Source organism: Stenotrophomonas sp. NPDC077659 (assembly GCF_050268705.1).
Lineage (GTDB): Bacteria > Pseudomonadota > Gammaproteobacteria > Xanthomonadales > Xanthomonadaceae > Stenotrophomonas.
In genome coordinates, this window is sequence record NZ_JBNNHG010000001.1 from 57,672 (window position 1) to 98,669 (window position 40,998).

Genomic DNA, 40,998 nt, shown 5'->3' on the forward strand with positions numbered 1-40,998 from the left:
CCCGGGGGCGGGCGAGGTACTGGTCAGAATCGAGGCCTGCGGCGTCTGCCACACCGACCTGCACGCCGCCGAGGGCGACTGGCCGGTGAAACCGAACCCGCCGTTCATCCCCGGCCACGAGGGCGTGGGGCACGTCGTGGCCGTGGGAGGCGGGGTAGGTCATGTCAAGGAAGGCGACAGGGTTGGCATCCCCTGGCTGTACTCGGCGTGTGGCCATTGCGAACACTGTCTGGGTGGCTGGGAAACGCTGTGCGAAACGCAGCGCAACACCGGCTACTCGGTCAACGGCGGCTTCGCCGAGTACGCACTGGCCGATGCCAACTATGTCGGCCTGCTTCCCAAGGAAGTGGGTTTCGTGGAGATCGCGCCGGTGCTGTGCGCCGGCGTGACCGTCTACAAGGGCCTGAAGGTTACCGATACCAAACCCGGTGACTGGGTCGCCATCTCCGGCATCGGCGGGCTGGGCCACATGGCGGTGCAGTACGCACGTGCGATGGGCCTGAACGTCGCCGCCATCGATGTGGACGACGGCAAGCTGGCACTGGCCCGGCGGCTGGGCGCGCAGGTCACCGTCAATGCGCGCACCACCGACCCGGCCGCCTTCCTGAAGAAGGAGATCGGCGGTGCCCACGGTGCGCTGGTCACCGCGGTATCGCCCAAGGCCTTCGAACAGGCGCTGGGCATGGTCCGCCGGGGTGGCACGGTCTCGTTGAACGGCCTGCCGCCAGGCAACTTCCCGCTGGACATCTTCGGCATGGTGCTCAACGGCGTGACCGTGCGCGGCTCGATCGTCGGCACCCGCCTGGACCTGCAGGAATCCCTGCAGTTCGCCGCCGAAGGCAAGGTCGCCGCAACGGTCAGCACCGACCGGCTTGAGAACATCAACGACGTGTTCGCACGCATGCACGCCGGCAGCATCGAGGGCCGCGTGGTGCTGGACTTCGCCGCCTGACCATCCCGCGCACGGCTGCCGCGTCCGTCCCCCTCTCCCACGGGCGCGGCGGCTGTGCAAGGGGCCAACCATGAACGACCTTCCGCACCAGGTCATCGCTACCCTCGCCGCGCTGCAGCTGATTGAAAAGCTGCGTGCGCGCCATGGCCCGCTCCTGTTCCACCAGTCCGGTGGCTGCTGCGATGGCTCCTCGCCGATGTGCTTCGCACAGGGCGACTTCATCATCGGCGACCGCGACGTCTGCCTGGGCGAGATCGGCGGCGCGCCGTTCCACATCAGCCCCTCGCAGTTCGAGTACTGGAAACACACCCAACTGATCATCGACGTGGTTCCCGGGCGCGGCGGCATGTTCTCGCTGGAAAATGGCGAGGGCGTGCGCTTCCTGGTGCGCTCGCGGCTGTTCAGCGATGAAGAGTTCGCCGCACTGCAGGCCGCAGGCAAAGCCTGAGCGCATGTAGAGCCGAGCCCATGCTCGGCTGCGTTTGCCCGTAGAGTCGAGCCTGCTCGACTGCTGTTGGCGAATCAGTCGAGCAAGCTCGGCTCTACGCAGCCCGCAGCGCCGTACAATGCGCGCATGCCCGAGGTGCTCAAGACCGTTTTGCTGTCGATCGTCGCCCTGGCCGGCGCACTGCTCGCGCTGGCCCTGGTCAGCAGTGCCGGCGGCTGGCTGCCGTCGCTGTTCGGCCTGCATCCCGGCAGCGAGGCCCAACTGGGCTGGGACCTGTCCTTCACCGTGCTCGGCGGCATTGCCGGCATCGCCTTCGCCACCTACTACGCACCGTGCTGGCCACGTGCACACGGCACCTCGATCTGGACGCTGCTGGTGGTTGGCAGCGGCTATGGCCTGTGGGTGATGGGCGGCGATTTCCCGCGCTGGTTCGCCATCGCGCTGCTGGTGTCACTACCGGTGCAGCTGCTTGGCGGCTGGTGGTTCGGGCGTCGTCCTTCCCGCAGCGCAACACAGGCTTAACAATTCCCCTCTAGGCTCGGTGCCCGCCGAAGGTCGGCAACGCGGCGCAGGGGCCTGCACCCACGGATAAAGGGGCGGGCGCGGCGTAAGACACCACAGGGAACCGGGAAATCATCCGATGCGTTACCAGATCCGGGAGGCCGCCGCTGCGGCCCCCCATGCGAAGCTTTTGTCCCGCGCCGTGCATGCGGTGCTGATCGGCGGCCTCGCCGTACTGCCCATCGATGCAATGGCTGAAGACGCCGCCGATGGCGATACCCGTGAACAGCTGCAGCAGCTGGATACCGTCACCGTCTCCGGCAGCTATGCCAAGAGCCTGGAACGCGCGGTCGACCTCAAGCGCGCCAACATCGGTTTCTCCGATTCCATCGTCGCCACCGATGTCGCCGATTTCCCGGAACAGAACCTCGCCGAGGCGCTGCAGCGCATGCCGGGCGTGACCATCGAGCGCAACAAAGGCCTGGGCAGCAAGGTCAGCGTGCGCGGCCTGCCCAGCGAGTTCACCCTGGTCTCGATCAACAACCTGGCCACCGCCTCGGGCAGTGGCGGGCGCGATGTGCAGTTCGACATCTTCGCCGCCGACGTCGTGCAGACGGTCACCGTGCAGAAGTCGCCGACCGCTGCCGACGAGGAAGGCGGCATCGCCGGTTCGGTCTACATCGAAACGGCCAAGCCGTTCGACTTCCCCGAGCCGAAGTTCAGTGCGTCGGCCGAAGCTTCGCACAATTCGATCAACGGCAGGATCGATCCGAAGATCTCCTTCCTCGCCAGTGACACCTGGGGCGACTGGGGCGGCCTGGTGTCATTCTCCAAGGCCAAGCGCAGCAACCGCACCGATTCCAACTCGGGCATCAACTTCCGCCCGATGGGCCGCTTCCTGGAAGCGTCAGGCACGCGTGGCTCGCAGGCAGCGGCGGTGCTGGCGCGTGATGCCGGCATCGTCGTGCAGGACCGCATGGACAAGGACGAGACCAGCCGCATCATCTTCCAGGACAAGGTCGGCGACCGCGTCTACCTCAACGAGCAGGACCAGTGGGGCGCCACCGCGTCGCTGCAGTTCAAGCCCAGCGATACCTTCTCGCTCAGCTTCGATGCGATGTTCGGCGGCTATGACACGCATGAAGACGAGTACGATGCCGCCGCCTACTCGGCGTCCAGCCGCAGCACGCTGGACCGCATCTACGACTACGACACCACCACCCTGGGGGCCTACGGCATCACCGTGCTGAAGGACGTGGCCTACACCGCCACCCAGCACGAGATCCTCAGCAAGGAACGCAACGCCAACACCGACTACCGCCAGTTCAGCAGCAAGATGGACTGGAAGGCGGGCGGTTGGGACATCGATGCGCTGGTCGGCTACTCCGGTGCGCGCAGGGATTCGGACTACGCCAACCTCAAGCACGTGGCCTACGCGCCGTCGCGCACGCGCTGGACCCGCAACGGCGGCGAGACCGTGCCGAGCACCAGCGGCGGTTTCGACATGTACAACGCGGCGGACACGTACCTGTTCGAAGCCTACGAAACCGAAGTGGAACAGGTGAAGGATGACAAGTACGCCGCGCAGCTCGACCTGCGCCGGCAGATGAACCTGGCGTTCTTCCCGGCGCTGAGCGCGCTGCAGTTCGGTGCGCGTTACACCGACAAGACCAAGGAACGCGCGTTCGGCAGCGGCAAGATCCAGGGCCCGAGCGCCGGCAGCACCGCGTGGGTGAACACCCGCACGCTGGCCGACAGCAACCCGATGTGGATCAGCCAGCTGGCACCGGGTGGCGCCTACCGTCCCAGCGACCTGGACTGGCAGCAGATCTCCAATGCCTACGCGCGTGCCACCTTCCGCTACCCGGGCTATGAGACGCCGATCGATCCGGGCCAGTACTACGAAGTGAAGGAAAAGACCCTGGCGCTGTACGCCATGGCGGACTTCTACTTCGACATCGGCAGCGTGCCGGTGTACGCCAACCTGGGCGTGCGTTCGATAGACACCGACGTCGATTCGGCCGGCTTCCACCCGGTACAGAACGCCGATGGCAGCAGCGGCTACACGCCGACCCCGATCTCCAGCAGCGGCGATTACAGCAGGATCCTGCCCAGCTTCAACATGACCGCCGAGATTGCCGACGGCCTGGTGCTGCGGGGTGCCGCGTCGGAAACGCTGATGCGTCCGTCGCTGACCGACATCGCCTACCGCCGCACCGTCAGCTGGAGCAGCTTCCGCTTCATGGACGGCAACCCGGCGCTGAAGCCGACCACCGCCAAACAATGGGAAGTGGGCCTGGAGAAGTACCTGCAGAACGGTGGCCTGCTGGCCGCGTCCTACTTCTCCAAGAGGATCGACGGCGTGGTGCGGCAGTCGCTGACCGGTATCGTGCCGAACGTCGAGAAGCTCAACGCCAACGGATCGCTGGACGGCTACTACGACTTCGAGGTGTACCAGCCGGTCAACGCCGACGGTTCCTACAAGGTCACCGGCGTCGAGCTGGTCGCGCAGCTGCCGCTGTCGATGCTGCACCCGGCACTGGAAGGCTGGGGCATCAATGCCAACTACACCCAGCTGGACAACTCGCTGACCGGTGCGTCCGACCTGGACATCCCGACGCCGCCGGAAGGCCTGGCCGAGAAGGCGTACAACTTCACCCTGTACTACGAGAACGACCGCTTCAGCGCGCGCGCCTCGTACAACTACAAGGACAAGTACGTCGAGTACATCCACCTGAACATGTATCCGGTCTACCGCGATGCCTATGGCCAGCTGGATGCCTCGATCGGCTTCCGCCTCAATGACACCTGGAAGCTGAACCTGGAAGCGATCAACCTGCTGGACGAGAAGACCAGCGGTTACACGATCGACAAGGCGTTCCCGACCCAGTACGAGTTCTCCGGCCGCCGCGTCACCTTCGGCATCCGCGCGGACTTCTAAGCCACGCTGCACTGATCTGGTAGCGCCGGGCGTGGCCCGGCGCTACCGATTACCGGTCTGCAACACCTGTTGCAACCGTTCCATCCCGCGCCACGGGTCATCCTTCAGGCGCTTCGCGCGTGCCAGCGCCTTGTCCATCGGGAAGGCATCGGCGGCGCTCACTCTCGCCAGCTCCTCCCAGCGCAGCGGCACCGCCACGCCCGCGCTCTCCCGCGCACGCAGCGACCACGAACACACGCTGGTGGCACCTCGCGTATTGCGCAGCCAGTCGATGAAGATCACGCCCTCGCGCCTGGCCTTGCTCATCGTCGCCACGTAACGGTCGGGCTGTTCCAGCGCCATCGCCTGGGCGAAGGCTTCGCAGAATGCCTTGGCCTGCTCCCAGTCCGCCTTCGGCTGCAGCGGCACCACCACATGCACGCCCTTGCCACCGGACAACCGCACGAAGCTCTGCAGGCCCACCTGCAGCAGGCGGTCGCGCACGTCGCGCGCACCCGCTTTCACCTTGGCCCAGCTCACACCTTCCCCGGGGTCCAGGTCGAACACCAGCCGGTCCGGATGCTCGGGGTCGGCCACCGTCGCGCCCCACGGATGCAGCTCCAGGGTGTTCATCTGCACCAACTGCAGCAGGCCGCGCGCATCATCGATGTAAACGTGATCCTCGCGGCCGCTTTTCTGCTGCAGCGCCACGTCATGAACTGCATCACCCAACCCAGCGCCGTGGTGCTTCTGGAAGAAGCAGGCCTTGCCGACGCCATCCGGACAGCGCAGCAGTGACAGCGGGCGGCCGGCGATCTGCGGCAGGATCCAGCGTGCCATCTGCCGGTAGTAGTCGGCCACATCGCCCTTGCTGAGTCTGCGCTGCGGGTACACCACCCGCTCCGGATGGCTGATGGCCACCGCTGCATCATCGCTGCCCGTGGCCTGCATCACGCCCAGGTCCTGCGTCTGCTTATCGCTGCGCAGACGCCTGAAGCTGGCCTGGCGCAGCAGCCCTTCCTTGCCCCAGCCACGGGAGGCCACTTCGGCCACCACCACCGGTTTCACCCAGCGCACGCTGGCCGCGCGGAAGGGAACATGCGCCGGCAGCTCCAGTACTGCTTTCTTCACCGCCAGCGGTGCCAGCGCGCTGCTCAGCGCCTTCAACGCCGCATCGTCGAAGCCGGTGCCGACCCGACCGACATAGCGCAGGCCACCGCCATCGGGTGTGGCCAGCAGCAGCGAACCGAAGCCGACCCGGCTGCCCTTGGGTGCGGTGTGGCCGACGATGACGAACTCGTCGGTGTCTTCGTGCTTCACCTTCACCCAGCTGCGCGCACGGGCGTCCACGTAGGGCGCATCGACCTGCTTGCTGACGATGCCCTCGAAGCCGGCCTCGCCGCTGGCGGTGAATACCGCAGGGCCATGGTCGATCACGTGGTCGCTGAAGGCCAACGTGCCCGGCCCAGGTCCGATCAGGTCCTTCAGCAGGGCCTTGCGTTCCAGCAGCGGCGCGCGGCTGATGTCCACGCCAGCCACACCGGGCAGATCGAACACGAGGTAGCGCAGGGGCTGTTTCGAGCTGCCATCGATGACACGCTGCAGGGCCGCGAAGTCGCTGCGCCCCTGCTTGTCGAGCACGACCAGTTCGCCGTCCAGGCGCGCATCACGCACGGGCAGTGCGCGCACGGCCTGGGCGACTTCAGGGAAGTCGTCGGTCCAGTCCAGGCCATTGCGCGAGCGCAGTTTCACCTCGCCCTCGTGCAGATCGGCCAGCAGGCGGTAGCCGTCCCACTTGATCTCATGCAGCCAGCGTTCGCCATCGGGTGCGGTGTCGCGATGATCAGTCAGCTGCGGCTTGAATCCGCGCGGATACGGATGGTCACGTGCACCGACCAGCTTCAGCGCGCGCGCATGCCAGCGTGCCTCTGCCTTGCGGGGAACAGCGCGCGCGGCCTTCTTCCCCCGCTTTGCGGCGGCCCTGGGTGCGGGCATGACGTTCTCCAGAAGATCATCGGCCTCGGCATCACGCGCGTCGGCATCGTCACGCTTGATCAACAGCCACTGCACCTGCCGCCCTTTCATGGCCGTGCGCACCAGCTTCCAGCCGCCACTCAAGCGCTGCCCATGCAGCACGAAGTCGAGCTTGCCGTCGGCCAGCGCCTGCAGCGGGTCGCCCTCGCAGGCCCAGCTGCCATGGTCGAACACCTGCACGTGGCCCGCGCCGTAGTGGCCTTCGGGAATATCCCCCTCGAAGCCGGCATAGGACAGCGGATGGTCCTCCACTTCCACCGCCAGGCGCTTTTCTCCCACCCGCAACGACGGGCCCTTCGGCACTGCCCAGCTCTTCAGCACGCCGTCCATTTCCAGGCGGAAATCGTAGTGCCGCGAGCTGGCGTGGTGCAGCTGGATGACGAACTGCGGGCGCCGCTTCGGATTGCCTGCGGCCGGGCCATCATCCGGCTCCGGCGTCTGCCCGCTGCCACCGCCAAGACGGCGCTTGCGACGGTACTGGTGCAGCGACATGGCTCAGCCTGCCTTGCGCCGCAGTGCGGCCTTCTTCGTCGCCTTGGCCTTGCCGGCGGGTTTCTTCGTGGCTTTCTTCGCAGCCTTCTTCGCCGGTGCCCTGCGCGTCGCGGTCTTCTTCGCCGGCGTGCGCTTGTTGGCATCCAGGCTCTTCTGCAGCAGCGCCATGAAGTCCACCACGTTGGTGGTGGCATCCTCGTGCGCCACCGGTTCTTCTTCCACCTGGGTGGTGCCGCCCTTGGTCTTGATGCGCTTGTTCAACACCTGCTGCAGGCGCTCGCGGAATTCATCGTGGTACTGCGACGGGTCCCAGTCGGCGGCCATCGATTCGATCAGCTGCCCGGCCATCGCTGTTTCCTTGGCGGTGATGCGGTAGTCGGACAGGCTGCCGGTGGGCAGTTTGTAGTCCTCCGGATCAACCAACTCCTGCGGGTAGCGCAGGATCATCAGCACCAGCGCGTGGCCCTGCGGCATCACCGCGCACAGGTATTCGCGGGTGCGCACCACCACCCGCGCGATGCCTGCCTTGCCCGTATCGCGCAGTGTTTCGCGCAGCAGCACGTAGCCCTTCTCGGCCTTCTTTCCGGGCAGCAGCAGGTAGGGCTTCTCGTAGTAGCGCGGATCGATCTGGCTGGCGTCGACGAAGGCCTCCACCTCTACCGTTTCATGGCTCTCCGGCGCGGCCGAGCGGATATCGCCTTCTTCCAGCACGACATAGCTGCCCTTGTCGTACTCGTAGGCTTTGACGATGTCCTTCCAGGGCACTTCCTCGCCGGTATCGGCGTTGACCCGTTCGAAGCGGATGGGCTTGCGGTCACGCGAATCGAGCATGCGGAACTGCAGGTCGACCTTGCGTTCGCCGGACATCAGCGACACCGGCACGTTCAGCAGGCCGAAGGAAAGGGTACCGGTCCAGATCGGGCGGGCCATGACGCGCACCTGCATTGCGGCGGGGCGGCCAGCTTGGGTCGCCCACCGTGAAACGGCCGTGTCGGCCCCGTGCAGGACGGGTGGCGCGCGGCGATGGGTTTACTGCAGCAATGGCCGCACCGCGGCGGTGGGAATGTGGTCCAGCGCGCGCCAGGCGTCTTCCACCACCGGCCGCGCCTGCGCCCAGCCCAGTCGCGACTGTCCGCGCATCTGTTCCCAGTGTGCAGCCAGTTCCTCGCAGGTATCGGCATCACCCCCGCGTGGCCAATCGGCCGCGTGCGTGGTCAGGGCGAAGGCATACACCGGGCATAGGTCGCGCCAGTTGCGGTGGCCGCTGACACGTCGCCGCTCGTAATCATTGAGCATGTACTGCAGGTAATCCTGCGCCACGGCCTGCGGATCTTCATGGCGGCGGGTACGGCGCGGGGGCGTGCGCGGGCCCAGCGGGTCGAGCAGGGCGTTGAACACGGACGGGGCGGGGCGTTCAAGACGGGCCATGGCCGACTCCTGCAGCAGGGCGGGTGGGCAGGAATACCGGCGGTGCCGTTATCCAGCCGTGACAGATGTGTTCATGACGCCGGGTTCGCAGCGGCTTTACCTGCGCCGCGCTGTAGTGGAGTCCCCCGCCAGACGCCAGGTATTCGCCATGTCCCACCGTGACCCGCTGCGCCAGACCCATGCCCCCGTGCCGGGCGAATCCCGCGCCAAGCACGACCTGGCCGATGCCGAGGACCGTGGCGCCGGCATGGACGTACCGCACGAGGACGCGCTGCCGGTGGTCCGTCACCCTGAACAGGCAGCCCAGGACCGCAAGGACTGCGGGGACCGTCATCGCGGTGGCCAGGAAAGCCCGCTCAAGCGTCGCGAGCGCAAGCAGCACGCCAGCGACAACCAGGACCAGGCGCTGGAAGAGACCTTCCCGGCCAGCGACCCGACCTCACCGTTCGTGCCGGCCAAGGCGCCGGATTGACCGGGTAGCGTCGAGCTTGCTCGACTGCCGTTGGTAGCGTCGAGCTTGCTCGACTGCTTCAAGACAGTCGAGCAAGCTCGACTCTACGACTGCGGCAGGGTGATCCGCACGCACAGCCCGTGGCCGCCGTCGCCATCTTCCAGCGTCAGCTGGCCGCCATGCGCCTGTACCACCGCCACCGCGATGCTCAGGCCCAGTCCGGTGCCTCCATGGCGGGCACTGCGTGATGCCTCCAGGCGCTGGAACGGCTGCAGCATCCGCTGCCGTTGTGCCGCAGGTATGCCCGGGCCCTGGTCGGCGATGCGGATGTGGATGGCCTCGGCATCGCTCCACGCGTCCACCTGCGCACCGCCACCGTAGCGCCCGGCATTGTCCAGCAGGTTGGCCAGCGCGCGCTTCAGGCTGCGCGGGAATCCGGGACAGGCCACGCCCACCCGGCCCGTCAGCTGCACGGCATGGCCGGCCTCGCGTGCATCCTCGACCACCGTGCGCAGCAGCGCGTCGATATCAATTGGCTCGCGGTCGCCGCGCAGCTGGGTGGCGCTGCTGTAGTCGAGTATCGAATCGACCAGCTCCTGCATGTCGTCCAGATCGGCGCGCCAGCGGGTGCGCGCGGCCTCGTCGGCCAGCAGTTCGGTGCGCAGGCGCAGGCGGGTCAGCGGCGAACGCAGGTCGTGCGAGACCGCCGCCAGCAGTTCCTCGCGGCCCTGCGCGGCCTGCTGCAGCTGCTGCTGCATCTGGTTGAAGGCCTGCGCGGCCTGGCGCACCTCGCGCGGGCCCTCCACCGGCAGCGGTGGCGCATGCAGGTTGCGGCCCAGGGCCTGCGCGGCTGCACCCAGCCGGGTCAATGGCCGGGTCAGCCATCGCACCACCAGCAGGGCCAGCAGCACGATCAGCAGAGTGCGCAGGCCATAGATGCGCAGCAGGTAGTCACCCAGCGCATGTGCCGGTTCCAGCTGCAGGCCGGCCTGGCCTTCGCGCACGTCGAACTGCAGCCAGTGCCCCTGCACCGTGCGCACGCGCAGCTGGAACTGGCCGGCGACGTGGCGCGCCGACAGCACCTTGTCATCCTCGCGTCCCTGCGCGTCGTACAGGCGCAGGCGCTGCAGGTGCAGCTCGCGCGGCGTGCCCAGTTCGCCCTGCAGCGATGCGCGCAGCAGCTGCTCCACCGCGCGGTCACGTGCGCGAAGGGAAACGTGGCCAGCATCCTCGACCGCCCGCACCTGCAGGTCGGCCGTGGACAGCACGGCGGGGTCGGCACCGGCCAGCGGCGAGTCAGGGGCTTCCAGCAGGCGCAGGGTCTGCGCCACGTGCGCGGCGGTCAGCCGCGCGGGTATCTCGGCCACCCGCTCATAGCGGGCGTCGTGCCAGACGGTGCCGGTCAGCAGCTGCGCCAGCAGCATGCCCGCCACCAGCACCAGCACCAGCCGCCCGTACAGGGTGCGCGGCCAGGCCAGGCGCGCCTCAGCCATCAGCCTGCACCGGGCCGGCCAGGCAGTAGCCACGATTGCGCACCGTGCGGATCAGCAGCGGCGCGCGGCTGTCATGTTCCAGCATCTGCCGCAGGCGGCTGATGCACATGTCGATGCTGCGGTCGCTGGGCAGGCGGTCGCGGCCGTAGACCTGTTCCACCAGGAAATCGCGCTCGAGCACTTCGTCAGGATGGCGCAGGAACAGCTGCAGCGCGCTGAAGTCGGTCTCGCCCAGCAGGTGGCGGCGGCCATCATCGGCCTGCAGCAGGTGGGTGCGCGCGTCCAGCGTCCAGCCGGAAAAACGCAGCCGCCCCACGTCCACCGTAGCGGCCGGGGCCGCCTGCGCGGGCGCCTGCCGCCGCAGTACCGCACGCAGCCGCAGCAGCAGCTCGCGGGGGTCGAACGGCTTGGCCATGTAGTCATCGGCGCCCACTTCCAGGCCGAGGATGCGGTCGGCCGGGCGGCCACGCGCCGTCAGCATGATCACCGGCAGCGTGGTCTGCGTGCGCAGCTGCTGGCACAGGGCCAGGCCATCCTCGCCGGGCAGCATCAGGTCCAGCACCACCGCGTTGAACGTGTCCGCAGCCAACGCCGCGCGCATGCCCTCGCCATCGCCGGCGACCACGGTGTGCAGGCCGTGCTGCCCCAGGTACTGGCCCAGCAGGGCACCGAGATCCGGATCGTCGTCGACGATCAGGATGCGGGCGGGCGGTGTGGAGGACTCGGCCATGCGGGCATCTTCCCAGATGCGGCACCGGCCTGCAGGGCGCAGGCCGGTGCCACGGCGACGCTCAGAAACGCGCGCGGATGCTGAAGGTGGTGGTGCGCGGTTCGCCGAAGATCAGCCCGTCGTAGAAGCCGTACTGGGTGTAGTACAGCTTGTCGGTCAGGTTGTTCACGTTGACGGCCAGCTGCACGGTGTCGGTCAGGGCGTAGCGCGCCATCAGGTTGACCAGGGTGTAGCCGCCCATCGGCAGGTTGCTGGCATCGTACTGCCCGCCGCCCAGCGGGCGCCCCGGGTTGGTCGACATCACCGTGCCGCTCTGCATCGACAGGCCACCGCCCACGGTCAGCTTCGACAGCGCACCGGGCAGGGTCCAGGAGGTGTTCAGGCGCAGCAGGTGACGCGGATCCTGCTGGTAGGACAGGCCGTCCACCTGCAGCCAGGTGTAGCCGGCATACACGTTCCAGCCCTGCGCCAGGCGGCCGGACACTTCCAGGTCGGCACCCTTGGACACCACGCCGTCCACCGCGCGGTAGATGGTGAAGCCGGTGTCCGGATGCACTTCACCGGTGCTCTCGGCCACGTTGTTCTGCTCGTTGCGGAACACGGCCAGCGCGGCATTCAACGCACCGTCGGCCCACTCGCCCTTGATGCCGGCTTCGTAACTCTTGCCGGTCACCGGGTCGAGCAGGCTGTCATTGGCATCACGCACGTTGCCCTGCGGGCTGAACACATCGGTGTAGCTCACATAGGCCGAGTAGTTCGCAGCGAAGTCCCATACCAGGCCCGCGTACGGGGTCACCACCTGCTGGTCGCCGCTGGCGGCACTGCGGGTACGCACGTCGGCCTGGGTGTAGGTCTGGGTGTAGGTCTTGTAGTTGCTTACGCGGGTGCCCAGCACCAGCGACAGCGGCTCGGCCAGGCTGAAGCGGCCGGCCAGGTAGCCACCCAGGTTCTGGGTGATGGTCTTGGTGCGGGCCGGGGTACGGAAGGTCTCGAACGGCGCGTAGCTGCCGTCCCAGGTGCGCCAGTCGTCGATCGGCAGGCCGACCGCGCGGTATTGGCAGCCGCTCCACGGGGCGACGCCGGCGATGCTGCAGTTACCCAGCGCGGCGCTGAAGCTGTAATCGGTGATCTCGCTGCGGTAGCCGTTGAAGCCGGCCATCAGCTGGTGCTCGCGACCGAACAGCTGCAGCGGGCCGCTGACACTGATGTCCAGGTTGTCGCGGCGCGTTTCCGATTCGCTGTGGATGGCATTGAGGAAGGCACCACTGCCATCGGGGTTCCAGAAGCCCGCGTAGCCTTGGCCGCGGGCAGCGTTGTTGACCTTGGCCACGCCGTAGTTCGTGTAGCTCTCGCCGCTGTCATGGGCGAACGCCACGCGCAGCTTCCAGTCCGCGCCCAGGCCCTGTTCCACGCTGCCGAACACCGAGGTGTTGTCACGCTTGGCCACGCTCCAGTCGGCCGCCGGGTTGGTGCTGCGCGACAGGTGGGTGCGGGTGCCATCGGCCCACCAGATCGGCACGTTGCTGCCCCACGAGCTGCCACCGTTGCGGGTGCGCTCGTACTGCACGCCCAGGTTCACCACGGTGGCATCACCCAGGTCAGCCTCGAAGCTGGCCAGGCCGCCGAGGCGCTGCACGTCCTCACGCTGGCGGAAGGTATCCGAATCCTCGGCACTGACCACGAAGCGGCTGCGCACGCGGCCATCGGCGGTCAGCGGCACGTTGACGTCGCCCATCAGGCGGCGCTTGTCATGGCTGCCCAGGGTCAGCGAGGCGGCACCACCGAACTCACGGGTCGGGCGCTTGCGCTCCAGGTACACCGTGGCCGACGGGTCACCGGTGCCACCGAGCAGGCCGTTGGCGCCGCGCACCACCTGCACGTGGTCGTACAGGTCCATGTTCAGGCCGGCACCGCCGCCGCTGAAGCTGCTGGCGCCGTTGATCAGCATGCCATCGACCTTGAAGTTGCCGACGTCGAAACCGCGCGCACGGAAGGTGGTGCGGCCGGCGTTGTCCAGCGAATAGGTGGTGATGCCGGTGGTGCTGGTCAGTACGTCATCGATGGATTCGATCTGCAGGTCATCCATCTGCTGGCGGGTGACCGTGGTCACCGACTGCGGGGTCTGCCGCAGGCTCAGATCCAGGCCGATGGCGGCCTTGCTGATCGGCAGGGTGTAGCTGTCGGCCTGCGACTGGCGGCGCGCGGTGACTTCCAGACCATCCAGGGTGGTCGGGTTGGCATCGGCGGGGGCTTCGGCATGGGCGGCCAACGGCAGCGCCAGAGCGATGGCGAGCGCGATGGCGCGCGGGCACGGCAAGGCAGCGCGCGGCAGGCCCGCGCGGGTGAGGGCATCGGCAATCACAGGGGAGTCCTTATCGGAGATTCAAATGGGATCGATTCCCATTTGCGTCATGATAGCGACGCTGTCGTGTATTCCCGCGTGTGCAAATGTAAGCGTGTGTAACCAGGCAGACAGCGCGGCCGGGTCAGCGCCACGACCATTGCAGGCCGACGCTGGCGCGCCGGTCGGGGCCCGGTTCGTAGAAGCGCCCATTGCCGTCGTTGACGATCACCGAGCCGATGTAGGCCTGGTCCAGCAGGTTGTCCAGGCGCGCGAAGGCGCGCAGATCACCGCCGGGCAGGGTCCAGCGGCGGCCGGCTTCCAGGTTCAGCACGGTGTAGCCGGGCGCGCGCTCGGTGGCCAGGTCGTTCACCACCGTGTCGCTGCTGGCGTTGGCCTCCAGCGCCCACTGCCAGTCGCCGGGCGACCACTGCAGGCGGGCGAAGGCCTGCTGCCGGGGCACACCGGGCAGGCGGCTGCCGGCAGCCACCACGGTGTCGGGCACGCGGCAGCCGGTGCCACCGCAGGTCAGGTACGGCGAACGCACCTGCGCCTGCAGCCAGGTCCAGGCAAGCTGCAGCTCCCACTGTTCGGCCAGCGGCTGGTGGTATTGCAGCTCCACGCCCTGGCGGCGGGTGCGGCCGATGTTGCGGTAGGTGCTGCGGCCGTTGGTGTTGCTGGCAACGGCCAGCTCATCATCGGTAACGGCGCGGAACAGGCTGACATCGAGCTGGGTTCCGCTCTGCGCATGCCACTTGCTGCCGACTTCGATGTTGCGGCTGCGCGCGGCCGACAGGTCCAGCGCCAGGCCGGCCTGGCCGTCACTGCGGTAGCCCAGCTCGTTGAAGGTGGGGGTTTCGAAGCCTTGCCCGACCGCCGCGTGCAGGCGCCAGTGCGGGGTGGCCTCGAAGCTGACCCCGGCTACCGGCGTGGTCGCCTGGTAGCGGCGGCGGCCACTGTCGTCGGGGTTGCTGCCGGTGATGTAACGGTCATCCGATTCGAAGCGCACCGTACTGTGCCGCACACCGGCCAGCAGCGACCAGCGCGGGCTCCACTGCCACCAGGCCTGGGCGAACTGATCGACGTTCTGCACGGTGTCGATCTGGTCGCGGCGCAGGCGGCCGCGCACGCCCAAGGTGCTGCCGACGAAGTTCTCATAGCCGGTGCGATGCTGGCGCTGGCGGTCGGCGCTGATGCCGGCCACCACATCCAGCGGCCGCCCGGCCAGATCCCCCTTCCAGCCCCAGCGCGCATCCAGGCCGCCGTAGCCGCCGTCCAGGTCGATCACCCCGCCGGCATGCAGCGGGTTGGCCTGCGCCGTCGGCGGAATCGGCAGGAACTGGGTCACTGCGCGCTGCCCGGCATAGCCCATCAGCTGCCAGCGCTGGGCACCGCTTTCGCGGGTCCAGCGCAGGCCGGCCTGCTGCTGCCGCACCGATTTGCGCGTGTTGTACTGCTGGGCCACAGCCGTGGCCTGACGCGGGTTGGCCGCCACCTGGGCGCGGGTCAGGCCCAACGGGTCCTGCGCATCGGGCGCGTCCAGCGCGTTGAGCAGCAGTTCCAGGCGGCCGCCCCCCAGTTCGGCACCGAGCCGCGCGTTGAGCGATTCCCGCCGCGCCGCGCTGTGGTCGCGCCAGCCATCGGTACGGAAGTGGTTGACGGCGATGTTGTAGTCCGCCACCGGCCCGGCACCCCGCAGTTGAGCACCGAGGCTGAGGGTGTTGTCGGCACCGGCGTTCACCCGCAGCCGCCACGGGTCACCGGCCTGGCCCTGCGCGCTCCACACCTGCAGCACGCCGCCGGATGAGTTGCCATACAGCGCCGAGAACGGGCCGCGCAGCACATCGATGCGCTCGGCGCCCAGCAGGCTGGCATGCGACAGCTGGCCCTGGCCATCGGGCATGGTGGCCGGCACGCCATCGATCAGCACACGCACGCCACGCACGCCGAAGGTGGAGCGCGCACCGAAGCCGCGGATGGACAGCTGGGTGTCCTGCGCATAGTTCTGGCGGTCGCGGGCCAGCACCCCGGGCACGCCGGCCAACGCTTCGGAGACCTGCACGCCGGGCCCGCTGCGGTCATCGCCCACCCACACCGTGTCCTGGCTGGCCGGCAGCGCGAACGGGTCGATGCCCTGCACGCGTGCGGCCTGGACTTCCACGGTGGGAAGCTGCGGCGGGGCAGGCTCGGCGGTCTGGGCCAGCACCGGCAGCGGCAGCAGGGCGATCAGCAGGGGCAGGCGGCGTGGCGCCAGAGGCTCGTTCATCGTTCAGTTACACGCACGGCGGGGAAACAACCCGGCATGGTACGGGCTGCGGCGTGACGATGGCCGCCGCGCCGGTGGCACGCTTTGTTACGATGGGCCGGTTGCGGCCGCCGGCCGCAGCTTCGCGACCCGCGCTTCTTCTCCCCCTCTAATAGAACGAGTACCGCCGTGTCCTTCTTTGCAAACGTGGAACTGGTCCCGGGCGACCCGATCCTGGGCCTGACCGAGGCGTACAACGCCGACAGCCGCCCGACCAAGGTCAACCTGGGTGTGGGCATCTACTACGACGAGAGCGGCCGCATTCCGCTGCTTCGCGCCGTCAAGCAGATCGAGCAGCAGCTCGCCACCGAAGCCAAACCGCGTGGCTACCTGCCGATCGACGGCCTGCCTGCCTACACGCAGGCGACCGGTGAGCTGGTGTTCGGCAAGGACTCGCCGCTGCTGGCCGCCGGCCGCGTCACCACCGCACAGACCGTCGGCGGCAGCGGTGCGCTGCGCGTCGGCGCCGATGTGCTGAAGAAGCTGCTGCCGCACGCCACCATCGCGATCAGCAACCCGAGCTGGGAAAACCATCGCGCGGTGTTCGGCGCCGCCGGCTTTGACGTGGTCGAATACACCTACTTCGACGCCGCCACCCATGGCGTGGATTTCGACGGCATGCTGGCCGATCTGCAGAAGCTGCAGGCCGGCACCGTGGTGCTGCTGCACGCCTGCTGCCACAATCCCACCGGCGCCGACCTCACCGTCAGCCAGTGGAAGCAGGTGGCACAGGTCCTGAAGGACAAGCAGCTGTTCCCGTTCATCGACATGGCCTACCAGGGCTTCGACAAGGGCATCGAGCAGGATGGCGCCGCCGTGCGCATCATCGCCGAAGCCGGCATCGACAGCTTCATCGTCGCCAACTCGTACTCCAAGTCGTTCTCGCTGTACGGCGAACGCGTAGGTGCACTGTCGATGGTCGCCCCGACCGCAGCGGACGCGAAGGCCGTGCAGTCGCAGGTCAAGCGTGTGATCCGCACGATCTACTCCAGCCCGTCCACCCACGGTGCCGCGCTGGTGGCCGGCGTGCTGACCAACCCGGACCTGCGTGCGATGTGGGAGCAGGAACTGACCGAGATGCGCGAGCGCATCCACGCCCTGCGCCAGGGCCTGGTTGAAAAGCTCGCCGCCGCCGGTGCGCCGCAGTTCGGTTTCATCAACGAACAGGCCGGCATGTTCTCCTACTCCGGCCTGAGCCGTGAGCAGGTCGAACGCCTGCGCGACGAGTTCGGCATCTACGCCGTCGGCACCGGCCGCATCTGCGTGGCCGCGCTGAACCAGAACAACCTGGAATACGTCGCCAAGGCCGTGGCCACCGTCGCCAAGGGCTGAAGCAACGCTGCACAAGCTTGAAAACAAAGGCGCCGAAAGGCGCCTTTGTTTTTGCTCCTGCTCCTGCTCCTGCCTTTGCCTCTCCCTCCGCGCTCGCGGCGAACCCTGAAGCGCGCGGGAGGGGGAGGCGATGCAGGACCGTTGGTGCCATGGATGGCGCCATCGAGCTTACAGGGATGTACTTGCAGCGTGTCCTGCATCGTCTCCCCCTCCCGCACGCCTCGACCGAAGGAAGGCGCCACGAGCGCAATGCATCTGGAAACGATTACGCCCTCCCACGCTCACGCACGCGTGTGCAGGACGAGCGACAATAGGCGTTTTCCCGCTGCCGAGACCTGCCCGCTCATGTCCCGTACTTCGTTGACCCGCTTCCTGATCCAGGAACAGCACGTCGGCCGCATCAACGCCGACCTGCGCCAGCTGATCGCCGTGGTCGCCCGCGCCTGCACCAGCATCTCCATCGCCGTCAGCAAGGGCGCCCTCGGCGGCGTACTGGGCGAAGCCGGCACCGGCAACATACAAGGCGAAGCGCAGAAGAAGCTGGACGTCATCAGCAACGAGATCCTGCTGGAAGCCAACGCCTGGGGCGGCCATCTCGCCGCCTGCGCATCGGAAGAGATGGACCACAGCCAGCCGGTGCCGGACATCTACCCGCGCGGCGATTTCCTCCTGCTGTTCGATCCCCTCGATGGCAGCTCCAACATCGACGTCAACGTCTCCGTCGGCACCATCTTCTCGGTGCTGCGCTGCCCGACCAACATCGAACTGCCGGGCGATGAAGCCTTCCTGCAGCCGGGCAGCAGGCAGGTTGCCGCCGGTTACTGCATCTACGGGCCCAGCACCCAGCTGGTGCTCAGCGTTGGCCACGGTACGCATGCGTTCACCCTGGACCGCGAAACCGGCGAGTTCGTGCTGACCACCGAGAACATGCAGATTCCGGCGGCCACCCAGGAGTTCGCCATCAACATGTCCAACCAGCGCCATTGGGAAACGCCGATGCAGGGCTACGTGCAGGACCTGCTGGCCGGCAAGGAGGGCGCGCGCGGCAAGAACTTCAACATGCGCTGGATCGCCAGCATGGTGGCCGACGTGCACCGCATCCTCACCCGCGGCGGCATCTTCATCTACCCTTGGGACAAGAAGGAACCGGACAAGGCCGGCAAGCTACGCCTGATGTACGAAGCCAACCCGATGGGGCTGCTGGTTGAACAGGCCGGCGGTGCCGCGTGGACCGGTCGCGAGCGCATCCTCGACATCCAGCCGAACCACCTGCACCAGCGCGTACCGGTGTTCCTCGGCTCGCGCGAGGAAGTGGCCGAGGCAGTGCGTTACCACCAGGAGCATGACGCGCAGAACGCGTGATTCAGGCCATCCCTACAGCGGTCATGGCAGTGCGATGACATGACCGCGGGGTGACAGCGGCGGCGGCAAACGGCACCATCAGGCCCTTGCCGCCGAAGGATTGCATGCATGCACGAGCCGGGCCCGGTCGATTTCATCGAAGTCATCCACAACGCCGTCCCCAGTGACGTGTGCGCCGCCATCGTGGCCCGGATGCGCGACAGCCAGGGCCTGAAGCCCGGTGCGGTGGGCAGTGGCGTTTTCCCCGAACTCAAGCACAGCAAGGATCTGCGCATCAGCGGGCTGGACGCGTGGCGCGACGTGGACAACGCCCTGCAACAGGCAGTTTTTGCCGGGCTGCAGACTTATCTACGCCGTTATCCACAGGCGTTGATCGCACCGCTGATGTTGCAGATCGAAGGCAGCAACGGCCCACGCCGACTGTCAGCCGAGGATTTTCCCGACATGGCGCCGGAACAGCTGGCCGACCTCGCGCGCACCTGCCTGCGCCCGGGTGCGATCAACCTGCAGTGGTACGCGGCGGGCGAGGGCGGTTACCCCTACTGGCACTGCGAGCTGTACCCGAAGGATGCACAGGCCGAAACGCTGCACCGCCACCTGCTGTGGACGTTGTACCTCAACGACGGGTTCGAGGAAGGCGAAACCGAGTTCCTGTTCCAGGGCCGCAAGATCGCACCGCGTACCGGCAGCCTGCTGATCGCGCCCACCGCGTTCACCCACACCCATCGCGGCAACCGGCCGCAGGGCGGCGACAAGTTCATCGCCACCAGCTGGATCCTGTTCCAGAACGCGCAGAAGTTGTTTGGTGGGTAGCGCCCTTCGTAGAGTCGAGCCATGCTCGACTGCTTTGGCTCTGTGTAGAGTCGAGCCATGCTCGACTGCTTCTCCGCTCTCAGTCGAGCAAGCTCGACGCTACACTTCAGAACAACGAACCCTGCGGTGATTCCTTCCGCGGCGGCAACGGCTTCAGGAACCGGCTGCAATCCAGCTTCGGCCAGTGGCTGTTCTGTGCGTTGAAGCCCAGCCGCTTGCGCGCCAGCTTGAAGCGGTTGTTCAACAGCTCCGCATACACGCCCTGGCCGCGCATGCGCGTGCCGAACTGGCTGTCGTAATCCTTGCCACCACGCAGTTGCTGGATGGTGCTCATCACGTGCGCGGCGCGGTCAGGGTGATGCGTGTCCAGCCAATCGCGGAACAGCGGCGCGACTTCCAGCGGCAGGCGCAGCAGCACGTAGCCTGCGGTTGCTGCACCGGCGTCGTGCGCGGCTTCCAATACGGCTTCCAGTTCGCTGTCGTTGATCCACGGAATGACCGGCGCCACCATCACGCCCACCGGAATGCCCGCCTCATGCAGGCGCTTCATCGCACGCAGGCGCGCGTGCGGTGCTGATGCACGCGGCTCGAGTTTCGCCGACAGGTGCGGGTCCAGCGAGGTCACCGAGAAGTGCACGCTGACCAGGTTCTCTGCCGCCAGCGGTGCCAGCAGGTCGATATCGCGCTCCACCAGCGCGTTCTTGGTGATCAGCGAGAACGGATGCTTCGTCTCCAGCATCACTTCGATCAGCTGGCGGGTCAGCTTGAGCTTGCGCTCGATCGGCTGGTAGGCATCGGTGTTGATCCCCAGCGCGATCGGCTGCGGCACATAGCTCGGCTTCGACAGTTCCTTGCGCAGCAGCTGCGGCGCATTGGTTTTGGCGAACAGCTTGGTTTCGAAATCCAGGCCTGGCGACAGATTCAGATAGGCGTGCGACGGGCGGGCGAAGCAGTACGAGCAGCCGTGTTCGCAGCCGCGGTAAGGATTCACCGACTGGCTGAAGCCCACATCCGGCGAAGTGTTGCGGCTGATGATGCTGCGCGCGGTTTCCGCACGTACCTCGGTGCGCAGACGCGGAGCAAGAAATTCCTCGCTTTCGTCGATGGCCCAGCCGTCATCGACAGCCTCGCTGACCGTACTTTCGAAGCGCCCAGCAAGATGGGAGGTGGAACCCCGGCCCTTGATGGCGGCCTGGGCATTGCGAGGGTGGGGTTGCATGGCGCCCTCCGGCCAATCAAGAGACTTTAGTATTATTGCTAACCACAGGCAGCGCAAGCGGCCAGGATTCACGTGGCGGTAGGCGTTTGGGCGGATGCGGAGGCACGTTGACCCCAGTGTTATCCACAGGTCTCACATATTCGCGCACGCGCCATCGCCGCAGGAGGCCGGAAGCATGGGCCACGGACGTCTCAGCAGTTGCGATGGGCACCGGCGGCAGCGCCGGGACATTCCCGGCGTCGGCAGTTACAGCAGGGCCAGATAGCCCCGCACGGTGGTGTCCAGCCCGTCATACAGGGCCTCACCGATCAGCGCGTGGCCGATCGAGACCTCCAGCACCTCCGGCACCGCCGCCAGGAAGTCGCGCAGGTTGTCCTGCGAAAGATCGTGGCCCGCATTCACGCCCAGCCCGACCGCCTGGGCACGGCGCGCGGCAGTGGCGAACAGGTGCAGCATCGCGGCAGCATCACCGGACACGTGCGCTTCAGCGTAGGGTCCGGTGTACAGCTCGATGCGATCGGCGCCGACGGCGGCGGCCTGTTCCAGCAGCGGGTTGCCCGCATCCACGAACAGGCTCACGCGGCAGCCCAGCGCTTTCAGCTCAGCCACCAGCGGGCGCAGGCGTTCACCATCACGTTCGAAGTCGAAGCCGTGGTCCGAGGTGATCTGGCCATCGCCATCCGGCACCAGGGTGGCCTGCGTCGGGCGCGTCTGCGCGCACAGCGGCAACAGGCCCGGGTAGCCCTCGCGCGGCGGCGCGAACGGATTGCCCTCGATGTTGAACTCCACGCCCCGCGCGCGGGTCAGGGTCGACAGCGCCAGCACATCCTCGGCCGTGATGTGGCGACGATCCGGCCGCGGGTGCACGGTGATGCCATGGGCACCGGCATCCAGGCAGGCCTGGGCGGCACGCACCACATCGGGTTCGGCACCGCCGCGCGAGTTGCGCAGGACGGCGATCTTGTTGACGTTGACGCTGAGCTGGGTCATGGAACGGGATTACGGGGTGGACGAGGGTGGGGTGATGCTGTCAGCGGCCTGGACGCGGGCCTGCTCGCGCAGGCGCCGCAGCTCCTCGGCATCGACCAGGGTGGACGGATCGCGCTGCAGGTCGCCGAAGCGCGCTACGTAGCGGCCGCGCACCCACGCCAGCAGGAAGCCGAGGGCGGCCAGCAGGGCCAGCGACATCAGGCCCATGTTCGAAGTTTTCAGCGCAAAGGCGAAGCAGCCCAGCGCCAGCAGCAGGTACAGCCAGTACATATCCAGTCCTCCCCGGTCATCGGCCGCAGTGTAGCGCCGCCTTACAGCAGCGGCGAGGCCAGGCGGGCGAAGGCTTCCGGCAGGCGGTGCAGCCACAGCGAGCGGCCAGCCTCATCGTACACGCGGCGGGCGCTGTCGAACTCGGCCTGCAGCAGCGTGGCCAGTTCCGCCACGCGGTCGCGGTCGCTGATCATCATCGACAGCTCGAAGTTGAGCCGGAAGCTGCGGTGGTCGAAGTTGGCGCTGCCGACGATGCAGACATCGTCATCGGCGATGAACGCCTTGGTGTGCAGCATGCGCGGCCCGTATTCGTAGATTTTCACCCCGGCGTGCAGCAGCTCGTCGAAGTAGGAGCGTGCGGCCTGGGTGACGAACCAGGAATCACTCATCTTCGGCACCAGCAGGCGCACGTCCAGCCCGCCCAATGCCGCCGAGGTCAATGCCATGCGCGCGGCCTCGCCGGGCACGAAGTAGGGCGTCACCAGCCAGACCCGCTCGCTGGCTTCCTGGATGGCGGCCACGTGCAGGCGATGGATGGTTTCCCAGCCCGAGTCCGGGCCGGACACCAGCACCTGGGCGTCGATGCTGCCATCACCGCGCGACGGCGTGTCCGCCGGCCACATCCGGGCAACATTGAACTGCGACGGCTCCTGGCCGCTGGCGTACAGCCAGTCCTCGGCGAACACAAGCTGCAGGCTGCGCACGACATGGCCGCGGATGCGCATGTGCAGGTCGCGATAGGCGTTGGGGTTGCGGCTTTCGTCTTCCTCGTCGGTGATGTTGATGCCGCCAGTGAAGGCCACCCGGCCGTCGATGATGACCAGCTTGCGGTGCGTGCGCAGGTTCAACCACGGCCGCTTGAAGGGTTTCAGCAGCTGCCGCGGGTGGAACCACACGGCTTCGCCGCCGGCATCCAGCAGCGGCTGCAGGAAGCGCTTGGGCACCGGGGATGATCCCACCGCGTCGAGCAGCAGGCGCACCTGCACGCCGGCCCGCGCGCGCTCGACCAGGGCGTCGCGCAGGGCGGTGCCGGCGTGGTCGGGGTTGAAGATGTAGTACTCAAGATGGATGTGGTCGCGCGCCTCCGCCACCGCCTCCAGCAGCGCGGCGTAGGTCGCCGCGCCATCCACCAGCCAGGTCACTTCGGTGGCGCTGCTGGGCGCCAGGCCGGTGGTGGCCTGGGCGACCTTGGCCAGCTCGGTGCAGCCGGCATCGGGCGGGCAGACATCGCTGTAGTGCTCCATGCCCGAGCGAGCGCGGCCACGGCGCAGGCGTTGCCGTTTCACCTTCTGCGGGCCCAGCAGGTAATAGATGAAAAGCCCCAGGTAGGGCAGCAGCGCCAGCGACAGGATCCAGCTCAGCGTGGCCACCGGCTCGCGCTTCTGCAGCATGATCCAGCCGGTCAGGGCGAGCAGGTACAGCAGATAGGCGACGGCGAGGATCGTTCCCAGGTGGGCGATGCCATCAAGCCAGAGGCGCAGCGAATCGAAGAGAGCGAGCATGCGCCGATCATAGCGGGCGCACGTGTGGTGATGGGGTCAGCGGTGAGGGGGGCGGATCCCTTCCCGCGGGGAAGGGCTCGGCCCCCGCGCAAAAAAAGACGCCCCTGTCTCCAGGGGCGTCTGCAGTCGCGTCATGACTGTTGTGCTGCGGTAGTACGTATTACTGCTGCACGAAGCCGATCTTCTTCATCTGAGCATTCTTCGCGGCGGCCAGGACCTTGGCCATCACGTCGTACTCGGAGTCCGGGCTCGCGTCGATACGCAGTTCGGGCTGGTTGGTCGGGTCACGCTGGACCTCCTGTTCCATCCGCTGCTGCAGATCGTGCGTTGCGATCGGGCTGTTGTTCCACGAGACCTGGTTGCTGGCGTCGATCTTGAGTTCGATCGGCGGCGGCGGTTCGACCAGCTGCGGCGGTGGGTTGAGCACGCGCTGCGGCAGGTCCACGGCGATCGGGTACGTCATGATCGGCGCGGTCACGATGAAGATGATCAGCAGAACCAGCATCACGTCCACAAGGGGCGTGACGTTGATGTCGGCCATGGGGCCCTTGCCACCACCACTACTGAATGCCATGGCTTATTGCCCCTTCTCTTTGGTCGCAACGAAGCCGACGTCCAGCATGCCCTGCTCCTGCGCGACCTTGGTCAGGTCGTTGATGACGCGCATCTTGGTGGTGCGGTCACCACGCAGGTTCAGCGGCGGCTGCGGGGTCTGCTGGGCGGCGGTCGCCAAGCGCGACTCGAGAGTCTGCTTGTTGATTTCCTCGTCGTTCCAGTAGATCGAGCCGTCTTCCTTGACTGCCAGGGTGATCGGACCCTTGCGGTCGTTGGTGTCATCCGGCTTCTGGACCAGATTGGCCTCCGGCAGATCCACCTTGACCTTGTGGGACATCAGGGGCGCCGTGATGATGAAGATGATCAGCAGCACCAGCATCACGTCCACGAGGGGCGTAACGTTGATGTCGGCCATGGGGCCGCCGCTGTTACCACTACTGAAAGCCATAACGGGCTCCGTCTAGATCTTGGTGACTACTTGGTTCGTCGCAGGGTGACGCGCGCCGCAATCAGCGGACGCGCGAACCAGTGGCGAAGAAGTCGTGCAGGTCGTGCGCGAAGGTATCGAACTTGCTGATGGTCGCGCTGTTGATCTTGCTGAAGAAGTTGAAGGCGAACACGGCCGGGATTGCGACGAACAGACCGATGGCGGTCATGATCAGCGCTTCACCCACCGGGCCGGCAACGGCGTCGATCGAAGCGGAGCCGGTGGCACCGATCTTGATCAGCGCGCCGTAGATGCCCCACACGGTACCGAGCAGACCGACGAACGGAGCGGTTGCACCGACGGTGGCCAGCAGGGTCATGCCCGACTGCAGCTTGTTGCTTTCGCGGGTCACGGCCTGGCGCAGGGCGCGGTCGACGAACTCGGAACGGCTCAGGTTCTCACCCAGACCGCCGGTGGCGCCGCCTTCAGCGCGCTGGTGGTGGGCAGCGGCCTGGGCAGCGTCCAGGGCGATCTTCGAGAACGGCTCGGAAGCCGGCTGTTCTTCCATCGCACGGATGGCGTCCTGCGCGTTCGGGGTGTCCCAGAACAGGCTGACGACGCGATCAGCAGCACTCTTCAGGCGGACCGAACGGAAGATGTTGATGACGGTCCAGTACCAGGACATGGCCGACATGACGATCAGGGTCAGCAGCACCACCCAGGAAACAGCGAAGTCACCCGGCTGGGTGGTCATTTCGTGGATCAGGTGCTCGAAGCCCATCTGCGACAGGGCGTTGGACGGATTGCCCCCGGCAGCAGCGGCGATGAAAAGTTCCTGCAGCATGACGCTTACCTTTGTTGTGTGTGGTGATAAAGGGTGTAGCTAAGCTAGACAATCGAACCCGCGGATGGGGTGGCCAGCGGCCACCCGCCCACATCAGTTCAGCGCAAAATTGACCGGGACGCGGACGCGGCCAGCAGCCTTCTTACCGCCAGATTCAGCGGCGTTGAAACGCCACTTGCGGGCAGCTTCCATCGCAGCACGGTCCAGGTCGCGGTTACGGCTGGACTTTTCCACCGTGACATTGGTGACGTTGCCATTGGCATCGACATCAATGATCAGGATCACTTCGCCCTGGATGCCGGCGCGGAATGCAGCCGGCGGATAGCGCGGCGGATTCATGGCCTTCGACGAAATGTCAACGCTGGCTTCGATCGAAGCAGGCGGCGACGGCGGCGACGGCGGCGACGGCGGGGTGACGATATCGTTCGGGCGCGGTTCCGGCACGTCGACGACCGGCGCCTGCGGCGGCGGCGGAACCGGCGACGGCTTCGGCGGCGACAGATTCTTCACCGGCGGAGGGGGAGTATCCTGCGGCGGCGGCGGCGGCGGCGGCGGTGGTGGCGGCGGCGGCGCGTCGACGATGGTCACCATGACGTTGCGCTCCTTCTCGGCCACGGCCTTGGGGGCCACGGCGGGGATCAGGAGCATCATGAAGGCGGCCAGATGCAGGGCGATTACAAACGCAATGCCGAAGATGCGCGGCCAGCTCAGCCCCGATTCTTCAGTTTGTTCGTACCGGTGAACGACTAGTTGTTCCGTCATGCGCCAAGAGCTCAATAGTGGGGCCGGAATCCCGGGGGCGGAATTCCTGATCAGCGGTGCATGACACCGCAGGAACCTCCAAGCTATACCAATCCTGAGCGCCTGCGCATCAACTGTGCAGGCGTTCAGGCGTTATTCCTACTTACTTCAGGTTGATGATTTTCTTGGCATCCGCCTGGTTCTTCACGCCCTTCGCCAGAGCTTCCTGGGCGGCCTTCTTGGCCTCGGGAATGCGACCTTCGGCATGCAGGACGCGTGCCAGGTTCAGGTAAGTCTCACCGTCCTTGGACAGCGGGGCAGCCTTCTGCCACGCCTCGATCGCCTGCGGCACCTGGTCGGAGTAGTAGTAGGACTGGGCCAGCGCCAGGTAGACCTGGTAATCCGGCTTCAGGATGCCCTTCTGCAACCCTTCGTTGATGACCGCGATGACGTCCTTTTCCTTGTTCTCGGTGTTGGCATAGATCGAGTACAGCTGCTTGTACTCGCGCTCCTCGGTGAGCTGGCCGCTGCTGCGCAGCTTGTCCATCACCGCGGCGGCCTTGGGCATCTGGTCGGCCTGCATGTACATGTTGGCCAGGTTCAGCTGCGCCTTCTTGTCGTTCGGATTCCTGGCCGCCAGTGCTTCGGCGGTCTTCACCGCTTCACCGGTCTGGCCGGCCTCGGACAGGGCGGCCATCAGCAGCTGGTTCCAGTTGTCCTTCGGCTCCGGCGAGGCGGCGATGGCCTGCTGCAACACCGGGATCGCTTCCTGGTAACGCTGCAGCTGGTAGAGGGCCTGGCCCTTGGCAACCAACTCTTCCGGCTTGGTCGACTTGCTCTCGGCGAAGTACTTGTCCAGCGTGGCCAGGCCTTCGGCGGTCTGGTCTTCCTGCAGCTGCAGCTGGCCCAACATGACCATCGACTGGAAGTGGCCATTGTTGTCCAGGCCGTTGAGCTCGATGGCCTGCTTCAGGTAGCCGATGGCACCCGCGGTATCGTCGGACTGGTAGGCGGCCTGCGCAGCCAGCTGGGCGGCCAGCGACTTGTCGTAGTTGTTCGAGGCGCTGTTGCCCAGGATCTCGCGGGCGATTTCCAGCGTCTCCGGGAACTTCTGATCGTTGTAGTTGTCGATGAGCTTCTGCAGCTTGCTGCTCATCTTCGAGGACGCCTTTTCCTTCGGCTCCTCACGCGTGGCATTGGGATACAGGACTTCCGCCTTGGCCTGCTTGCCGCTGCGGTTGCCGCGCTCGGACGAACGCGACTGGGCGAAAGCATCGGTGACCACGGCGCCGGTCAGGGCGGTCGCGATGAGGACGGAAAGCACAGCTTTATGGTTGCGGAAAATCATCGTTCACCTCGATCGAACCGCCGTAAGCGGCAAAGTCGGACTGTCAGAAAAATCTGAGCCGCCAAACGTATCAGAAACAGATGGCGTGAGAAATCGTTTTATGTGCTGCAGTACAGCATCAATCTGCGCACTCACCCACACTTTGGCCGGCGACCGGCCGCCTGGGCCTGCTGATAGGTCGGTGCCAGAGAGGGGGCGTCGCGCTGCAGCTCGCGGATCCGGTTGGCCGGATCGGGGTGGGTGGACAGCCACTGCGGGCTGCGTCCGCCACTGGCGGCCATCATGTTCTGCCACAGATCCACGGCCTGGGCCGGGTTGAAACCGGCCTCGGCCATCAGCCGCTGGCCGATGACGTCGGCCTCCGATTCCTGGGTGCGCGAGCCCGGCAGCAGGAAAGCCGTCTGCGCGGCCGTGCCCCCCAGCTGGTTGACCGTGCTGGCGGCGCCATCACCGTAAGCGGCTCCCGCGAGCGCGCCCAGCACGGCCAGGCCGGTCTGCGCGCCCATCTGCCGGGTGATGCGCTCTTCGTGGTGGCGGGCGATGACGTGGCCGATCTCATGGCCGATCACCGCAGCCAACTGGTCCTGGTTCTTTGCGACGGTGAAGATGCCAGTATTCACGCCGACCTTGCCGCCGGGCAGGGCGAAGGCATTGGGTTCGGCGTCGACAAACACCGCCGTCTCCCACCGTACGCTACGGTACTGTGCGGGCAGCTGCGCTACCAGCGCATTGACCACGCACTGCACGTAGGCATTCTGGCGGCCATCGGTGCTGATCTTTTCCTTCTGCTTGGTTTCGGCAAAGGCCTGAGCCCCCAACTGGTCAAGCTGGGCCTGCGACACGCCCCCCACCATCTGCCGGCGGCCGGTGGGTGAGGTGGTGGTCGCGCACGCCGCTGCCAGAGCGGTGATGAGCAGGGCGAGCAGCAGTGTCTTCATGGAATCCCCCGTGTTCATGCAGGCAGTGTGGACCGGGCCCGCTTAATTTTTCGTCAAGCGGCCGCGGCCTTACATTGACCCGAAAAACACCAGCGCGGCCAACGCAACGGCATTGTTCAGCCCATGGGCGATGATCGCCGCCCACAGCGTACCGGTGCGCCGGTACAGCCAGCAGAAGGCTGCGCCCATGCCACCGTAGACCAGCCACAGCTGGGCGATCTCGGCCGGGCCATTGGCGCTGGTTCCGGGAATCTCGTGGATGAGGGCGAAGGCCAGGCTGCTGAGCAGCAGGCCCAACCAGGGCCGGCCGGCCTGCCAGAGGCGTCCGAACAGCACGCGGCGGAACAGCAGCTCCTCGTAGGCGGGGGCAAGCACCACTGCAAACAGTGTCAGGAACAGCGGGAAACGCTCGACGGCCTGGTGCATCAGCGCCAGGTTGGTCGGGACCGGTTCAATTCCGATCTGCTTGGCCAGGAAGGCGATACCGTTGCTGCCGATCACGATCAGCGTGGCCACCAGCAGGGTCCAGCCCCAGGTGGAGGGGCGCCGCAGCGCCTGCGCCGAGGCCTGGCGTTCGGCCGCGCTGGCAGGCCGTCGCCAGAAATACAGCAGCAGTGCAGCGCCGCCGGTGGCGACCAGGGCCATCAGCACCTGCGCCAGCGCACCGGGGGTGCCGAACGCATCGGTCAGGCTGGCCGCATCAGGGGCGCCAGCGCCGGCCTTGGCACTGGCATAGCCGATCTGGATGCCGCGATACAGCCCCCACGCCATGCCGCTGATCAGGCTGAGGATGAACAACGTGCCCGCGCCGATGCCCACATCGATGAAGAAACCTGCCACGGGCGACCCGCGGCGCGGCGCCGCAGAGGCGGGCGGGACGGGCGGCGGAACGGAGACCGGCACGGAAGCGGACATCGATTACCTGCAATCAGAGGGCGAAGGCCGGCGCGTTTCCACGCACCGGCCACGGGCAGCGTGGATCAGATATCCAGATTGGCGACCTTCAGCGCGTTGTCTTCGATGAAGTCACGGCGCGGTTCAACGACATCGCCCATCAGGGTGCTGAAAATCTGGTCAGCGGCCACCGCGTCCTCGATGCGCACCTGCAGCAGGCGCCGGGTATCGGGATTGACCGTGGTATCCCACAGCTGCTCCGGGTTCATTTCGCCCAGGCCCTTGAAGCGCTGGATCTGGCGGCCGCGTTTTGCTTCTTCCAGCAGCCAGTTCTGCGCCTTGGCGAAGCTGTCCACTTCCACCGACTTCGCGCCGCGGCCAATGGTGGCGCCTTCGCGCACCAGGCCGTGCAGCAGGCTGGCCGCCTGGTGGATGGCGCGCAGTTCGCCGCCTTCGAAGGCCGCCAGCGGCAGCACCTGCACGTGTTCCTCGCCCATGTGGCGACGGGTCACCAGCACGGCGGCCGGACGCTCGTCATTGGGCTCCTGCAGTTCCAGGCTGAAACGTGCACTGCCGAGGCTGCCTTGGTTGAGACGCTTGGCCAGCGCGTCCAGGCCCTGGCCTTCACCGGCATTGCGCAGGTGGGCCAGGTCCATCGGTACGAAGTCGACCAGCGCTTCAAGCAGCTTGCGGTCGTAGCGGTGCGCATTGCGTTCGATCGCATCGCGCGCGCCAGCGAAGGTCAGCAGCAGCTTTTCCAGAGCGACCCCTTCGATACCGGGTTCGCCGGCGGCCGGCACCAGCACGGCGTTTTCCACCGCATTGCTGGCCAGATAGCTGTCCAGCGCCGGGTCGTCCTTCAGATACAGCTCCTGCTTGCCCTGCTTGATCTTGTACAGCGGCGGCAGGCCGATATAGACATAACCGCGCTCGATCAGCTCCGGCATCTGGCGGTAGAAGAACGTCAGCAGAAGAGTGCGGATATGGGCGCCGTCGACGTCGGCGTCGGTCATGATGATGATCTTGTGGTAACGCAGCTTGTCCGGGTTGTACTCGTCACGACCGATACCGGTACCCAGTGCGGTGATCAGCGTACCGACCTGGTCCGAAGACAGCATGCGGTCGAAGCGCGCACGTTCCACGTTGAGTATCTTGCCGCGCAGCGGCAGCACCGCCTGGTTCTTGCGGTTGCGGCCCTGCTTGGCCGAACCGCCTGCCGAGTCACCCTCGACGATGAACAGTTCTGACAGTGCCGGATCCTTTTCCTGGCAGTCGGCCAGCTTGCCCGGCAGGCCGGCGATGTCCAGCGCGCCCTTGCGGCGGGTCAGGTCGCGAGCCTTGCGCGCCGCTTCACGTGCACGCGCCGCATCGACAATCTTTCCGGCGATGGCTTTGGCTTCGTTGGGGTTTTCCTGCAGGAACTCTTCCAGGCGCGCACCGAAGGCGTTTTCCACCGCCGGCCGCACATCGGAACTGACCAGCTTTTCCTTGGTCTGGCTGGAGAAGCTCGGGTCCGGCACCTTCACCGACAGCACCGCAATCATGCCTTCGCGCATGTCATCGCCGGTCAGGTTGATCTTGGCCTGCTTGGCGATGCCGTTCTGCTCGATGTAGTTGTTGAGCACGCGGGTCAGCGCACCGCGGAAACCTGCAAGGTGGGTACCGCCGTCCTTCTGCGGAATGTTGTTGGTGAAGCAGTACATCGTCTCCTGGTAGGAGTCGGTCCACTGCAGCGCCACGTCCACCACGATGTTGTTGTGTTCGCCGGTGACCGAGATGACGTTCGGGTGCAGCGGGGTCTTCAGCTGGGCCAGATGCTCCACGAAACTGCGGATGCCGCCTTCGTAGTGGAAATCGTCGCGACGGCCTTCGCCGCGCTCATCGGCCAGCACGATCTTGACGCCGGAATTGAGGAACGACAGTTCGCGCAGGCGACGGGCCAGAATGTCGTAGTGGAATTCCACGTTGTCGTGGAAGGCCACGGTCGACGGCCAGAAGCGCACCGTGGTGCCGCGCTTGGTGGTGTCTTCCAGCTTGGCCAGTGGGGTCACGGCAGCGCCGTTGCTGAATTCCTGCTGGTAGTGGGAGCCGTTCTGGAAAACGTCCACCAGCAGCTTCTGCGACAGCGCGTTGACCACACTGACGCCCACGCCGTGCAGGCCGCCGGACACCTTGTAGCTGTTGTCGTCGAACTTGCCGCCTGCGTGCAGCACGGTCATCACGACTTCGGCTGCCGACACTTCGCGGCCCAGCTTGGCGCTCATCTGCTCATGCTTGCCGGTCGGAATACCGCGCCCGTTGTCGGACACCGATACCGAACCGTCAGCATGAATCGTCACCGCGACGTGGTCGGCATGGCCGGCGAGGGCTTCGTCGATGGAGTTGTCGACGACCTCGAACACCATGTGGTGCAGACCGGTGCCGTCATGGACGTCGCCGATGTACATGCCGGGACGCTTGCGGACAGCCTCGAGCCCTTCCAGGGCGGTGATGCTGTTGGCGTCGTAGTTGCCGTTGTTTGCCGGGGTGTTCTGTTCGTCGGTCATTGCGCTTGCCGTAGGCTCCGCAGATCGGTCACCGCACGAGGCGATGCGCCGGGTAAGAAGGGGTGCAACCTGAATTATACCAGCCGGGCCTTGCTGGCCCTGATGTAGCCACTATGGCACAGCCATGATCTGTGCATGTTCCACGTGGAACCGGGCGATGTCGGTGAGGTCCACCAACGCCGCCGGGGTTTCAGTCGCCGTAACGAAGATCTGCGCCGGACCGGCCAGGAGCCGCTCCAGAACTCGGGCCTGATGAGTGCGGTCCAGTTCCGATGCCAGGTCGTCCAGCGCGATGACCGGCCACTGACCGCGCTGTTCAGCGTAGTCCTCGGCCTGCGCCAGCAGGCAGGCGAGGGCGGTCAGCTTGGCCTGGCCTCGGGAAAGGGCATCCCGGCCGGGGATGCTGTGGAAAACCACACTCCAATCGGCCCGGTGCGGGCCTACCGAGGTGTAGCCAGCCTGGCGGTCGCGTTCGCGGGCCAGCAGCAGGGCATCAGCGAGCGGAAGTTCGTGTCGCCGCCACCCGGGGCTGAGATCCAGGCCCTGGATACCCAGCTGCGGTGCCAGGTCCGCTGCCAGGGCGATGGCCCGTTCCTGCAGCCGTTCAAGGTAGTGCTGCCGGCGGCTGGTCAGCGGCTCGCCGGCCTCGGCCAGCTCGTGGTCCCAGGTATCCAGCATCCGCGAGGTCCCTCCCTGTTTCAACAGCGCATTGCGTTGCTTGAGGGCTCGGGAATACCGGCGCCACAGAGAAAAAAAGTCTGGTTCCACGTGGAACAGGCCCCAATCGAGGAAACGACGGCGCGGCTCGCCCCCACCGCTGACGAGGGCATGGCTGCCCGGTTCAAATGTCACCACCGCCAACGCCGCACAGAGATTGCCAAGCTGGGCAACGTCTTCGCCATCCAGACGACCCTTCCAGTCCTGCCCGCTATGGCGAAGGCCCGCCTTGCGACGATGCGGAGGATGATCGGCGCGCTGTTCCTCCCATTCCACAAAGATTTCCAACGCTTCCTGGCCCTGGCGGACCAGGCCATCGCGCACCCGACCACGGAAACTACGGCCATAGGCCATCAGGTGCAGCGCCTCGAGCACGCTGGTCTTGCCTGCGCCATTGTCACCGGTCAGCAGGTTCAATCCCGGCTGGGGCGACAGTTCCACGGCACTGAAGCGGCGCAGTTGGTTCAAGGCAAGGCGGCGGATCAGCATGGGACGCAGGGGACCATCCGCGCAGGGCGGTAGCAAGGCAGGGAATCCATCAGCTTACTGCATCGGTCAAGACCACCGCCGGTGGCGCCGTTGTGCCGGCCAGTGCGGTAGGACGATCCATTGACAGGCAGTTCCGCATGGAAAGTGCAGCCATCTTGTCACCCCGGCAGTCAGTCCTGGGGCGCATGAATTCGTTCAATTCTGCGTACCTCAGCAGGGCCCTCGCCCGCAGAATTCAACGAATCCGCGGCACTGCCGACCGCGCCCGCCACGCCGCTGACTCCCATCAGTTTCCCTCCGCTGCGGTTTCCTTGAAATCTGCCAGGCCGGGCAGCGGAGCGTTCCACAGATTTGAAGGAATTCATGTCGCTCGTTCCACGCTATCCACAGCGGGTCTGTATGACTTATGCACAAGGGAGGGGCAATCTGTGGATAAAAAACGCCCTTTCAGCAGCCCGGAAAATTATCCACAGCTTCCCCCCCAGCCCCAAGGGCCTCTATACAGGGGGTTTCATGCCTATAAACCGTATTTAAATCAATAAGATAACCATGTTTTCCACGAATTCTGGCCCTACCATCACCACCAAGCTTTTGATTTATACCCAGATTTAAAAGCTAGGGCGGGGCGCATATACCAGAAATCAGGGCTGTGGATAGCAGCGTCAGCAGGACCCAGGTCCCGTTGATGAGAGGATTGGCGAATCGGCGAAGCCACCCACCGGGCTGGAGCAGACGACGCTTCCCCCCCCGACCGACCGGACAACCTGGAACATTCCCACAGAAATAGCATCACCCGCATCAATGCTCCACGTGGAACAAAAAAAAACGCCCGGATAAGCCGGGCGTCTTCGTGTTTCACGTGGAACAGCGCAAACGTCAGAGACGCAGCGGCATGACCACGTGGCGCGACTTCTCGCTGCTGGACTCACGCACCAGCGCCGAGGAGTTGGAGTCGCGCAGCTGGATGATCACTTCCTCGTCGCGCAGGGCGGAGAGGGCATCCAGCAGGTAGTTCACGTTGAAGCCGATGGCGAGATCGCTGACCGTGGTGTCGGCTTCGATCTCTTCCTGGGCTTCTTCCTGCTCCGGGTTGTGCGCGCTGATCTTCAGGTTGCCCGGAGAGACTTCCACGCGGATACCGCGGTACTTCTCGTTGGACAGGATCGCGGCGCGCTGCAGCGAGGCACGCAGTGCTTCGCGATCAACCTTCACTTCGCGGTCGGCGCCAATCGGGATCACCGCCTCGTAGTCCGGGAAACGGCCGTCGATCAGCTTCGAGGTGAAGGTGACATCGTCGCGCTTGACGCGGACGTGGCTGCGGCCGACTTCCAGCTCGATCTCGCGATCGCCGCTTTCCAGCAGGCGCTGCAGTTCGGTCACGCCCTTGCGCGGCACGATGATCTGGCGCTTGGAACCGCTGGGCTTGGCCAGGTCGGTTTCACAAAGGGCCAGGCGGTGGCCGTCGGTGGCGACGGTACGCAGGGCATCACCGCGCAGATCGAACAGCAGACCGTTGAGGTAGTAGCGCACGTCCTGCTGGGCCATCGCGAAAGCGGTGCGTTCGATCAGCTCCTTCAAGGTCGCTTCGCCGATGGCTACGCGCTCGGTGGCCTCCACTTCGTCCACCGACGGGAAGTCGTTGGACGGCAGCGTTGCAAGGGTGAAGCGGCTGCGACCTGCCTGCACGGTGATCTTGTCACCGGTCTGCGAGACGGTAATCCGGCTGCCGTCGGGCAGGGCGCGGATGATCTCGAACAGCTTGCGGGCGGGAATGGTGGTTTCGCCGTCCTGGGCGTCTTCAACCGCGATCCGCGACACCATCTCCACTTCCAGGTCGGTACCGGTCAGCGACAGCTGGCCGTTCTGCACCTGGACCAGGAAATTGGCCAGAACCGGAAGGGTCTGGCGGCGTTCGACCACGTTGACGACCTGTGCCAACGGCTTGAGAAAGGCTTCGCGCTGCAGTGTGAAACGCATGTGGTTCCGTGCCCCTATGCTTTAAAAAATGTGGAATAAATCAAAAGCTTGGTGGTGCTGGTAGAGACAGAATCGCTGGAAAACAATGCTAAGTATTTGTAATGTAAAGAGTTTTCAGCCTCGAAACCCTCTGCATTACTGTCCGTCAGGGGGTGGGGAAAGCTGTGGATAAATTCGACGCGTTTGCCGACGCCAATTTTATCCACAACTCATCCCGCGCTTGCTACCGGATTCTGCACCGTTTTGTGCGATGACGCCTCATCAGCGTCCGTGCATCATTCGCTCAGCTTCCGGATCAGCTTGTCCCAGTCCTCGCGGAGCTTGCCGTCGGTCTCCATCAGGGTGCGGATCTGGCGGCAGGCATGCAGCACCGTGGTGTGATCGCGACCGGCAAAGGCATCGCCGATCTCAGGCAGGCTGTGCTCGGTCAGTTCCTTGGTCAGGGCCATGGCGACCTGGCGTGGGCGGGCCAGCGAGCGGGTCCGGCGCTTGGACAGCAGATCCTTGATCTGCAGCCCGTAATAGTCGGCAACGGTTTTCTGGATGTTGGGAATGCTGATCGCCTGCTGCTGGACGCCGACCTGGGCCTGGCCAACATCGACGTCATCCTCGGCCTGAACCCCACCTTCACCCTGGCCGACCTGGTGGCCGGCCGCTGCAGCCTGGAAGACGTGATCATCGAGGGCCCCAACGGCGTGCTGGTGGTCCCGGCCGCCTCCGGCCGCCGGCACATGGCCGAACTGGCCCCGGCCGAGCATGTCGGCCTGGTCAACGTGTTCTCCGAACTGGAACGCGAGCTGGACATCATGGTGGTGGATACCGCTGCCGGCATCACCGATGGCGTGCTGACCTTCTGCCAAGCCGCACAGGACACGGTGGTGGTGGTCTGCGATGAACCGGCCTCGATCACCGACGCCTATGCGCTGATCAAGGTACTGTCGCGCGAACGCGGCGTGGACCGCATCCAGGTGGTGGCCAACATGGTGCGCGACCCCAACGAGGGCCGCGTACTGTATGAAAAGCTGAGCCGGGTCTGCGAGAAATTCCTCGCCGATGTCTCGCTGAACTACCTCGGCTGCGTGCCGCAGGACGACTGGCTGCGCCTGTCGGTGCAGCGCCAGCAGCCGGTGGTCAAAGCCTACCCGTCCAGCCCGGCCGCGCTGGCGATCACCGAGATCGCCCGCCGCACCGCCCGCTGGCAGGCGCCCACCGAACCGCGCGGCGGCGTCGAATTCTTCCTCGAACGCATCCTCAAGCAGCGTGGGGTGACCGCATGAAAGGCGCAGCCCAGTACAAGGAAGTCCAGCGCTCGACCGCGACCGACGTCATCACCCAGCACTCGGACCTGGTGCGGCGCATCGCCCACCACCTGGCCGCGCGCCTGCCGGCCAGCGTGGAGGTGGACGACCTGATCCAGGCCGGCATGATGGGCCTGATCGAAGCCTCGCGCAGCTACGACGCCGACCAGGGGGCCTCGTTCGAGACCTACGCTTCGATCCGCATCCGTGGCTCGATGATCGATGAGATCCGGCGTGGCGACTGGGTACCGCGCTCGGTGCACCGCCGGGCCCGCGATGCTGCGGCCACCATCCGTCGCCTGGAGCAGAGCAGCGGACGGGCCGCCAGCGCCACCGAAGTGGCTGCGGCCATGGACATGCCCCTGCCCGAATACCTGCGCCTGATGGAGGACGCCTCGCGCGGGCAGGTGCTGAGCCTGGAATCACGCATCGAGGACCAGGGCGAGCTGGACACCGTGGCCCAGGGTGGCCCAACCCCGCAGCAGGTGCTGGAACGTGGCGAATTCGGCCGCGAGCTGGGCAAGGCCATCGGCCTGCTGCCCGAGCGCGAACAGCTGGTGCTTTCGCTCTATTACGAGCAGGAGCTGAACCTGAAGGAGATCGGCGCGGTGCTCGGCGTGAGCGAATCGCGGGTCTGCCAGATCCACGGCCAGGCCGTGCTGCGCCTGCGCGGCCGCCTGAAAACCTTCGAGGCCGCCGACGCGGGCCTTGAAGAATGACATGAACGAGTCGGCTGCCCCCGGCCCCTCGGAATGAACACCAAAGGAACTCTGCTTTGAACAAGAACATGCGCATCCTGATCGTTGACGACTTCTCGACCATGCGTCGCATCGTCAAGAACCTGCTGGGCGATCTGGGCTTCACCAATACCGCCGAAGCCGAGGACGGGCATGCCGCGCTGTCGATGCTGCAGAGCCAGCCGTTCGATTTCGTCGTCACTGACTGGAACATGCCAGTGATGACCGGCATCGAGCTGCTCAAGGCCATCCGTTCCGATGCCAAGCTGAAGACCCTGCCGGTGCTGATGGTGACCGCCGAAGCCAAGCGCGAGCAGATCATCGAAGCGGCCCAGAGCGGCGTCAACGGCTACATCATCAAGCCGTTCACCGCCCAGACCCTGGAAGAAAAGCTGGGCAAGATCTTCGAACGCCTGGCGGCCAGCGCCTGATGGATACCCCGGCCGACAGAAGCGCCCTCGCCCTGCGCCTGCAGGAAGCCCTGGATGCCCTGGAGTCAGGCGACGAGACCGCCTGGCGCCAGCGCATCGACAGCCTGGTGGCCGCGCGCACCCAGCCGATGATGAGCGGCCTTTCGCGGCTGGCGCGCGAGCTGGGCCAGGCGCTCGGCGAGCTGCCCACCGTGCCCGACGAGGCCGGCGAGCTGGACGATGCCTGCGCGCGCCTGGACCACGTGGTGGCAATGACCGAACAGGCCACCCACCGTACCCTGGACCTGGCCGAGGAATGCCGGGCCCTGACCGAACAGCTGCGCGCCGATGGCCTGCGGCCGGGCCAGGACGTGCAGCTGGAGCGCATCCGCCACAACCTGACCGAGATCGCGCTGACCCAGAGCTATCAGGACCTGACGGGCCAGATCATCCGTCGCGTGGTCGGCATCGTCCGCCGCGTGCACGAAGGCTTCGGCGCACTTGGGCTGCCGCCGGAACAGCATCGCACCGACCCGGAACTGGCCGGGCCGGCACTGAAGGGGCTGGACCGCCACGCGGTCTCGCAGAACGACGCCGACGACCTCCTGTCGGATCTGGGGCTGTAAGCATGAGCGCTGTTGCCGACGACATCACTGCCGATTTCATCATCGAGGCCCAGGAAATCCTGGATCGCCTGGGCGAACAGCTGGTGTCGCTGGAACAGGCACCGCAGGACAATGACCAGCTCAACGCGGTCTTCCGTGGTTACCACACGCTGAAGGGCGGCGCGGGTTTCCTCGGCATCACCGCCATGGTCGAGCTGTGCCACGCCGCCGAAGAAGCGCTGGGCGCGGCCCGTGCCGGCCAGGCCGTGCTGCAGTCCGGTCATTTCGATGCTGCCCAGCAATCGCTGGATTACCTGCAGTCGATGCTCGATGCGGTGTCGTCCGGCACTGAGCCGGGCTATGCGCCGCCGGACCTGATTGCCCAGTTCGAGGTGCACGGCGGGGCCGCGCCCGCACCGAGCGCCGCCGCAGCGCCTGCCGCCACGGGCAGCGACCTGATCACCGACGACGAATTCGAAGCCCTTCTCGACCAGCTGCACGGCGGCAACGCGCCGACCGCCGTCGCTGCGCCGAAGAAGGCCGACGATGGCCTGATCAGCGAAGACGAGTTCGAAGCCCTGCTCGACCAGCTGCATGGCGGCGCGGCCCCGGGCTCGAAGCCGGTGGCCGTGGTGCCGGCGACCGCCCCGCCCGCGCCGACCCCGCGCGCCGCGCCCAAGCCGGCCGCGAACAAGCCGGTGGCCGAGGCCGAACACACCGTGCGCGTGGACACCAAGCGCCTGGATGCCATCGTCAACCTGATCGGCGAACTGGTGCTCTCACGCAACCGGCTCAAGACCCTGCGCACCCGGCTGCGCGATGAGGAGCTGGACCGCGCCGTGTCCACGCTGGACATCGCCACCGCACGCCTGCAGTCGGCGGTGATGCGTACCCGCATGCAGCCGGTCGGCAAGGTGTTCTCGCGCTTCCCCAAGGTCGCCCGCGACGTCGCCCGTTCGCTGCAGAAGGAAGTAGACCTGGAGCTGATCGGTGCGGAGACCGAGCTGGACCGCAACCTGGTCGAGGCGCTGGCCGATCCGCTGGTGCACCTGGTGCGCAACGCCATCGACCACGGCGTGGAAATGCCCGACCTGCGCGAAGCGCAGGGCAAGCCGCGGATGGGCCATGTGCGCCTGTCCGCACAGCAGGAAGGCGACTACGTCAGCATCGAAGTGCAGGACGACGGTGCCGGCATCGATCCGGAAAAGCTGCGCGCCAAGGCGCGCGAGAAGGGCCTGATCGACCCGGAAGCCGCCGCCCGCCTGAGCAGCGAGGAGTGCCTGCACCTGGTGTTCCTGCCCGGATTCTCCACCAAGCAGCAGGTCACCGACATTTCCGGCCGTGGCGTCGGCATGGACGTGGTGCAGTCGCGCATCCGCGAACTGAGCGGGCAGATCCAGATCCAGTCCGAACTGGGCCGGGGCAGCCGTTTCCTGATCCGCGTACCGCTCACCCTGGCCATCCTGCCAACGCTGCTGGTGCAGGCCGGCGAGGATGTCTATGCCCTGCCGCTGGCCCGCGTGATGGAGGTCCTGCACGCGCCGCGCACCTCGCTGGGCTGGTTCGATGGCCGTGCAGTGCTGGACCGGCGCTCGCATACCCTGCCGCTGGTCGATCTGCGCCAGTGGCTGGATGTGACGCCGGCCGCCTCCACCCTGATGACCATTGTCGTCCTGCAGGCCGGTGAAGCCCGCTTCGGCCTGGTCGTGGACCAGGTGCGTGGCCGCGAGGAAGTGGTCATCAAGCCACTGCCCAAGGCTCTGCGCGGCCTGCGCGGTTATGCCGGTGCCACGCTGATCGGCGATGGTCGAATGGCGCTGATCCTGGACGTGGACGGCCTGCGCTGAACCCCCGCCGGGCATGGCCCGGCGACCCGAAAACTGTGACTACCGTCTGTACGCGATCACCCGGTGTCTCAAGTCCCATTCACACACGCCGATACCGGACCCATGGATAGACTCAGCCTCATTGGACTCTTTCTGGCCCTGGCCTCACTGGTCGGCGGCAGCATCCTGAAGGGCGCCGGCCTGGCCTCGCTGTGGTCGCCGGCGGCCTTCGTGATCGTGATCGTCGGCACCGTGGCGGCCATCCTGCTGCACACCGCACCGGCGGTGTTCAAGCACGCCTTCAGGATCGTGCGCTGGGTCGTGCGCCCGCCGCACAGCGACCGTCACGAACTGATCAAGCAGATTGTGGAGTGGAGCAACATTGCCCGCCGCCAGGGCCTGCTGGGCCTGGAATCGCAGGTGGAAGCGCAGCAGGACCCGTTCCTGCGCAAGGGCCTGCAACTGCTGGTCGATGGCGTGGAGCCTGAATCGATCCGGCACATGCTGGAAATCGAACTGGGCAGCCAGGAACACCAGGACCAGGCCGGTGCCAAGGTCTTCGAGGCCATGGGCATCTATGCACCCACGCTGGGCATCATCGGCGCCGTGCTCGGCCTGATCGCGGTGATGAAGAACCTGGCCGACCCCAGCAAGCTGGGCCACGGCATCGCCGCCGCGTTCACCGCCACCATCTACGGCATCGCCTCGGCCAACCTGCTGTTCCTGCCCATCGCCGCCAAGCTCAAGGGCGTGATCGCTCACACCACCCGCGACCGCGAAATGGTCATCGAAGGCCTGATCTCGATTGCCCAGGGCGAGAACCCGCGCAACATCGAAACCAACCTCACCGGTTTCCTGCACTGACATGGCCCGCCGCAAGCACCACGAAGAGCACGCCAACCACGAGGCATGGGCCATCCCCTATGCCGACCTGATGACGTTGCTGCTTGCCTTCTTCGTGGTCATGTATGCCATCTCCTCGGTCAACGAGGGCAAGTACCGGATCATGGCCGATGCCCTTACCGATGCCTTCGGCGGTGCACCGCGCACCATCAATCCGGTG

35 protein-coding genes and 2 pseudogenes (1 of these 37 cut by a window edge) are annotated in these 40,998 nt (G+C 66.2%); 15 read left to right on the plus strand and 22 right to left on the minus strand.

The features are described from left to right. From adhP to ACQKDV_RS00235, 4 genes are all read left to right on the plus strand, one after another. Positions 1-952: the 3' portion of an alcohol dehydrogenase AdhP gene (gene adhP, locus ACQKDV_RS00220; protein WP_427781796.1), read on the plus strand. 77 nt of this gene lie to the left of the window's left edge; only the last 952 of its 1,029 coding nucleotides appear in the window; the start codon falls outside the window, past its left edge; its stop codon occupies positions 950-952. Between the two features lie 70 nt (positions 953-1,022). Continuing rightward, positions 1,023-1,400 (plus strand): DUF779 domain-containing protein, encoded by a 378-nt coding sequence (locus ACQKDV_RS00225; RefSeq protein ID WP_427781797.1) that lies wholly within the window; start codon positions 1,023-1,025, stop codon positions 1,398-1,400. Between the two features lie 126 nt (positions 1,401-1,526). Continuing rightward, entirely contained in the window at positions 1,527-1,922 is a 396-nt protein-coding gene (locus tag ACQKDV_RS00230; protein WP_427781798.1) for a hypothetical protein, read from the plus strand. A gap of 118 nt (positions 1,923-2,040) precedes the next feature. Next, positions 2,041-4,842 (plus strand): TonB-dependent receptor, encoded by a 2,802-nt coding sequence (locus tag ACQKDV_RS00235; RefSeq protein ID WP_427781799.1) that lies wholly within the window; start codon positions 2,041-2,043, stop codon positions 4,840-4,842. Positions 4,843-4,884: 42 nt separating this feature from the next. On the opposite strand, the gene ligD is transcribed toward ACQKDV_RS00235, so the two are convergent. From ligD to ACQKDV_RS00250, 3 genes are all read right to left on the minus strand, one after another. Continuing rightward, positions 4,885-7,347 carry a DNA ligase D gene (gene ligD, locus ACQKDV_RS00240; protein ID WP_427781800.1) on the minus strand — a complete coding sequence of 821 codons (2,463 nt, stop codon included), beginning with the start codon at positions 7,345-7,347 and terminating at the stop codon, positions 4,885-4,887. 3 nt (positions 7,348-7,350) lie between these two features. Next, on the minus strand, positions 7,351-8,277 hold the full coding sequence (locus ACQKDV_RS00245) for a Ku protein (RefSeq protein ID WP_427781801.1): 927 nt from the start codon (positions 8,275-8,277) through the stop codon (positions 7,351-7,353). Between the two features lie 99 nt (positions 8,278-8,376). Continuing rightward, entirely contained in the window at positions 8,377-8,775 is a 399-nt protein-coding gene (locus ACQKDV_RS00250; protein WP_427781802.1) for a hypothetical protein, read from the minus strand. 148 nt (positions 8,776-8,923) lie between these two features. Between ACQKDV_RS00250 and ACQKDV_RS00255 the strand changes: the two genes are divergently transcribed. After that, positions 8,924-9,247, plus strand: a complete 324-nt coding sequence (locus ACQKDV_RS00255; protein WP_324806151.1) for a hypothetical protein — start codon at positions 8,924-8,926, stop codon at positions 9,245-9,247. A gap of 83 nt (positions 9,248-9,330) precedes the next feature. Here ACQKDV_RS00255 and ACQKDV_RS00260 read toward each other — a convergent pair whose 3' ends face one another. From ACQKDV_RS00260 to ACQKDV_RS00275, 4 genes are all read right to left on the minus strand, one after another. Continuing rightward, on the minus strand, positions 9,331-10,719 hold the full coding sequence (locus ACQKDV_RS00260) for an ATP-binding protein (RefSeq protein WP_427781803.1): 1,389 nt from the start codon (positions 10,717-10,719) through the stop codon (positions 9,331-9,333). After that, positions 10,712-11,449 (minus strand): response regulator, encoded by a 738-nt coding sequence (locus tag ACQKDV_RS00265; protein ID WP_427781804.1) that lies wholly within the window; start codon positions 11,447-11,449, stop codon positions 10,712-10,714. The genes ACQKDV_RS00260 and ACQKDV_RS00265 overlap by 8 nt, the downstream gene beginning before the upstream one ends. Before the next feature lie 61 nt (positions 11,450-11,510). Then, entirely contained in the window at positions 11,511-13,811 is a 2,301-nt protein-coding gene (locus ACQKDV_RS00270) for a TonB-dependent siderophore receptor (protein WP_427781805.1), read from the minus strand. A 124-nt stretch (positions 13,812-13,935) separates the two neighbouring features. Continuing rightward, a complete protein-coding gene (locus ACQKDV_RS00275) occupies positions 13,936-16,056 on the minus strand; it encodes a TonB-dependent receptor family protein (RefSeq protein ID WP_427781806.1) in 2,121 nt (706 codons plus the stop codon). A gap of 168 nt (positions 16,057-16,224) precedes the next feature. Here ACQKDV_RS00275 and ACQKDV_RS00280 point away from each other — a divergent pair, with 168 nt between their 5' ends. From ACQKDV_RS00280 to ACQKDV_RS00290, 3 genes are all read left to right on the plus strand, one after another. Next, positions 16,225-17,427 (plus strand): aromatic amino acid transaminase, encoded by a 1,203-nt coding sequence (locus ACQKDV_RS00280; RefSeq protein ID WP_427781807.1) that lies wholly within the window; start codon positions 16,225-16,227, stop codon positions 17,425-17,427. A 345-nt stretch (positions 17,428-17,772) separates the two neighbouring features. After that, positions 17,773-18,789 (plus strand): class 1 fructose-bisphosphatase, encoded by a 1,017-nt coding sequence (locus ACQKDV_RS00285; RefSeq protein ID WP_427781809.1) that lies wholly within the window; start codon positions 17,773-17,775, stop codon positions 18,787-18,789. Between the two features lie 108 nt (positions 18,790-18,897). Further along, positions 18,898-19,602 (plus strand): 2OG-Fe(II) oxygenase, encoded by a 705-nt coding sequence (locus tag ACQKDV_RS00290; protein ID WP_427781810.1) that lies wholly within the window; start codon positions 18,898-18,900, stop codon positions 19,600-19,602. Between the two features lie 106 nt (positions 19,603-19,708). On the opposite strand, the gene ACQKDV_RS00295 is transcribed toward ACQKDV_RS00290, so the two are convergent. The 15 genes and pseudogenes from ACQKDV_RS00295 to ACQKDV_RS00365 all read right to left on the minus strand — a co-directional run. Then, positions 19,709-20,821, minus strand: coding sequence for a PA0069 family radical SAM protein (locus tag ACQKDV_RS00295; protein WP_427781811.1), 1,113 nt, complete (start codon positions 20,819-20,821; stop codon positions 19,709-19,711). A 246-nt stretch (positions 20,822-21,067) separates the two neighbouring features. Next, a complete protein-coding gene (locus ACQKDV_RS00300; RefSeq protein ID WP_427781812.1) occupies positions 21,068-21,811 on the minus strand; it encodes a pyridoxine 5'-phosphate synthase in 744 nt (247 codons plus the stop codon). Positions 21,812-21,820: 9 nt separating this feature from the next. Then, positions 21,821-22,081, minus strand: coding sequence for a hypothetical protein (locus ACQKDV_RS00305; protein ID WP_427781813.1), 261 nt, complete (start codon positions 22,079-22,081; stop codon positions 21,821-21,823). Between the two features lie 41 nt (positions 22,082-22,122). Beyond that, a complete protein-coding gene (gene cls, locus ACQKDV_RS00310; protein WP_427781814.1) occupies positions 22,123-23,583 on the minus strand; it encodes a cardiolipin synthase in 1,461 nt (486 codons plus the stop codon). Between the two features lie 160 nt (positions 23,584-23,743). Continuing rightward, on the minus strand, positions 23,744-24,157 hold the full coding sequence (locus ACQKDV_RS00315; protein ID WP_283221264.1) for an ExbD/TolR family protein: 414 nt from the start codon (positions 24,155-24,157) through the stop codon (positions 23,744-23,746). A gap of 3 nt (positions 24,158-24,160) precedes the next feature. Beyond that, positions 24,161-24,586: an ExbD/TolR family protein gene (locus ACQKDV_RS00320; protein WP_079224462.1), complete on the minus strand. Its 426-nt coding sequence runs from the start codon at positions 24,584-24,586 to the stop codon at positions 24,161-24,163. A gap of 61 nt (positions 24,587-24,647) precedes the next feature. Continuing rightward, a complete protein-coding gene (gene exbB, locus ACQKDV_RS00325; RefSeq protein WP_108767146.1) occupies positions 24,648-25,409 on the minus strand; it encodes a TonB-system energizer ExbB in 762 nt (253 codons plus the stop codon). 93 nt (positions 25,410-25,502) lie between these two features. After that, positions 25,503-26,171, minus strand: a complete 669-nt coding sequence (locus tag ACQKDV_RS00330; protein WP_164073008.1) for an energy transducer TonB — start codon at positions 26,169-26,171, stop codon at positions 25,503-25,505. A 142-nt stretch (positions 26,172-26,313) separates the two neighbouring features. After that, on the minus strand, positions 26,314-27,498 hold the full coding sequence (locus tag ACQKDV_RS00335; RefSeq protein WP_427781815.1) for a tetratricopeptide repeat protein: 1,185 nt from the start codon (positions 27,496-27,498) through the stop codon (positions 26,314-26,316). Positions 27,499-27,629: 131 nt separating this feature from the next. Beyond that, complete coding sequence (locus ACQKDV_RS00340) at positions 27,630-28,436, minus strand: M48 family metallopeptidase (RefSeq protein ID WP_427781816.1); 807 nt, start codon at positions 28,434-28,436, stop codon at positions 27,630-27,632. 69 nt (positions 28,437-28,505) lie between these two features. Continuing rightward, a complete protein-coding gene (locus ACQKDV_RS00345) occupies positions 28,506-29,351 on the minus strand; it encodes a CPBP family intramembrane glutamic endopeptidase (protein WP_427781817.1) in 846 nt (281 codons plus the stop codon). A gap of 65 nt (positions 29,352-29,416) precedes the next feature. Further along, positions 29,417-31,876: a DNA topoisomerase (ATP-hydrolyzing) subunit B gene (gene gyrB, locus ACQKDV_RS00350; RefSeq protein WP_427781818.1), complete on the minus strand. Its 2,460-nt coding sequence runs from the start codon at positions 31,874-31,876 to the stop codon at positions 29,417-29,419. Between the two features lie 111 nt (positions 31,877-31,987). After that, positions 31,988-33,082, minus strand: coding sequence for a DNA replication/repair protein RecF (recF, locus tag ACQKDV_RS00355; protein WP_427781819.1), 1,095 nt, complete (start codon positions 33,080-33,082; stop codon positions 31,988-31,990). Between the two features lie 876 nt (positions 33,083-33,958). After that, positions 33,959-35,059, minus strand: coding sequence for a DNA polymerase III subunit beta (gene dnaN / locus ACQKDV_RS00360; protein ID WP_005411731.1), 1,101 nt, complete (start codon positions 35,057-35,059; stop codon positions 33,959-33,961). Between the two features lie 275 nt (positions 35,060-35,334). Beyond that, positions 35,335-35,631: pseudogene (locus ACQKDV_RS00365) on the minus strand (helix-turn-helix domain-containing protein); the annotation flags it as partial. Here ACQKDV_RS00365 and ACQKDV_RS00370 point away from each other — a divergent pair. The 7 genes and pseudogenes from ACQKDV_RS00370 to ACQKDV_RS00400 form a co-directional block, all read left to right on the plus strand. Further along, a pseudogene (locus ACQKDV_RS00370) lies at positions 35,623-36,336 on the plus strand (MinD/ParA family ATP-binding protein); the annotation flags it as partial. The pseudogenes ACQKDV_RS00365 and ACQKDV_RS00370 sit on opposite strands and share 9 nt — an antisense overlap. Then, positions 36,333-37,076: an RNA polymerase sigma factor FliA gene (locus ACQKDV_RS00375; RefSeq protein WP_427781820.1), complete on the plus strand. Its 744-nt coding sequence runs from the start codon at positions 36,333-36,335 to the stop codon at positions 37,074-37,076. The pseudogene ACQKDV_RS00370 and the gene ACQKDV_RS00375, both read left to right, overlap by 4 nt. Before the next feature lie 56 nt (positions 37,077-37,132). Beyond that, on the plus strand, positions 37,133-37,525 hold the full coding sequence (cheY, locus tag ACQKDV_RS00380) for a chemotaxis response regulator CheY (RefSeq protein WP_324807031.1): 393 nt from the start codon (positions 37,133-37,135) through the stop codon (positions 37,523-37,525). Then, positions 37,525-38,130 carry a protein phosphatase CheZ gene (locus tag ACQKDV_RS00385; RefSeq protein ID WP_427781821.1) on the plus strand — a complete coding sequence of 202 codons (606 nt, stop codon included), beginning with the start codon at positions 37,525-37,527 and terminating at the stop codon, positions 38,128-38,130. The genes cheY and ACQKDV_RS00385 overlap by 1 nt, the downstream gene beginning before the upstream one ends. Positions 38,131-38,132: 2 nt before the next feature. Next, the gene (locus ACQKDV_RS00390; protein ID WP_427781822.1) at positions 38,133-39,956 is read left to right on the plus strand and encodes a chemotaxis protein CheA; all 1,824 of its coding nucleotides are present in this window, start codon (positions 38,133-38,135) and stop codon (positions 39,954-39,956) included. 102 nt (positions 39,957-40,058) lie between these two features. Further along, positions 40,059-40,799, plus strand: a complete 741-nt coding sequence (locus ACQKDV_RS00395) for a flagellar motor protein (RefSeq protein ID WP_427781823.1) — start codon at positions 40,059-40,061, stop codon at positions 40,797-40,799. 1 nt (position 40,800) lies between these two features. Next, positions 40,801-40,998, plus strand: a 198-nt coding sequence (locus ACQKDV_RS00400) for a flagellar motor protein MotB (protein WP_427781824.1), incomplete at its 3' end; no start/stop codon positions are given.

Bases quoted from the DNA above. Each gene is read 5' to 3' on its own strand.
- ACQKDV_RS00285 (WP_427781809.1), top strand. From the start codon at position 17,773: ATGTCCCGTACTTCGTTGACCCGCTTCCTGATCCAGGAACAGCACGTC.
- ACQKDV_RS00255 (WP_324806151.1), top strand. From the start codon at position 8,924: ATGTCCCACCGTGACCCGCTGCGCCAGACCCATGCCCCCGTGCCGGGC.
- ACQKDV_RS00375 (WP_427781820.1), top strand. From the start codon at position 36,333: ATGAAAGGCGCAGCCCAGTACAAGGAAGTCCAGCGCTCGACCGCGACC.
- ACQKDV_RS00275 (WP_427781806.1), bottom strand. From the start codon at position 16,056: ATGAACGAGCCTCTGGCGCCACGCCGCCTGCCCCTGCTGATCGCCCTG.
- ACQKDV_RS00290 (WP_427781810.1), top strand. From the start codon at position 18,898: ATGCACGAGCCGGGCCCGGTCGATTTCATCGAAGTCATCCACAACGCC.
- ligD (WP_427781800.1), bottom strand. From the start codon at position 7,347: ATGTCGCTGCACCAGTACCGTCGCAAGCGCCGTCTTGGCGGTGGCAGC.
- ACQKDV_RS00340 (WP_427781816.1), bottom strand. From the start codon at position 28,436: ATGAAGACACTGCTGCTCGCCCTGCTCATCACCGCTCTGGCAGCGGCG.
- ACQKDV_RS00235 (WP_427781799.1), top strand. From the start codon at position 2,041: ATGCGTTACCAGATCCGGGAGGCCGCCGCTGCGGCCCCCCATGCGAAG.
- dnaN (WP_005411731.1), bottom strand. From the start codon at position 35,059: ATGCGTTTCACACTGCAGCGCGAAGCCTTTCTCAAGCCGTTGGCACAG.
- cls (WP_427781814.1), bottom strand. From the start codon at position 23,583: ATGCTCGCTCTCTTCGATTCGCTGCGCCTCTGGCTTGATGGCATCGCC.
- exbB (WP_108767146.1), bottom strand. From the start codon at position 25,409: ATGCTGCAGGAACTTTTCATCGCCGCTGCTGCCGGGGGCAATCCGTCC.
- ACQKDV_RS00315 (WP_283221264.1), bottom strand. From the start codon at position 24,157: ATGGCATTCAGTAGTGGTGGTGGCAAGGGCCCCATGGCCGACATCAAC.
- gyrB (WP_427781818.1), bottom strand. From the start codon at position 31,876: ATGACCGACGAACAGAACACCCCGGCAAACAACGGCAACTACGACGCC.
- ACQKDV_RS00385 (WP_427781821.1), top strand. From the start codon at position 37,525: ATGGATACCCCGGCCGACAGAAGCGCCCTCGCCCTGCGCCTGCAGGAA.
- ACQKDV_RS00265 (WP_427781804.1), bottom strand. From the start codon at position 11,449: ATGGCCGAGTCCTCCACACCGCCCGCCCGCATCCTGATCGTCGACGAC.
- ACQKDV_RS00230 (WP_427781798.1), top strand. From the start codon at position 1,527: ATGCCCGAGGTGCTCAAGACCGTTTTGCTGTCGATCGTCGCCCTGGCC.
- ACQKDV_RS00395 (WP_427781823.1), top strand. From the start codon at position 40,059: ATGGATAGACTCAGCCTCATTGGACTCTTTCTGGCCCTGGCCTCACTG.
- ACQKDV_RS00335 (WP_427781815.1), bottom strand. From the start codon at position 27,498: ATGATTTTCCGCAACCATAAAGCTGTGCTTTCCGTCCTCATCGCGACC.
- ACQKDV_RS00295 (WP_427781811.1), bottom strand. From the start codon at position 20,821: ATGCAACCCCACCCTCGCAATGCCCAGGCCGCCATCAAGGGCCGGGGT.
- ACQKDV_RS00300 (WP_427781812.1), bottom strand. From the start codon at position 21,811: ATGACCCAGCTCAGCGTCAACGTCAACAAGATCGCCGTCCTGCGCAAC.
- ACQKDV_RS00245 (WP_427781801.1), bottom strand. From the start codon at position 8,277: ATGGCCCGCCCGATCTGGACCGGTACCCTTTCCTTCGGCCTGCTGAAC.
- ACQKDV_RS00390 (WP_427781822.1), top strand. From the start codon at position 38,133: ATGAGCGCTGTTGCCGACGACATCACTGCCGATTTCATCATCGAGGCC.
- ACQKDV_RS00330 (WP_164073008.1), bottom strand. From the start codon at position 26,171: ATGACGGAACAACTAGTCGTTCACCGGTACGAACAAACTGAAGAATCG.
- ACQKDV_RS00305 (WP_427781813.1), bottom strand. From the start codon at position 22,081: ATGTACTGGCTGTACCTGCTGCTGGCGCTGGGCTGCTTCGCCTTTGCG.
- ACQKDV_RS00225 (WP_427781797.1), top strand. From the start codon at position 1,023: ATGAACGACCTTCCGCACCAGGTCATCGCTACCCTCGCCGCGCTGCAG.
- ACQKDV_RS00260 (WP_427781803.1), bottom strand. From the start codon at position 10,719: ATGGCTGAGGCGCGCCTGGCCTGGCCGCGCACCCTGTACGGGCGGCTG.
- ACQKDV_RS00250 (WP_427781802.1), bottom strand. From the start codon at position 8,775: ATGGCCCGTCTTGAACGCCCCGCCCCGTCCGTGTTCAACGCCCTGCTC.
- ACQKDV_RS00320 (WP_079224462.1), bottom strand. From the start codon at position 24,586: ATGGCTTTCAGTAGTGGTAACAGCGGCGGCCCCATGGCCGACATCAAC.
- ACQKDV_RS00345 (WP_427781817.1), bottom strand. From the start codon at position 29,351: ATGTCCGCTTCCGTGCCGGTCTCCGTTCCGCCGCCCGTCCCGCCCGCC.
- recF (WP_427781819.1), bottom strand. From the start codon at position 33,082: ATGCTGATCCGCCGCCTTGCCTTGAACCAACTGCGCCGCTTCAGTGCC.